Raw genomic sequence first — 56,084 nt, 5'->3', positions numbered from 1 at the left:
CTCGGTGAGATGGACGCCGACCAGCTGGCCGAGACCACCATGGACCCGCGTCACCGCACCCTGCGCCGGATCAACCTCACCGACCTCGAAGCCGCCGAGCAGGTCTTCGACCTGCTCATGGGCAACGACGTGGCCCCGCGCAAGGAGTTCATCTCCAGCTCGGCGGCGACGCTGGACCGCTCCCGCATCGACGCGTAGAGCGCGGATCCCCGGCACGTGCGAAGGCCCTGGCCGTCGTCGGACCCCCGCGCGGGACTGCCCGCGGGGGCCGACGGCGGCCAGGGCCTTGTGCCGGGCGCTGTCGGAGGGGCTCGCCGTTGTCGGGAGGAGCCGGCTCCCGGTGTCCGCCCGGCCCCGCCGAGGGGCCGGGGCCGCCGAGGGGCCGGGGCCGTTCGCCCGGGAAGCCCGTTGCGTGTTCGCCCGGACGGCGCCCTGCGGTCCGTCTCAGGCGTCGGCCAGGGCCGGCTCCGCCGGGCGGTCGGCGGCCTGCTGCGGACGCGTGGCCCGTCGCCCGGCGAGGCGGCAGGCGAGGCAGTCGCGGTGACCGGCGCGGGCGCCGAGGTCCCGGACGCGCCAGTTCCACTGGTCGGCGGGGCGGGGGCCGCTGGGCTTGCCCCAGCCCGCCAGGTGCAGGGCCCAGGTGACGAGCAGGGCCAGGACGAGCACGGCCGCCCCCGCGAGGACGACGCGCCCCGACGCGACGACCACCCCGAGACCGCACAGCCCGAAGCCGAGGACGGCGACGCCCGTGCCGGTCCAGCCGGCGACGGTATGGCCCAGGTCGTAGTCGTCGTCACCGTGGAGGGACATGATCGGTCTCCTTGAGAGGCTGGGGGAAGGGAACGAGGCGGGCGCTCTGCGGTGGTTTATCTCGCGAGCTAAGTAACTTAGATCCTAAGGAAATAGTGTGAGTGAACGCAAGGAGCGTCCGGCGGCCACGGCCGAGCAGGCGCTCTACGCCATGGACCGGATGATCGCCACGGCGCAGTTCGGGCAGCAGGACATCGCCCGGGGGCTCGGCCTCAACGTCACGGACCTCACCTGCCTGGGCTTCCTCGTCGAGGCGTCCGCCGCGGGGGAGTCCCTGGTCGCCGGGGACCTCGCCGAACGGGCGCGGCTGACCACGGGAGCGGTCACGGGCGTGCTGAACCGCCTGGAGAAGGCCGGCTACATCCGGCGCACCGCCGACCCGGACGACCGCCGGCGCGTGTACGTGGTCATGGAGGAGACGGCCCAGGAGCGCATCCTCGAGGTGTACGGACCCTTCTACCGGCGCCTGGGCGCCCTCTTCGGCGACTACGACGCCGACGAGATCGCCGTGCTGACGGACTGGTTCACCCGCGCCCGGGCCCTGTTCGACGAAGCGCTGCACGACATCCGGCAGTCGGGCGCCGCCTCCCCTCCGGCAGGCGGACCACCGGCGCGCCGGGGGTGACCCGGCGTGACGGCGTGCGCCCGGGGACCAGCCGACCGGGCGCCCTCCGTCCGCGCCCCCGCGCCCCCGCGCGCCGTCGGGCGCCGGCACGCCGGCACACGCGCCGGCGTCTGCCGCCTCGCGGCGCCCGGGCCGCCCGGGCCGTCCGGGCCGTCCGGGCCGAGAGCCGCCGCCGTGGCTCGGACGGCAGGAGCGCCGCGACCTGCGTCAGGGTCACCTGATGGAGTGAAGTGATTCGGGAAGAAGAGTCGGGGATCTTCCCGTTCTGTCCATCCTTGGGCATGCAGCAGAACAACGACCGCCCTCGCGTCGCCGGGGGTGGTCAGCAGAGTGCCACCGACCCCGCCGACGGGCCCCGCCAGGCCGCCGGGGACGCCGGTGACGTGAGGTACAACGACCCCTGGTACGACGTGCTCGCCTCCGGCTGGGGCGAGTCCGCGCACCCCGGAGGCACCGCGGCGCCGGTCCCGTCGGCCCGCCGGGAGGTTCCCGCGGACACCGGCGCGGACGTGTACCTCGAAGTGCAGCGCAGCGCGGCCTTCCAGGAGGTGCGCAGCCGGTACCGCCGCTTCGTGATCCCCGGGACAGCCGCCTTCCTGCTCTGGTACGTGGCCTACGTGGTCACCGCCACCGGCGCGCCGGACCTGATGGCGCGCCCCGTGGCCGGAGCCGTGAACGTCGGGATGCTCGCGGGGCTCGGGCAGTTCCTGACCACCTTCCTCCTCACCTGGGCCTACACCCGGCACGCCCGGCTGCGCCGCGACCGTGCGGCGCTCGACCTGCGCTGGGACACCCAGGAACTCGCGCGCGGGCGGAGCGGAGCGGCATGACGGAGGATCACCAGACGCTCGCGCTGCTGCTGTTCAGCGCCTTCGTCGCGGTCACGCTGGCCATCACCACCTGGGTGAGCCGCCACCGGCAGGGCTCCCCGGAGGAGTTCTACGCCGGCGGCCGCCTCTTCTCACCCATGGAGAATGGTTTTGCCATCGCGGGCGACTACATGTCGGCCGCCTCGTTCCTCGGCATCTCCGGCCTCATCGCCCTCTACGGCTACGACGGCATGCTCTACTCCGTGGGCTTCCTGGTGGCCTGGCTGGTGGTTCTCCTCCTGGTGGCGGAACTGGTGCGCAACTGCGGCCGGTTCACCCTCGCCGACGTGGTCGCCGCACGGATGCGGGAACGCCCGGTGCGCATCGCGACGGGAACCTCCTCGGTCGCCGTGTCCGTCCTGTACCTGGTGGCACAGATGGTCGGCGCGGGCACGCTGGTCGCGCTGCTCCTCGGCGGCAATGGCACGGCGGCACAGTCGTGGACCGTGATCGGCGTCGGGGCCCTGATGGTGGTCTACGTGTCGCTGGGAGGGATGCGGGCCACCACCTGGATCCAGATCGTCAAGGCGGTCCTGCTGCTCGGCGGCACCATCGCGCTGACCGTGCTCGTCCTGCTGCGCTTCCACGGCGACGTCAACCGCCTGCTCCTCACCGCCGCCGGACGCAGCGGCCACGGCGAGGCGTTCCTGGCGCCCGGCCTCGCGTACGGCAGCGACCTCACCGCCCGTTTCGACTTCATCAGCCTGGGGCTCGCCCTGGTGCTGGGCACCGCCGGTCTGCCGCACATCCTGTCCCGGTTCTACACCGTGCCCACGGCCCGGGCGGCCCGCCGCTCGGTGGTGTGGTCCATCGGCCTCATCGGCGGCTTCTACCTGATGACCATCGTGCTCGGGTTCGGCGCCGCCGCCCTGGTCGGCACCGACGCCGTGCGCGCCTCCAACGCCTCGGGGAACACCGCCGTCCCCCTGCTGGCGCTCGACCTGGGAGGCGGTGCCGGATCCACGGGCGGCACGGTGCTGTTCGCGGTCGTCGCCGCCATCGCCTTCGCGACGATCCTCGCCGTGGTCGCGGGGGTCACCCTCGCCTCCTCCGCCTCCGTGGCCCACGACCTCTACGCGTCCCTGCGGCGCCGGCGGGGCCGACGGCCGTACAGCGAGGTGGCCGTGGCCCGCGTCGCCGCGGTCGGCATCGGTGTCGTCGCGATCGGTCTCGGCCTGCTGGCCCGGGACCTCAACGTGGCCTTCCTGGTGGGCCTGGCCTTCGCGGTGGCGGCCTCCGCCAACCTTCCGGTGCTGCTCTACTCGCTGTTCTGGCGCGGTTTCACGACCCGCGGCGCCGTCTGGGCCGTCTACGGCGGTCTCGTCCCGGCCGTGGTGCTGGTGCTGCTGTCCCCGGTGGTGTCCGGCAGTCCAGGATCCCTCTTCCCCGGCGTCGACTTCCAGGTCTTCCCGCTGCAGAACCCCGGCCTGGTCTCCATCCCCGCGGGCTTCCTCGCGGGCTGGCTGGGCACGGTCACGTCCGGCGACACCCCGGACGCGGCGAAGCACGCCGAGACCGAGGTGCGCTCCCTCACCGGGGCGGGAGCCGTGTAGGCCGGGCACCACCGCAACGCGCCGCACCACACCGGGCAGCACGGGGCCGCACCTTCGGTCCGGCGAGGCCGGCCGGGCGCCGGACGCCGGGCGGGGCGCCGGACGCCGGCCGGGCGCCGGACGCCGGGCGGGCTCTCGACCAAGGGGGGTCGGCACAGCGCACCCGTTCGGCGCCCGGCGGCGCGGGACCGCCCCGGCACGGGGGCACGCGCACCGGATCCGGGCGCCGGCCGGAGACGGACGGCGCCCGGCCGCGCATGTCCCCGGGGCAGGGTTCCTTCGCCCATCCCTCACGGATTCTGCCCTCAGGCGCGGGTCGCCCACGCGTAGCGGTGCTCCGGGCGGCCCGCGTCCCCGTACTTCAGGGTCAGCGTGGCCCGGCCGGTGCGCTCCAGCAGTTTCAGGTAGCGCTGGGCGGTCTGGCGGCTCACCCCCGTGCGTTCGGCGATCTCCAGGGCGGACAGCGGCCGGTCGGCGTGCATCAGGCACTGGCGCACCAGTTCGGCCGTGGTGGGGGAGTGCCCCTTGGGCAGGCTCGGTTCGGTGGCCGCGGACAGGGCGCCGAACATCCGGTCCACCTCCGCCTGCTCGGCCTCGCCCCCGCCGTCGAGGGTGCGGCGCAGGTCCGCGTACGCCTCCAGCTTCGCGCGCAGCCCGGCGAAGGCGAACGGTTTGACCAGGTACTGCAGCGCGCCGTGCCGCATCGCCGCCTGCACCGTCGACACGTCTCGCGCCGCCGTCACCATGATCACGTCGGTCTGGCGGCCGCGCCGGCGCATTTCCCGCACGACCCCCAGCCCCGTGCCGTCCGGCAGGTAGTGGTCCATGAGGACCAGATCCGGCGACGGCTGCGCCTCCAGGGCGCGCAGCGCCTCGGCCGCTCCGTGCGCCAGGCCGGCCACGCGGAAGCCGGGCACCTTCGCCACGTAGGCCGCGTTGACCCGGGCCACCCGGACGTCGTCGTCCACGACCAGGACCTCGATCATCGCGCTCCCTCCTCGCTCGGCCGGGGGACGGACGCCCCGGACGGTGGGGCCTCCCGGCCCGGGCCGGTGAGGGCCTCGGGCAGGACGACCGTGAACTCCGCCCCGCCGCCGGGCGCCTCGCCCACGGTCGCACGGCCACCCTGCCGCTCGGCCAGCGTGCGCACCAGGGAGAGCCCGATGCCCCGCTCGCGGTGCGCCGGCGGCTCCTTGGTGGACCAGCCCTCGGCGAAGACCATCTCGCGCTGCCCGGGCGGGACACCGGGACCCGTGTCGCGCACCACCAGCACCACGGTGCGCCCCTCGGCCCGCACCTCGGCCTCCACGCGCGCGTGCGGTGCTCCCGCGACGGCGTCCAGGGCGTTGTCGACCAGGTTGCCCGCCACGGTGACCAGCCCACCCGGATCGATCAGCCGGTCGGGCAGCCACGTCCGCTCCGACACGCCCAGCGCGACCCCCCGCTCGGCCGCGACCGCGGCCTTGCCCACCAGCAGCGCGGCGAGCAGCGGGTCCCGCACCCGCTCGGTGACCTGTTCGGCCGTCGCCCGGTGGGCGCCGACGACCTCGGCCACGAACTCGACCGCCTCGTCGAACATCTCCAGTTCGAGCAGCCCCAGCAGGGTGTGCATGCGGTTGGCGTGTTCGTGGTCCTGCGCCCGCAGCGCGTCGATCAGACCGCGCGTGGAGTCCAGTTCCCGGCCGAGCCGGTCCAGTTCCGTGCGGTCGCGCAAGGTGGCCACGGCGCCGCCGTCGTCCGTCGGCATCCGGTTGGCGACCAGCACCCGCTGCCCGCGGACGGTGAGCAGATCGGTCCCGTCGGCCCGCCCGGACAGCACGTCGGCCGTGCGTCCCGGGCCCAGTGCCTCGTCGGGGGTAAGGCCCACCGCCTCGTCGTCGAGGCCGAGCAGACGCCGAGCCTCGTCGTTGAGGAGCCGGACGCGTCCCGCGCGGTCCAGCGCGACCACACCTTCCCGGATGCCGTGCAGCATCGCCTCGCGCTCCGCGAGCAGCGCCGCGATGTCGGAGAAGGCCAGGTCCCGGGTCTGGCGGTGCACCCGCCGGGAGACGAGCCAGGCCGCGAGCGCGCCGACGGCCAGGGCACCGCCCGCGTAGGCGAACAGTCCGGGCACGGCGTGGATCAGCCGGGCCCGGACGCTGTCGTAGGCGATGCCCACCGACACCGCCCCGACGATCCGCCCGTCGTCGTCCCGCAACGGCACCTTGCCGCGCGCCGAGCGGCCCAGGGTGCCGTCGTCGATCTCCATGACCTCGTGCCCGGCCAGGGCCTCACTCGGGTCGGTGGAGACGTGCCCGCCGATCCGCCGCGGGTCGGTGTGCGACCAGCGCACCCCGTGACGGTCCAGCACGACGACGTACTCGGCACCGGTGGCCTCCCGGATCCGTTCCGCCTCCCGCTGGACCGGTCCGTCGGGGGCCGGTTGCGTGGACCGCAGGTCGTCGGCGATCCGCGCCTGCTGGGCGGTGGTCTGGGCGATCGCCAGGGCCCGCCGCATCGCCTGGTCGTCCAGCTGCTCACCGAGCGGCGCCAGGAACAGGCCCGTCGCCAGCACGGCGACACCCGCGGCGATCGCCAGCTGCATCAGCAGGACCTGCGAGAACACCCGCCGGGGCAGACGGAGACGCCGGCGGCGCGCGGGGGCAGCGGAACTCATGCCCCGACCGTACGCGGACCCACGCGCGGCTCCGCCGAGGGGTTCCGGAGGGGTTCCGGGCGGCAGCGCGCGGGCTCGGGCGCTCCGGGGCCGCCGGCGGGGCGGGAGGACGGACGGGTGCCGAGGGCGGGCGGACCGGGGGCTCCGGCTCGCTGTGCACTGCCCCTGGGGCGGGCGGTACGCACCCTGCCGGGCTGCTCCCCCTCTGGTGGAGGGCCCGGGCTTTGCGGACGCGTGCAGGGGACGGTCCGCGCGCGTGCGCCCCTGCCGCGCTCCGCCACGCCCCTGCCGGGGCCTGTGGGGCGCGCCGACGCGGCACGTGACCGGGCCTGTCAGGTCTCCCCACCGCCGCTACCGGACCGACGACGGGCGCGCATCACACGCTCACGCCGGGGAGCCCGCGCACCACGAACCGGAAGACGTCCCGCGCCCCGGCTGCCGAACGGATTCTGCGCGGCGGTCAGCTCGCCAGCGCGGTCACCGTCATCTCGCGGATCGCCGTCACGTCCATGCGCGCGGGCGATCCGAGCACGGAGCCGCAGCTCTCGGGGCGCGGCGGTGACGCGGCGCCCTGGACCACCTCGACCCACCAGCGGCGGCCGTCGGTGTGGGCGACGGTGACCTCCCAGCGCGGGGCCGCGCCGTCCGTCCGTACGACGCTCAGCGCCTCCGCGGCCTCCACGCCCTCCGCCGTCCGCACGGCCAGTTCGGCCGCCTGGCCGGGGCGTTCCCAGGTGGAGCGTCCCCGGCACCCCTCGGCCACGATCCGGCCCTCCTGGACGCCGTGCAGCACCTCCTTGACGGCATGGGCCTCGGCCCGGCCGTAGGCGTAGCCGTACGGGAGGACGAGCACGGTCGGGGAGAAGCGGTGCCCGCCCAGGTGCGTCACCTCCCACACGCCGTCGACCCCGGAGGCGGCGAGTTCGGCCGCGAGGGGGCGTCCGAGGAGTGCGCAGCAGCGGTCGCGCTTGCCGTTGGTGCAGACGAGGGCCAGGGGACCGCCGTCGTGCGGCTGCCCGCCGAGGGCCGTGTCGAAGGTGTCGTGCGCGCCGCGGCCCAGCGCGGCGAAGTCGAGGCCGAGCAGGTCCCGCGGGTCGGCGGTGGTGGCGGAGTGCAGCCACACCCGCCCCGGGACGGTGTGGGCGGCGTACACCCGGCGCGCGGCGCCTGCGGGGCGGTCGGCGTGACGCCCGGTGCGCCGGATGAGGGCGATGCGCACCCCGGTGCCCTTCGCGGCGGCTTCGAGAGCCCGGCCGAGCCCGGGGTCGAGGTGGCTCGAGGTGAGCGCCTTGGCACCCCAGGGACCGGGCTGCTCCAGCAGCAGCCACGTCCTCGCGGTGGCCGCGGTCCCGGCGAGAGGCTCGTCGAGCTCCCGGGAGGCGGTTGAGCACGTACTCACAGAGGTGAGCCTAACCTGACTTGCGCCGGGGTGCTTCCCGGCCCGTGGGTGTCGTGCTCCGGTCGGGTGCGGGACGGGACGGCCTGCGCCGGTTCGACGGGACGCAGGCCCTTCCCGGACGTCGGTTCAGGCGTCGGGGATGTCCGCCTTCGCGCGGATCAGGGTTTCGCGGCTGATCACCACGATGTTCTCGTAGTCGGCTCGTCCGGCGTCCGCAGGGAGCTGGGGATCGAGGAGGGCCGTGGATTCCGTGCCGATGACGGCGAAATTGCCGTCGGACAGCTCGAAGATGTCCGGGCAGTTCTGTCCGGACTGGCATCCCCGAGCCTGTGGAGACGGCCCGATCCGACGGACGATGTGACTCACGTGCAGTCCCTCCGAGTTCCGAGGCTGCACCCTTCGCGAGCCGTGCCTGACCGGACCTCGTGGTGCAGCACAGCTGCGGCACCGTTCCTGAGGTGCGGACTACTTCTAGCCGTTGCGCACGCGGTCTGGCAACGACGTCGGCGGGGCGGTGCGGAGCGTGTTGCCGGGTCGGAGGGGCCGGTACCGGGCCGCCGTTTGCTGCAGGGAACACCGGCGGGCCCGGAGCGGACGGCCGAAACGGGTCATGGGTGTAGTCCAGTCCGCGGCGGGTGGCCACCGGGCGGGCAGCTCCGGTCGGTGCCCCCCGAGGGGGTGCCTCCGCGGGAGCCGGCCATCGCTCGGAGGGGCACCGCTCGCACTCGGAGGGGCACCGCTCGCCGGGCCGGATCCGTCCAAGAGGCGGGAAAACGGGACGCCGTCCGTCAGGCCGCGTCCGGTGGCGTCTCGGGCGGCAGTTCGCCGACGACCCACCATTCCTCGTTGTCCGATTCGTCCAGCTGCTGCAGGAGGCGGTCGACGAGTCTGCCGAGTTCGGCTTCCTCGCTGGACTGGTCGAGGGTCTCCCTGTGGTGTGCCGTGGCACGCCAGTAGTCGCGGCACACGGCGCTCTGGAACATGCCCCGGACCGAGCCGTGGAACTGCTCGCGGCTCAGGTTTCCCATGCGGTGGTTGAACACCAGGCTGGTGTACAGGGCGTTGGCGTACAGGAACTGGCGCTGCGTCTTCTGGGGTACGGCCGGAGTGTAGGTGTCGAGGACCTCCAGCAGGGCGGCGTTGCCGGTGTCCATGGCCTTGCTGAGCAGCTCCCAGTGCAGGCGGTGCTGGTGCGTGAGGGCCGTCGTCCTGCGGGCCTCCTCGGTCGCCCGTTCCAGGTGTTCCAGCCGCTCGCCGAGAGCGTCGGCGATCCGTTGGTGGGTGATCCGGGCCGTGAGGGCCCCGGCCAGAAGCCCCACCCCGGCCGCCGCCCACGGAAGAAACCTTCCTGCCGTGGCTTTCCGTGTGGCCATGTCACATACCCCCGATCAGGCCGCCGTCCGCCGGTCGTCGGTTGGCGTGGGAGGGAACGGAAGGACCGGCGAGCGGTGGGCGGCGCGTGCCGTCTCCCAGGGTGCCGAGCGGCTCTGATCGGCGGGAAGGCGGAGAGAAAGGCGCACGGAGGGAACGGAGGGTCGCACACCTCGGCGCCATGCCCGACATCTGCCCCGCGCACGCTGCCCACAATCGTTCACTCCGTGGCCGTCGGACGCGCTCGTATCCTGGGCGCCGGTCGAGTCGTCGGACGTACGCCGGGGCGCATGCCGGCGCACAGAGGGGTGGAGAGAGCGCGTGGTCGAGCGGTACAGCGAGAGGCGGATCCCTGTGGTCATCCTGGCGGGATTCCTGGGTTCCGGTAAGACCACCCTGCTCAACCACCTCCTGCACCACAGCGGCGGCAGCCGGATCGGGGCGCTCGTCAACGACTTCGGGGCCATCGAGATCGATGCCATGGCCGTGGCGGGCGCCCTGGGGGACTCGACCGTCTCGCTCGGCAACGGGTGTTTGTGCTGCGCCGTCGACGGCAGCGAACTGGACGCGTACCTGGAGCGGCTCGCGCACCCCGCCGCCGGTCTGGACGCCGTCGTCATCGAGGCGAGCGGACTGGCCGAACCGCAGGAGCTGGTGCGGATGGTGCTCGCCAGCGAGCACCCCGGGATCGTGTACGGCGGGCTCGTCGAGGTGGTGGACGCCGCCGAGTTCGACGACACCCGGGCCCGGCACCCCGAGATCGACCGGCACCTCGCCCTCGCCGATCTCGTGGTGGTCAACAAGATGGACCGCGCGGTGGATCCCGAGGGTCTCCTCGCGCGCGTCCGGGGCCTCGTCGACGGGGCGGCCGTCGTGCCCGCCACGCGCGCCCGGATCGACCCGGAGTTCCTCTTCGACTGCCGCCCGAGCGAGGAGCGGATCGGCCAGCTGTCCTTCGACGACCTGCGGGTCCACGACGACGCGGACGGGCCGGCGGGAGACGGGCGGGCGCACGGGGACGTAGGCGCCCGAGGCGACGCGGGGACCGGCGGGGACGCGGAGGACCACACCGGACACCTCCACGCCGCCTACGACAGCCTGTCCCACGCGTCCGAGCGTCCCACCGACCCCCGGGCGCTGATGAGGTTCCTCGACAGCCGGCCCGAGGGCCTGTTCCGGATCAAGGGATACGTCGACTTCGGGCCGTTCGACGTCCACAACCGCTACGCCGTGCACGCCGTCGGACGGTTCCTGCGGTTCCGGCCGGAACCCTGGCCGCCCGGAGCCGAACGGCTCACGCAGCTCGTGCTCATCGGTTCCGGCATCGACGCACCGGCGCTGCGCAAGGAGCTGGAGGCCTGCGCGAACGACACCCTGGACGCCGACGAACGCGGCATGTGGGGCGTCCTGCGCTACGTGGACGGTGACGAAGGCGACGACGCCCCCGACGGACCGGACCTCGACGGACCGGACCCCGATGGACCGGACCCCGATGGACCGGACCTCGACGAACCCGAGGCCCACGGTGGCGAGGAGGCGCACCCGCCGGTGTGAGGCCCCGCACCGAACCGCCGCTGCCACCGGCCCGGGCGGGCCGCGGTGCGGAGACCTGCCGAATCCGAAGCCGCATCCGAAGCGGGCGCCGCATCCGAAGCGGACGGCGAACCCGGCTGCGAAGCGGACGCCGAACCCGAAGCGGACGGCGAACCCGGTTCCGAAGCGGACGCCGAACCCGAACCCGAAGCGGACGCCCCATCCCAAGCCGAAGCGGACGCCGGCGCCGAAGGCGGCACCCCAGCGGACACCGGCGCCGGCGTTGCGGGACCGGCGGTCTCGGTGTGGGCCCCACGACACCCACCCGCCGGTGTCGTCCGGGGGCGGCCGGGCCGACCGCCGCGGCGTCGCGCCGTCGGCCCCGGCCCCGCCCCGCCCGGCCCCGTCACACCCGGCGTTCCGGGGCCCGGCCGGTCGCGGTTCCTACACCGGTCCGGCGACCACCGACACCGTCTTGCCCAGGGACACGCCCGAGCCGTCGCGGCGCGGGTCGGGTTCCGGCAGGGCCACGGCGGTGCCGTTCTTCTGCGCGGCACGGGCCGGCGTGGGGCCGACCCAGGCCAGGGCCAGGCAGTCCTCGCCCTTCAGGAACCGCTGGCAGCGCACCCCGCCGGTGGCCCGGCCCTTGCGGGGGTACTGGTCGAACGGGGTCAACTTGGCCGTCGTCTGGACGGAGTCGTCCAGCGTGCCGCGCGATCCGGCGACCGTGAAGACCACCGCGTCCGCCGAGGGATCGACCGCGGTGAAGTGGATGACCTTCGCGTCCGCCGACAGCTTGACCCCCGCCATGCCGCCCGCGGGACGGCCCTGCGGACGGACCTGGGCGGCCGGGTACCGCAGCAGCTGGGCGTCGTCGGTGACGAAGACCAGGTCCTCCTCGCCGGTGCGCAGTTCGACGCCACCGACGATCCGGTCGCCGTCCCTGAGCGAGATGACCTCCAGCTCCTCCTTGTTGGACGGGTAGTCGGGCACCACGCGCTTGACGACGCCCTGTTGGGTGCCGAGCGCCAGACCGGGCGAGGACTCGTCGAGCGAGGTCAGGCAGACCACGTCCTCGTCCGCGTCGAGCGTGACGAACTCGGCGAGGGGCGCCCCGCCCGCCGTGTTGGGCACCTGCATGTCCTCCGGCAGCTGCGGGAGGTCGACGACGTTCAGCCGCAGCAGGCGGCCCGCCGAGGTGACCACGCCCACCTCACCGCGCGCCGTGGCCTTCACCGCCGAGACGATCACGTCGTGCTTGACCCGCTTGGTGCCCGCCTTCTCGGGGAACGGCGCGTCGTTCGCCGTCCGGGCCAGCAGGCCCGTCGAGGACAGCAGCACCCGGCACGGGTCGTCCGCGACCTGCAGCGGCACGGCGGCGGTCGGCGTACCGGCCGAGTCCAGCAGCGTCGTGCGCCGGTCGTTGCCGAACTTCTTGGCCACCGCGGCCAGTTCGGCGGAGACCAGCTTCCGCAGTTCCGCGTCGGAGTCGAGGATCCGGGTCAGCTCCTCGATCTCCGCGTTCAACCGGTCCTTCTCCGCCTCCAGTTCGATCCGGTCGTACTTGGTGAGGCGGCGCAGCGGCGTGTCGAGGATGTACTGCGTCTGGACGTCGCTGAGGGAGAAGCGCTCCATCAGGCGCTGCTTGGCCTGGGCGGAGTTCTCGCTGGAGCGGATCAGCCGGATGACCTCGTCGATGTCCACGAGGGCGGTGAGCAGGCCCTCCACCAGGTGCAGCCGGTCCCGCCGCTTGCCGCGACGGAACTCCGAGCGCCGCCGCACCACGGTGAAGCGGTGGTCGAGGTAGACCTCCAGGAGCTCCTTCAGGCCCAGGGTGAGCGGCTGGCCGTCCACCAGCGCCACGTTGTTGATGCCGAAGGACTCCTCCATGGACGTCAGCTTGTACAGCTGCTCCAGGACCGCCTCGGGCACGAAGCCGTTCTTGATCTCGATGACCAGGCGCAGCCCGTGCTCGCGGTCGGTGAGGTCCTTGACGTCGGCGATGCCCTGGAGCTTCTTCGCGCCGACCAGGTCCTTGATCTTGGCGATCACCTTCTCCGGGCCGACCGCGAAGGGCAGCTCGGTGACCACCAGGCCCTTGCGCCGCGCGGTCACGTTCTCCACGGTGACCGTCGCGCGGATCTTGAAGGTGCCGCGGCCCGTCTCGTACGCGTCGCGGATGCCGGACAGGCCCACGATGCGTCCGCCGGTGGGCAGGTCGGGGCCCGGGACGTGCTTCATCAGGGCGTCGAGATCGGCGTTCGGGTACCTGATGAGGTGCCGGGCCGCGGCGACGACCTCCCGCAGGTTGTGCGGCGGCATGTTGGTGGCCATGCCGACGGCGATGCCCGAGGCGCCGTTGACCAGGAGGTTCGGGAACGCGGCGGGCAGCGCGGCCGGTTCCTGCTCCTGGCCGTCGTAGTTGGGGGCGAAGTCGACCGTGTCCTCGTCGATCGACTCGGTCATCAGCCCGGCCGCCTCGGCCATCCGGCACTCGGTGTACCGCATGGCGGCGGGCGGGTCGTCGTTGCCCAGGGAGCCGAAGTTGCCGTGACCGTCGACCAGGGGGACCCGCATGGAGAACGGCTGCGCCATGCGCACCAGGGCGTCGTAGATCGACGCGTCGCCGTGGGGGTGCAGCTTGCCCATCACCTCGCCGACCACGCGGGCGCACTTCACGTACCCGCGCTCCGGACGCAGGCCCATCTCGTTCATCTGGTAGACGATGCGGCGGTGCACCGGCTTCAGCCCGTCGCGCGCGTCCGGCAGGGCGCGGGAGTAGATGACCGAGTAGGCGTACTCGAGGAAGGAGCCCTGCATCTCGTCGACGACGTCAATGTCGAGGATCTTCTCCTCGTACGGCTCGTCGGGCGGCGGGGTCTTCGTGCTGCGGCGGGCCATCGCTGCCGGCTCCTTGCTGAGCGTGGGACGGATCTGACGCGGACCATTGTGGACCGCCGCACCGACAACCGGGACCAGGACCCGGATGCGGGACCTGCGGTGCGGGCGGGGTCGTGGCGGCGCGAGCAGAGTACGCGCCCGCGGGCACGAACCGTCGGGCGGGCTCCGGACCTCCGCATCGGGGGGCGCCCGCCGGGCGTCCCCCGGGACGCCGTCCGGACCCTTCCCCGGGCCCTTCCCCGGGCGCCCGCCGGACGGTGCGGCCGCCCGTCCGTGACGTCCTCGGGGGAGCACCCTCACGCGGGGGAGCGGAGCGCCCTCACGCGGGGAGGCGGGGGCGCGGGGATGCGCGGACCCGGGGTAGCTCCGGGTCGAACCGGGGTAGCTCCGGGTGCGGATCCGGTGTCGGCGCCGCTGCCGGGCCCCTCACGGGGCGCATCCGACGGCACACGCGCCTCGTGCGCTCCCGGCACACCCCGGCCGCCCCGCACACCCAGGCCGCCCCGCCTGCCCCGGCGCCGCCCCCCGCCCGCGCCCCGAGGTGCCCCTCCGGTCCCGGTTTCTCGCTGTGGGCGTAGTCGGCGGCCCCCGGGAACTTCGCCGGTGCTCCGCACGCTTGCATACAGTGACAGGACCGGCAGGAACGGCGGCGTCGACGACCGCCTCCGCGATCGAAGGGACGTACATGCCCATGGGTCACACGGCCACAGCCCAGGCAGGCTCCGGCGGCCTGACAGCGACCGAGCACCGCCTGGCCAACGGCCTGCGCGTGGTGCTCTCCGAGGACCACCTGACCCCCGTCGCCGCGGTGTGCCTCTGGTACGACGTCGGTTCGCGCCACGAGGTGGAGGGACGCACCGGCCTGGCCCACCTCTTCGAGCACCTGATGTTCCAGGGCTCCGCCCAGGTCAAGGGCAACGGACACTTCGAGCTGGTCCAGGGCGCGGGCGGCTCGCTCAACGGCACCACCAGCTTCGAGCGCACCAACTACTTCGAGACCATGCCCGCCCACCAGCTGGAGCTCGCGCTCTGGCTGGAGGCCGACCGCATGGGCTCGCTGCTGGCCGCCCTGGACGAGGAGTCCATGGAGAACCAGCGCGACGTCGTCAAGAACGAACGCCGCCAGCGTTACGACAACGTCCCCTACGGGACGGCCTTCGAGCGGCTGACCGCCCTCGCCTACCCGGAGGGCCACCCCTACCACCACACGCCCATCGGTTCGATGGCGGACCTGGACGCGGCGACCCTGGAGGACGCCCGCCGGTTCTTCCGCACCTACTACGCGCCGAACAACGCCGTCCTCTCCGTCGTCGGCGACATCGACCCCGAGCAGACGCTCGCCTGGATCGAGAAGTACTTCGGCTCCATCCCCTCCCACGACGGCAAGCCCGAGCCCCGTGACGGCTCGCTGCCGGACGTGATCGGCGAGGAACTGCGCGAGGTCGTGACCGAGGAGGTGCCCGCGCGTGCGCTGATGGCCGCCTACCGGCTCCCGGAGGACGGCACCCGGGCGTGCGACGCGGCGGACCTGGCGCTCACCGTCCTGGGCGGCGGCGAGTCGTCGCGCATCTACAACCGGCTGGTGCGCCGGGACCGTACCGCCGTCGCCGCCGGGTTCGGCCTGCTGCGGCTCGCCGGGGCGCCCTCGCTGGGCTGGCTCGACGTGAAGACGTCCGGAGACGTCGAGGTGCCGGTGATCGAGGCGGCCGTCGACGAGGAGCTCGCCCGGTTCGCCGAGGAGGGCCCCACGGCCGAGGAGATGGAGCGCGCGCAGGCCCAGTTGGAGCGCGAGTGGCTGGACCGGCTCGGCACCGTCGCGGGCCGCGCCGACGAACTGTGCCGGTACGCCGTCCTGTTCGGCGACCCGCAGCTCGCCCTGACCGCGGTGAGCCGGGTCCTGGACGTGACGGCCGAGGAGGTCCGGGAGGTCGCCGCGGCCCGCCTGCGCCCCGACAACCGCGCGGTGCTCGTCTACGAGCCGCTCACCGCCGGGGACCAGGAAGCCGGCGAGACCGGAGAGACCGCCGCGGCCGCCGGCACCGACGAGAACGAGGAGACGGCGAAGTGACCGAGCTCGCCCCGATGGACTTCCACCCGCAGCCGCAGGCGGGCGACGCCAGGCCCTGGGCCTTCCCGGCCCCCGAGCGAGGCGCGCTCGGCAACGGCCTGACCGTGCTGCGCTGCCACCGCCCCGGCCAGCAGGTCGTCGCCGTCGAGGTGGTCCTCGACGCGCCGCTCGACGCGGAGCCGGCCGGTCTCGACGGTGTCGCCACGATCATGGCGAGGGCCTTCTCCGAGGGCACCGACAAGCACTCCGCCGAGGAGTTCGCCGCCGAACTGGAGCGCTGCGGCGCCACCCTGGACGCGCACGCCGACCACCCCGGCGTCCGCCTCAGCCTGGAGGTGCCGGCCTCCCGGCTCGCCAAGGGCCTGGGGCTGCTCGCCGACGCCCTGAGGGCGCCCGCCTTCGCCGACAGCGAGGTGGAGCGGCTGGTCCGCAACCGCCTCGACGAGATCCCGCACGAGCTGGCCAACCCCGCGCGCCGGGCGGCCAAGGAACTCTCCAAGGAGCTGTTCCCCGCCGACGCGCGCATGTCGCGCCCCCGCCAGGGCACCGAGGAGACCGTCGAGGGCATCGACGCGGCGGCCGTGCGCGCCTTCTACGAGCGGCACGTGCGGCCCGCCACGGCCACCGTGGTCGTCGTCGGCGACCTCACCGGCCTGGACCTGGACGCACTGCTCGGGGACACGCTGGGCGCGTGGACCGGCTCGCCGGGCCGGCCCCGGCCCGTGCCCGCGGTCACCGCCGACGACACCGGGCGGGTCGTGATCGTCGACCGTCCCGGAGCCGTCCAGACCCAGCTGCTCATCGGCCGCGTCGGCGCCGACCGGCACGACCGGGTGTGGCCCGCCCAGGTCCTCGGCACGTACTGCCTCGGGGGCACCCTCACCTCCCGCCTGGACCGCGTCCTGCGCGAGGAGAAGGGCTACACCTACGGTGTCCGCTCCTTCGCCCAGGTCCTGCGGTCCGCGCCGGACGGCACGGGCGCGGCCATGCTCGCCATCAGCGGCTCCGTGGACACCCCCAACACCGGGCCCGCGCTGCAGGACCTGTGGAACGTGCTGCGCACGCTCGCCGCCGACGGCCTGACGGACGCCGAGCGGGACGTCGCGGTGCAGAACCTGGTGGGCGTGGCGCCCCTGAAGTACGAGACCGCCGCGGCGGTCGCGAGCACCCTGGCGGACCAGGTGGAGCAGCACCTGCCCGACGACTACCAGGCCGAGCTGTACCGTCAACTGGCCGCGACCGGCACCGTGGAGGCCACCGCGGCGGTCGTCAACGCCTTCCCGGTCGACCGGCTGGTGACCGTCCTCGTCGGCGACGCGGCACAGATCAAGGCCCCCGTGGAAGCCCTCGGGATCGGCGAAGTGACCGTGGTGGCGGCCGACTAGGACCCCGCGGCGGCTTCCGCGCGCACGGCGCCCTGGTGGCGGGAACGTCACCAGGGCGCCCGTATGCCCGAATTGGGGCGGAGGATGCCTGTCTGCCCTGTGGTGTGCGCTACAAATCCCCCGATCCGTTTGATGATCGGGCGGCCTCCCGCATAGCTTCGTGCGGGCTGTTCGTCGGGCAGTGCGCCGCACCCGCGGCACCGGACAGCCATCGCCGAATCCCCGTACGGCGCGAGCCAGGGGAGCCGGGGACCCGCCGTCCCCCGGGGTGCATCGGACGCCCGCGCGTGCCGCGAGGGGGTCCGTAGGAGACCTTCCTGCTCCGAACCCTCCCCCAGAGCCCGGAGGGCCTGGGGGGACCCCCACCGCTGACCCGGTAGGCGAGAGGGAAGGAAAGGACCAGCCTGTACATGGCGTTCACCCACGCCGCCGGCAAGCACCGCCGCCCCAGCCGCGTCCGTCGCGGCACCGCCCGCGCCGCGGGCGTCGCGGCCCTCGCCGGTTCCGGTGTCGCCGGCTCCCTCGCGGCCCCCGCGATGGCCGCCGAGCCCGCCGCGGCCCAGACCGGCATCACCCCCGTCGTCACCCTCGGCGACACGGTCGCCGACCGGATCGACGCCCAGGCCGCCGCGCAGCACGAGGCCGCCCGCGAGGCCGCCGAGGCCGAGGCCCGCAAGGCGGCCGAGAAGGCCGCCCGCAAGAAGGCCGCCGAGGAGGCGGAGCAGGCCCGCGAGGCGCAGGAACGCGCCGCCCGCGAGGCCGAGCGTGAGCGCCTCGACGTGTTCGTCTCGCCGATCCCCGGCTCCTACGTGTCCACCGGCTACAAGACCGGCGGCGCCGTCTGGTCCTCCGGCAGCCACACCGGGGTCGACTTCCACGCCGCGAACGGCACCCCCGTGCAGTCCGTCGGCCGTGGCACGGTCGTCGAGGCCGGCTGGGGCGGGGCCTACGGCAACCAGGTCGTCATCAAGATGCACGACGGCACCTACACCCAGTACGGCCACCTGTCGTCCATCGGCGTCTCGGTCGGCCAGGAGGTCACGCCGGGCCAGCAGATCGGCCTCTCCGGCTCCACCGGCAACGTCACCGGCGCGCACCTGCACTTCGAGGCCCGCACGAGCGCCGAGTACGGCTCGGACCTCGACCCCGTCGCGTACCTGCGCGCGCACGGCGTCTCCCTCTGACACCCCTCCGGGCGCGGTGAGCGTCCGGAACAGCACGAAAAGCCCCGGCTCGGCGAGCCGGGGCTTTTCGCGTCGCGCACACGATGTCCGAAAAACAGGCGCGAATGTACTTGGGGCCTCAATGAATCCCGTGCATTGCTTTAGAGTCACGGAAAGGATGTCCGCCGAGGCGTTTCTCGGAAATGGAACCGGAGGTCGCTCATGCGTGTTCCCGCCCACTCCGTGTGCGCCGCGATCCGCGACGACATCGTCGCGGGCGTCCATGCGCGCGGAAGCCGGCTCACCGAGGAACTCCTGGCCCGCCGCTACGGCGTGTCCCGGGTACCGGTGCGCGAGGCGCTGCGGACGCTGGAGGCGGAGGGGTTCGTGGTGACCCGGCGGCACGCGGGCGCGTGCGTCGCGGAGCCCACCGAACGGGAGGCCGCCGATCTGCTGGAAATGCGCCTGCTCCTGGAACCCCTCGGTGCCGCCCGGGCCGCCCAGCGCCGCACCGAGGCCCACCTGAAGGTGCTGCGCGGACTCGTCTGCCTGGGGCAGGAGCGGGCCCGCCGGGGGAGCAGCGACGACCTGCGCTCCCTGACCGGCTGGTTCCACGAGACGCTGGCCCAGGCGGCGAGCAGCCCGGTGCTGGCCTCGACGCTGACCGGACTGCGGCACAAGATCGCCTGGATGTACGCGGTGGAGGAGCCGCCCGACCCCGTGCAGACGTGGACCGACCACGGTCTGATCGCGGACGCCGTGGTGCGCGGCGACGGCGAGCGCGCCCGGTCGGCCACCGCAGAGCTCCTGGAGCGGACGCGCCCGGCCCACCGGCTGCGCCCGCTGTCCGGTGCGGAGCCCGCGGAGCGTGTGAGGACCACGAAACATCCCGTCAACACTCCGAGCATGCCCGCTTAATACGAGCACGGTAAACAAAGGGCAGCTCTTTCACGGGCTTTTGTCATCCTGCCCGAAAGTGAATTCGTCTGCCTCGGAAAGGGTGCTTTCCGGGCCTCGGTGAAGGAGCGTCCCCGGCCAGCGGGAGGGGATCTCCGGCCTGGGAAAGGGGACTTCCCAGAGGATCTCCGGCCCGGGAAAGGGGATCTCCCGAAGGACTTCCCGGCCCGGGAACGGGAACGGGAAAGGGAACGGCCCACCCGGTCTCCGGGTGGGCCGTTCGTCGACACGCTTCGGCGCTCCGCCGTACGAGGCATCGCTGCGTGGTGCGCTCCGTGTCCGGTCCGGCGGCGGGCGCCGCGACCGTCCGCCCACGGGCGGCCGGACGGTCGCGGGCCGGTGCGTCAGACCGTTTCGGGCAGTTCCTCCAGGCCCTCGGCGACCAGCTTCGCCAGCCGGTCCAGCGCGGCGTCCGCGCCCTCGGCGTCGGAGGCCAGCACGATCTCCTCGCCGCCCTGGGCGCCCAGGCCCAGGACGGCCAGCATGGAGGCCGCGTTGACGGGGTCGCCCCCGGCCTTGGCGATCGTCACCGGGACGCCTGTGGCCGTGGCGGCTCGGACGAAGATGGAGGCGGGGCGGGCGTGAAGGCCCTCGGCCCAGCCGACGTTGACGCGGCGCTCAGCCATGTGATGCTGCCCTTCGCAGTTCAGGGTTGTCTAGACCAGTTTCCCACATCGTGAAGCGTGCCGGAGCGGCACCTGCTCCCGCTCCGTGCGCGCGGCCGGACCGCGGCCTCGGCCCTGCCCCGCGCCCCCACAGACTGCCTCGCGCCGTCGTCGTACGCGAGCCGTACGCTGGGGCCCATGCAGACCTCCTCGGACCGGCACGAGTATCCCGCTCACTGGGAAGCCGACGTGGTGCTGCGCGACGGCGGCACCGCGCGCGTCCGCCCCATCACCGTCGATGACGCCGAGCGCCTGGTCAGCTTCTACGAGCAGGTGTCGGACGAGTCGAAGTACTACCGCTTCTTCGCGCCCTACCCGCGTCTGTCCGCGAAGGACGTCCACCGCTTCACGCACCACGACTTCGTGGACCGGGTGGGACTCGCGGCCACCGTCGGCGGCGAGTTCATCGCCACCGTACGCTACGACCGGATCGGCGCCGACGGAACGCCCGCCTCCGCCCCGGCCGACGAGGCCGAGGTCGCCTTCCTCGTCCAGGACGCTCACCAGGGCCGGGGCGTCGCCTCCGCCCTGCTGGAACACATCGGCGCGGTCGCGCGGGAGCGCGGCATCCGCCGCTTCGCCGCCGAGGTGCTGCCCGCCAACACCAAGATGATCAAGGTGTTCACGGACGCCGGGTACACCCAGAAGCGCAGCTTCGAGGACGGTGTCGTCCGCCTGGAGTTCGACCTCGAACCGACCGACCGCTCCATGGCCGTGCAGCGGGCGCGCGAGCAGCGCGCCGAGGCGCGCTCCGTGCAGCGCCTCCTCGCCCCCGGCGCCGTGGCCGTCATCGGCACCGGCCGCACCCCCGGCGGCGTCGGGCGCAGCATCCTGGACAACATCCGGGACGCCGGGTTCACCGGGCGGCTCCACGCGGTCAACAAGGCCCTCCCCGAAGGGACGGACGACCTCGACGGGGTGCCCGCGTACCGCTCCGTGCGGGACATCGACGGCCCCGTCGACCTGGCGGTCGTCGCGGTACCCTCCGCCCACGTGCCCGAGGTCGTCGCCGAGTGCGGCGAACACGGCGTCCAGGGCCTGGTCGTCGTCTCCGCCGGATACGCCGAGTCCGGCCCCGAGGGCAGGGAACTGCAGCGCGCCCTGGTACGGCAGGCACGCACCTACGGCATGCGGATCATCGGCCCCAACGCCTTCGGCGTGATCAACAACGCGCCGGACGTCCGGCTCAACGCCTCCCTCGCCCCCGAGCCGCCCCGCCCCGGCCGCATCGGCCTGTTCGCCCAGTCCGGAGCCATCGGCGTGGCCCTGCTGTCGCGGCTGCACCGGCGCGGCGGGGGCGTCACCGGGGTCACCGGCGTGTCCACCTTCGTCTCGTCCGGCAACCGGGCCGACGTCTCCGGCAACGACCTCCTGCAGTACTGGTACGAGGACCCCGACACCGACGTCGTCCTGATGTACCTGGAGTCCATCGGCAACCCGCGCAAGTTCACCCGCCTCGCCCGGCGCACCGCGGCCGCCAAGCCGCTGGTCGTCGTCCAGGGCGCCCGGCACGGAGCGGGGCCCCGCGGCCACGCCGTCCGCGCGACCCGCCTGCCGCACGCGACGGTGTCCGCGCTGCTGCGCCAGGCCGGTGTGATCCACGTCGACACCATCACCGAACTCGTCGACGCCGGCCTCCTCCTCGCCCGCCAGCCGCTGCCCGCGGGCCCGCGCGTCGCCATCCTCGGCAACTCCGAGTCCCTGGGCCTGCTCACCTACGACGCGTGCCTCGCCGAGGGCCTGCGCCCCCAGCCCCCGCAGGACCTCACCACCGCCGCCTCGGCCGCCGACTTCCACGACGCGCTGGCCCGGGCACTGGCCGACGACACCAGCGACGCCGTCGTCGTCACCGCCATCCCGGCCGTGGGCGAGGGGTCGGTCGGCGACGCCGCCCTGGCCGACGCCCTGCGCTCGGCCGCCGCCGCCACGCCCGACAAGCCGGTCCTGGTGGTGCACGTCGAGCTCGGCGGCCTCGCGGAAGCCCTCTCGGCCGCGGCGAGCACGGCGCCGCAGCCCGCGGCCGGCCCGCCGCCCGTGACCCGCACCGCCCGGCCCGCCCCGGACGCCACCGGCACCACCCCGGTGCCCCCCGGCGGCACCCGTCCCGAGCCCCCCGAGGGCGCCCGCCTCATCCCGGCGTATCCGGCAGCCGAGCGCGCCGTCCGCGCGCTGGCGCACTCCGTCGAGTACGCCCAGTGGCGGCAGGGCGTCGCGGACCCCGGCAGGGTCCCCGGGTACGACGACATCGACGAGAAGGGGGCCGCCGCCCTCATCGACCGGCAGCTCACCAGCGGTCAGGGCCTCACCCTCGACCACCACGCGGCCTACGAGCTGCTCGGCACCTACGGCATCCACGTGCACCGCGCGCTGCCCGCCCCCGACCCCGATGCCGCCGCCGAGGCCGCCCGCACCCTCGGCTACCCCGTGGCCCTCAAGGCCACCGCCCCCCACCTGCGCCACCGCGCCGACCTCGGCGGCGTCCGCCTCGACCTCGCCGACGAGGAACAACTGCGCCGGGCGTACGCCGAACTGACGGAGCTGTTCGGCACCCCCGAGGAGCTGCGGCCCGTCGTGCAGCGCATGGCACCGCGCGGCGTCGACACCATCGTCCGGGCCGTCATCGACCCCGCCGCCGGCGCCGCCCTGTCGTTCGGCATCGCCGGGCCGCCCTCGCAGCTGCTCGGCGACATGGCGCACCGCCTGATCCCGGTCACCGACCGGGAGGCCGGATCGCTGGTCCGCGCCATCCGGACCGCGCCGCTGCTCTTCGGCTGGCGCGGCTCGGCCCCCGTGGACACCCCCGCGCTGGAGGAGCTGCTGCTGAGGGTGTCCCGGCTGGTCGACGACCACCCCGAGGTGGCCGCGGTCACCCTGGAGCCCGTCGTCGTCGCCCCGCACGGGCTGAGCGTGCTCAGCGCCTCGGTGCGCCTGGCCCCGCCGCCCGCCCGCGACGACCTCGGACCACGGACCCTCCCGGCGTACTGAGGACCGCCGGCCGTCCGTCCGGTGCCGGCGCCGGTGCCGTGACGAGGCCCTTCGGCCGTCCGCCCGGCGCCGTCCGAGGGCCCCCGGCCCGCCGCCCGGACGTCCCCGAGGCCCGGCCCGCCGGAGCGGTGCCACGCAGTCGGCGGGCCCCCGTAGGATGGGCGCATGGCCAAGACCAGTACGACGACCCAGGGGCTGCGGGCGGCGATCGAGCGCAGCGGCTACTACCCGGCTCTCGTGGCCGAGGCGGTGGAGGCCGCCGTGGGCGGCGAGCCGATCCGGTCGTACCTGGTCCACCAGGAGACGACGTTCGACCAGAACGAGGTGCGGCGGCACGTGACCGTGCTCGTCCTGACCGGCAACCGCTTCATCGTCAGCCACACCGACGAACAGGCCGCCGACAGCACCTCCCCGACGCCCTACGCCACCACGTCCACCGAGTCGGTCAAGCTGAGCCGCATCTCGTCCATCGTGGTCAGCCGCGTGGTCGCCAACCCGGAGTCCTACACGCCCGGCACCCTGCCGCGCGAGATCGTGCTCACCATCGGCTGGGGCGCCGTCGCCCGCCTCGACCTGGAACCCGCGGCCTGCGGCGACCCCAACTGCGAGGCCGACCACGGCTACACGGGCAGCTCCACGGCGGACGACCTGAGCCTGCGGGTCAGCGAGGCCGGCGACGGACCGGAGACGGTGCGCCAGGCCCTCGCGTTCGCGCAGGCGCTCTCCGAGGCGACCGCGGACCAGACGCGCTGATGGCGTACCCCCCGCACTCCACACCGCCCGCGACGCCCACCGGCTGGGCGGCCCACCACCCCGAGCCCCTGGCCCTGGACACCGCCCCCGTCCCCGAGTACGGCACCGGGTCGCTCGCCGACCTGCTGCCCACCCTCGCCGCGGGCATGGAGGTGCCCGGCACCAGCGCCGCCATCGCGGAACTCACGCCGGCCGACCGGAACTGCGTGTTCCTGATCGACGGACTCGGGTGGGAGCAGCTGCGCGCGCACCCGGAGGAAGCGCCCTTCATGACGTCCCTGCTGGCCGCCTCGCGCGGCGGCACCGGACGTCCGATCACCGCCGGCTACCCGGCGACGACCGCCACCTCCCTCGCCTCCGTCGGCACCGGCCTGCCGCCCGGCGCGCACGGCCTGCCCGGCTACACGGTCCGCAACCCGGACACCGGCGAGCTGATGAACCAGCTCCGGTGGCAGCCCTGGACGCAGCCCGCGGCCTGGCAGCCGTACCCCACGATCTTCCAGCTCGCCCACCGCGCGGGCGTCCACGCCGCGCAGGTGTCGTCCCCGGCCTTCGTCAACACGCCGCTGACGAAGGTCGCGCTCAGCGGCGGCACCTTCCACGGACGCCTGTCCGGTGAGGAGCGCATGGACCTCGCGGCCGAACAACTCGCCGCCGCCGACCGCGCCCTGGTCTACACGTACTACTCCGACGTCGACGGCGCCGGCCACCGCTTCGGCGTCGACTCCGACACCTGGCGCGGCCAGCTCATGTACGTCGACCGCCTGGTCCAGCGCCTGGCCGAACAGCTCCCCGAGCGCAGCGCCCTCTACGTCACCGCCGACCACGGCATGCTCGACGTGCCCTTCGACGAGGAGCACCGCATCGACTTCGACACGGACTGGGAGCTGAGCGCCGGCGTCGCCCTGCTCGGTGGCGAGGGCCGTGCCCGGCACGTGTACGCCGTGCCCGGCGCCGCCGGCGACGTGCTCGCCTGCTGGCGCGAGGTGCTGGGGGAGCAGTTCTGGGTCGCCTCCCGCGACGAGGCGATCGCGGCCGGCTGGTTCGGACCGCGGATCGACGACCGGGTGTACGGCCGCATCGGCGACGTGATCGCCGCCGCGCGGGACGACGTCCTGCTGATCGCCTCCGAGCGGGAGCCGAAGGAGTCGGCGATGGTCGGCAACCACGGTTCGATGACCCCTGCCGAACAACTGGTCCCCCTGCTCGAAGTACGCTCCTGAGGTCCGCCCCGCCGCAGCAGCCCCGTCACGTCCGCCACCGGACCCGCCCGACCCCCGCCGAAAGGTGCCCGCCCCCCATGCCCGAGCTGGTGTTCTTCTCCGGAACCATGGACTGCGGGAAGTCGACACTGGCTCTCCAGATCGAGCACAACCGGTCGGCGCGCGGCCTCGCGGGCGTCATCTTCACCCGCAACGACCGGGCCGGCGAGGGCAAGTTGTCCTCCCGCCTCGGCCTGGTCACGGACGCGGTGGAGGTCGGCGAGGGCGCCGACCTCTACGCCCACCTGGTGGACCACCTGTCGCAGGGCGGCCGCGCGGACTACGTGATCGCCGACGAGGCGCAGTTCCTGGCCCCCGAGCAGATCGACCAACTCGCCCGCGTGGTGGACGACCTGGAGGTCGACGTCTACGCCTTCGGCATCACCACCGACTTCCGCACCCGCCTGTTCCCCGGCTCGCAACGGCTGGTGGAACTCGCCGACCGGGTCGAGGTGCTCCAGGTGGAGGCCCTGTGCTGGTGCGGCGCCCGCGCCACGCACAACGCGCGCACGGTCGGCGGGGTGATGGTGGTCGAGGGCGCCCAGGTGGTGGTCGGCGACGTCACCGGCTCCGCCGACGAGGTCGGCTACGAGGTGCTCTGCCGCCGCCACCACCGCCGCCGCATGACCGCGGCCACGGCCCGCGCGGCCGCCCTGTCCCCGGACGTCCTGCCGGTACCGACCGTCTGACCGCCGGTCGCGCCGGTGCCGCGGTACGGTCCGGGCCGGGCGCCCGTCAGCCGATCCGGGCCCCGGCCCCGCCGACCCGGACGCGCCGGTCACCCGCGCGCAGCGTCACCGTGAGCTCGCCGGGACGGCCCAGGTCCTCGCCCTGGCGCAGGGTGAGCACGGCGTCCTCGGGGACCAGGCCGAGTTCCCGCGCGTACGCACCGAACGCGGCGGCCGCCGCGCCGGTCGCCGGGTCCTCGACGACGCCGCCCACCGGGAACGGGTTCCGCACGTGGTGGACGGTGGCCGACTCCCGCCACACCAGCTGGACCGTGGTCAGGTCCAGACGGTGCATCAGCGTCTCCAGGCGGCCGAAGTCGTAGTCCAGGTCGGCCAGGCGGGCCCGGGTCGCCGCCGCCAGCACCAGGTGGCGGGCCCCGGCGAAGGCGATCCGGGGCGGCAGGTCCGGGTCGAGGTCGGCCGCGGGCCAGCGGAGCGCGGCCAGGGCCTCGGCGACGTCCGCGGCGTCGGCCTCCTCGACGTACGGCTCGACGCTGGTGAGCGTGGCCCGCAGACCGCCCTCCTCCTCGGTCACCTCCACCGGCACGGTGCCGGCGCGTGTCGCGAGGACGAGCTGCCCGGGGCCGGTCCGCTCGGCGAGCGCGATGGCCGTCGCCACGGTCGCGTGCCCGCAGAAGGGCACCTCGGCCCGCGGACTGAAGTACCGGATGCCGTACGCCCGTCCGCCGAGCCCGTCCGGGGGCGGGGTCAGGAACGCGGTCTCCGAGTACCCGAGTCCGGCGGCGACGGCCAGCATGTCGGCGTCGTCCATCGAGCCGGCGTCGAGCACCACCCCGGCCGGGTTCCCGCCGTCGGGCGAGCGGGAGAAGGCGGTGTAGCGCAGCACCTCGGGCGTCGGTGTGTTCGTCGTCATGATCCGGCCAACACCGGCCGGGGCCCGCCTGTTCCGGACGGCGGGCCGGCGCGTGGTCCCGCTCAGCCGGCGCGCCCGTGCCGCCGCCGCAGCCCCTCGGCGAGCGGTGCCCCCGCGAACGCGCCGGCCGCCAGCCGCGAGGAGACGGTCCGGCGCACGATCCGGTCGGCCAGCGCCGGCACGTGCCGGGCGAGCGCCATCTCCGTCCGGCCGCGGCGGGTCGTCGCCACGTCGCGCGGGGCGCGCCGGGCCGTGACCGCGGAGACCACCGCGGACACCACCCCGTCCAGGGGCTCCGGCCGGGACACCCCGTCCAGCGAGAGGCCCGCCTCCCGCGTGCTGTCGTGGATCGGGCTGCGCACCATGCTCGGGTAGACGGTCGTCACCCCGACGTGCGTGCCGACCTCCAGCCGCAGCGTGTCCGCGTACGCGGCGAGCGCCCGCTTGGAGACGCCGTAGGCGGCGGCCAGCGGCAGCGGCAGCAGCGCCATCCGCGAGGCGATGAACACCACGCGGCCCCGGGCGCGTTCGAGGTGCGGCAGCGCGGCGGCGGTCACCTCCCAGGCGCCGAGCAGGTTGAGCCGGATCTGCTGGTGCACCTCGTCGGAGGGCCGCAGCTCCGCGGGCGCCGGTCCGCCCCGGCCCGCGTTGTTGACCAGCACGTCCACGCCCCCGCCGAGCAGCCGGACCGCCTCGTCGACCGCCTTGATCACCGACTCGGGGTCGGTCAGGTCGCAGCCCACCACGGGCACCGGGGCCGTCCCGTCCGCCACCAGGTCCAGCCCGACGACCCGCGCGCCGAGGGCGGTGAAGCGCTCGCCGAGCGCCCGGCCGAAGGTTCCCGACGCGCCGGTCACCAGCACCCTGCGCCCGTCCAGGCGGGACGCCGAGCGCCGTCCGGCCGTCAGGTCCCGCTCCACCTGGCGGAGGTAACGGTCCACGTCGATGCGCATGTGCGGACGTTTCGCACCCCACCGTTCCCGCGCCGCCTGGAGTTCGGACGTGACCGAGGCCAGCATCCGGTCCCGGGGCGGCCTGCGCAGCCGTCCGGACAGGTGGGCGGCGAGCAGTCTGCCCTGCGCCTCGACGACCGGCAGCGCCGACCCCGTGGACTGCATGAGGCCGACGAAGGACAGCGCGGGCTCGTCGAGCGGGAACACGTGCCGGTACAGGGGCAGCCGCGCCGGATCGGGCACCAGTTCCGGGTCGAGGAACGGAACGGTGGCCCGGTACCCGGTGCACCACAGGACGTGGTCCACCTCGTCCTCGCGCCCGTCGGTGAAGCGCACCCGGTGCCCGTCGAAGCGCTCGATGCCCGCCCGTACGCCGATCCGCCCGGCCGCCACCAGCGCCGGGACCGTGTCGCTCAGGGTCGGGTGGTCCTGGAGCACGCCCTCCGGGGACGGGGGCAGCGCCGGCCCCTCCTGCCCCCGGGCCGCCAGCCTCAGCATGGCCTGGGAGACCTGCTGGCGCAGCCGCCACGGCAGGACGGCCGCGAGGGCGCCGTTCCACTGGTCGGTGGGGCGGCCCAGCAGCCGCTTGGGCAGCACCCACACGCCGCGCCGGGCCGACAGCAGCACCTCGCCCGCGTGCCCGGCCAGCTCGGTGGCGATGTCCATCGCGCTGTTGCCGGTGCCGACTACGAGCACCCGGCGACCGGCGAAGGCGGTGGGCTCGCGGTACGCGTGGGCGTGCGAGGACGTGCCCGCGAAGGCGCCGGGGTACGGCGGTTCGGGCAGCCGCGGGGTGTGGTTGTGGCCGTTCGCGACCACCAGGTGCGCGACGGACTCCGTGTACCGGCCCTCGGGGCCGTCCAGGTCGAGCAGCCAGCCCTCCCCGGTGCGCCGCGCGGCGACGAGTTCGGTGTCCGTGCGGTAGTGCCGCGGGACGCCGAAGCGCTCCGCGTACTCCCGCACGTACGACAGGAGCTGGGAGCGCGAGGGATAGTCGGGCCACTCGGCGGGCATCGGGTGGTCGCTGAACTCGGTGCGCGGCTTCGACGTGTTGAGGCGCAGCCCCTCGTACGCGGCGGTGTCGTCGGAGAGCCGCCACAGACCGCCCAGTTCCGGGGCGCGCTCCACGCCGAACACCTCGACGTCCGCCTCCAGGAGGGCCTTGACCGCCGCGATGCCCGCGACCCCGCCCCCGACGACGGCCACCCGTCCCGGCCCCGCCGTGTCCCGCTCCGCGCCCATCGCCTCGCGCCCTTCGCCGACCTAATCCAACGTGTGAGGGATTATTACGTCCGGATCGGCGCCGGCACCAGACCCCGGCGGCCCGCCGGCCGGCGGCGGACCGTACAGCGCGTCGAGGAAGCGGCGCACCCACAGGCGGAACTCGTACCGCTCGCGCTCGCGTTCGGCGGGGGAGGCCGCGGCCAGCGCCGTGACGTGGCCGTGCGCCGCCCACACCAGGCTGCGCACCGTGACGTGCGGGGTCGTCTCCCGGATCGTCCCCGCCTGGGCCGCCTCCAGCAGGGCGCGTTCGACCTCCCCGTACAGCGGCAGGGCGTACGCGCGGTCCAGGGCCCCGCCGCGCGCCGGGTCGAGCCAGCGGCGCAGCCACAGGAACGTCGTGTGCGGGTGTTCCTCCAGGAAGTCCACGAAGCCGTCGGCGAGCGCCCGCAGCGCCGCGGTCAGCGGCGGGCCCCCCTGGGCGGCGGCCCGCCCGAGGTCCGCCACCAGCGGGGCGAGCGCCGCCCGCTCCGCCGCGTGCACCCGCTCGAAACAGGCGTCGTACAGGGCGTCCTTCGCCGGGAAGTGGTGGTGCAGGCTCGACACGTCGATGCCCACCCGCGCCGCGATGTCGCGCAGCGAGGTGCCCTCCACCCCCCGCGCGGCGAACAACGCCGTGGCCTCCCTCAGGATCAGCTCGCGGGTCGGGGGCCCGTCCCGCTCCGCGCGCCGGGGCCTGCCCGGCCCGCGCCGGGCGGGCCGCTCATCGGGTGTCTGACCGCTCTTCCTCATCCGGCCCAGTCTGGCTAGGATCCGCAGACCTCGCAATCAAGCAGTTGGGGGATTTCATGAGCGCTGCCGCCGGGCCCGAAGCCGTTCCCCCCGGACACGGGGCGGCCCCCGCTGCCGGTACCGACGCCACCGCCGGTACGGACGTCACGGCCGGCACGGACGCCGCCGCAGGTACGGACGTCACGGCCGGTACGGACGTCACGCCCGGCACGGACGCCGCCGCCGGAACGGACACCGGCAGCGGCGCGGAGGTGCCCCGCTCCGCCCTGCTCCGCTACGCCCTCGGCTCGGCCGGCATGGGCGTCTACGTGACCGTCCCCGGCCTGCTGCTCCTGTACTTCCTCACCGACACCCTCGGCGTGGCGCCGTGGCTGGCCGGGCTGGCGCTGCTCGTGCCGAAGGCCGTGGACATCGTCCTGCACCCCTTCGTCGGCTCCCTCTCCGACCGCGAGCGTGCCCGCCGGGGCACCAGACTGCGGCTGCTGACGGCGGGCTGCGCCCTCGCCCCGGCCTTCGTCGCCCTGTTCGCGGTGCCCGGACCCGTGGCCGACCGGCCCTGGGCGGCGGCGGCCTGGGTCGCCGGCTGGTTCGTCGTCGCCAACGCCCTGTTCGCCGCCTACCAGGTGCCGTACCTGTCCACGCCCACCGACATGACGGTCGGCTACCACGGCCGCACCCGGGTGCTCTCCTTCCGGATGGTGGTCCTCACGGTCGGCATCCTGGTCGGCGGGGCACTGGCCCCGCTCCTGGCCGGAGAGGGCGACTCGGTCGCCCGGTACGCGGTCATGGCCCTCGCCCTCGGCGCCTTCACCGTCGTCTTCCAGGCCGTCGGCGTCGGCGGTGTCCGCGCCCTCGTGCCCGCCGGACCCCGTCGGGAGCCCCCGGCCCCGGAACGGACGGCACCCGGGCGGGCCCTGGGCCAGGTCCGGGACGTGCTGCGCGCCAACCCGTCCTTCCGCGTCCTGGTCTCCTGCTACCTGCTCGTCTCCACCACGACCCACCTCGTCCTGGCCGGCCTGCCGTACTACGCGCGGCACGAACTGGGCCGCCCCGGCTTCACCACCGTCCTCATGGCCGCCTTCGTGGCGCCCGCCCTGCTCACCACCCCCCTGTGGTTCCGCCTCTCGCGGAGCTGGGGGAAACAGCGCTGCCTGCTGGTGTGCCAGGGCTTCTTCGCCGTCGGTGCGCTCGGACTCGCCGCGGGCGACGCCGGCGGGCTCGCGGTGCCGGTGCTGTGCACGCTGCTGCTCGGGACGTGCTTCGCGGGCCTGCAGCTCTTCCCGTTCGCGATGGTCCCGGACACCGTCCGGGCGGGGGGCCGCGCCGAGATCGAGCGGACCGGTGCCTACACCGGCGTGTGGACCGCGACGGAGGCCACGGGCGCCGCGGCCGGCCCCTACCTGTACTCGGCGGCCCTCGGCCTCGGCGGGTACGCGGCCGCACGGGCCGGGGAGGAGGTCATCCAGACCGGCGGCGCGCACACCGCCATCCTCCTGGGCTTCACGGTCCTGCCCGCCCTGCTGATGGCGGCCGCCCTGGCGGTGCAGTCCCGCTACCGTCTCGACGCGCGGATGACGCGGGGCGAGACCGCGGCGCCCGGGCCGGACACCACGGGCTGAACCCCCGGATCCGGCCGTCGCGGGCCGGGGGAACCAACGCGCCCGAGGCCCCTCGCGGGCGAGTTCCCAATGCATTGCGGCGCTACTCGGCGCTCCTCGGCGTTCCCCGGCGTTCCCCGCGGTTCCTGAGCGCTCTCGGCGTTCCTGGGGCTCATGGGCTCATGGGCTCATGGGGGAGTTGAGCTCCGGCGCGTCCGGCGCGATCGGCGCTCCGGCCCGCGGACCCGGCGGAGACGGGCCACCGGCCCCCGGCTCCCCTCAGTCCGACGGCTGGAGCAACGCGAAGCGGGCGCCCTCCGGGTCCGCCACCGTGGCCACCCTGCCGTGGGCGCTGTCCCGGGCGGGCTTGAGCACCTGGCCGCCGAGGTGCACCACGTGGTCCGCGGCGTCGTCGGCGTCGGCCACCGTGAAGTACGTCATCCAGTGCGGTCCGCGGTCCCGGGGCAGGGCGTTGCCCAGCCCGTGCACGCCCGCCACGGGGCGCCCGTCCAACTGGAGGGTGACGTAGTCGAGGTCGGCGGACACCACCGGCTCCTCGTCGTAGCCGAACACCGTCTCGTAGAACTTGGCGACGTACCCCGACTCGAAGGTCGTCAGCTCGTTCCACGCCGGCGTCCCCGGCACTCCCGTGACGGCGGTGCCGAACGGTTCCGCCACCTGCCACACCCCGAACACCGCTCCCGCCGGGTCCACGCCGATCGCCAGGCGCCCCGCGTCGGCCGCGTCCAGCGGCCCCACGCCCACCGTGCCGCCGCAGGAGCGGATCACCTCGGCGGTGCGGTCCGCGTCGGACGAGGCGAAGTACGGGGTCCAGGCGACGGGCAGCCGGCGGTCGGGCGGCAGCAGGCCGATGCCGGCCACGTCGCGTCCGTCGAGCAGGGCCCGCACGTACGGGCCGAGTTGCTCGGGACCGGGCCGGAACTCCCAGCCGAACAGGGCCCCGTAGAACTCCTCGGTCGTTTCCAGTCCGTGCACCATCAGGCTCACCCAGCAGGGTGTGCCGGGGGTGTGCCGGGGTGCCTCGCCGTTCGGGCGGGCGGTCCCCCGTGCGTCGGTCATCGTCACTCTTCTCCCGGCCGCCCGGCGGCGGCCGTGCTCATCTCGACCCCGGCGCGGGGTCCCCTCGCATCCGCTCGGCGGAGCGCCTGGCGTCCCGGTGCCGGTGCGGCCGGGCGTCGCGCCTCGCGCACGCACCGCGGGACGCCCTGTCACGGAGGATGCCCGATGTGCGGGCCGTCATCCTCGGCGGCGCGCTGTCGTGCGGGTCGCGATCGGTTGTACAGCATGTGCCCGATCCCGCACGCATGGTGATCGGACCTGTCCGGCCGAGCAGATTAGCCGGACACGGACGCGTCGGCCACCCCGTGCGCGAGGATGGTGACCATGAACGCCATCATCTCCGCATCCGAACTCGTGAGCGAACTCGACGGGCCGAATCCGCCCGTGCTGCTGGACGTCCGCTGGCAGTTGAGCGCCGCCGCGTCCGCCGGTGCGCCGCCCTTCGACGGGCGTGCGGCGTACGCGGCCGGGCACCTTCCGGGGGCCGTGTTCGTGGACCTGGACCGGGAGTTGGCCTCCGCCCCGGGGAAGGGCGGACGCCACCCGCTGCCGGACCTCGGGGAGTTCGGCGCGGCGATGCGCCGGGCGGGCGTGTCGTCCGGCAGGCCGGTGGTGGTGTACGACGGCGGACCGGGCTGGGGAGCCGCCCGCGCGTGGTGGCTGCTGCGCTGGACGGGTCATCCGGACGTGCGGGTTCTGGACGGCGGGTTGCCGTCCTGGGAGGGGCCGTTGGAGACGTCGGTGCCCACCCCGGCCCCGGGTGACTTCGAGCCGGCCCCGGCGGCGGACGGGCTGCTCGACGCGGACGGCGCGGCGGAACTGGCGCGTTCCGGTGTACTGCTGGACGCGCGGGCGGGGGAGCGGTACCGGGGAGAGGTGGAGCCGGTCGACCCGGTGGCCGGGCACATCCCGGGGGCGGTCTCGGCCCCCACCACGCAGAACGTCGGCCCGGACGGCCGTTTCCTGTCCGCCGGGGAACTGGGCGCGCGCTTCGAGGGACTGGGCGTCACCGAGGACGTCCCCGTCGGCGTGTACTGCGGCTCCGGGGTCTCCGGGGCGCACGAGGTGCTGGCCCTGGCCGTGGCGGGCATCCCGGCCGCGCTGTACGTCGGTTCCTGGTCGGAGTGGTCCTCGGACCCGCGGCGGCCGGTCGCCGTCGGCCCGGACCCGCAGTAGCCCGGGCCGCTCCCGCCAACAGGGGCTGCACCTTGGAGGGGCAGCTCCCGATGCGTGAGGTCCCGCACCCCGACGCCCGCCCGTCCCCACCGCCGCACGGCTCCGCGATGCGTGCGACGGGACGCGTGCGACGGGGCGTGCGCGCGACGGAGCGTGCGCGCGACGGGGGCGCGACGTGGGGTGCGCGACGGGGCGGTGTCCGCGGAGGCGGGCAGGTGGACGTGCGACAGGGGCGCTCGCCGCACGGCGAGCGCCCCTCATCGCGTCACTTCGCGTCAACCGGCCGTGGCCGGAAAGCCCTGAACGGCTTACTCCTGCTTCTTCCGCCGGGTGCCGAACACGATCTCGTCCCAACTCGGCACCGCCGCACGGCGCCCCGGACGGACCCCGTCCGCCTCGGCCTGCCGGTCGGTGGAACCGATCAGGCGGTCGCGGTGACCGCCGACGGAACGCGGCATCAGCACGTCCGCGTACGCGGATCCGGCCGAGGCCGCGGGAGCGGGCGGCTCCTCCACCTCGGGCTCCACGTCCGGCTCCTCGGGAGCGGCCTCGGGCGTGCGGTCCGGCACCACCAGGTCGCCCCGGAAGCTGGGCACCGCCTCCAGCAGGCTGGTGAGCGAGTCCCGTTCACCGGCCGACGCCGTGGCCGTGGTCTCCTCCGGCGATTCGGAGGCCGGGGCGGGCAGGCTCGGGCGCTCGCGGTCCCCGGTGCGGTCCAGCGGGCGGTCGCGGGGCAGCCGGGCGATGCGCGGCACGAACGGGAAGCTGGGCTCGGGCGCGGCGAGGTCGTCGGACTCGCCGATCAGCGAGCGCGCCTCCTCGTCGACGGCCTGGACGAGCCGCCGGGGCGGGTCGTACGTCCAGCTCGCCGAGTGCGGCTCGCCCGCCACCCGGTAGACCAGCAGGACCTCCCAGGTGCCGTCGTCGCGGCGCCAGGAGTCCCACTGCACGGTGTCCTTCTCGGCGCCGCGCAGCAGCAGCCGCTCCTGGACCGCCTCGCCCAGCGGGGGACCGGAGTTCTCGCCGGGACGCCGGACCGGGGTCTTGCGGGCCCGCTCGGCCATGAAGGCACGCTCGGCCAGCACCGGGCCCTCGAAACGGCGGACGCGGTCCACGGGGATGCCGGCCATCTGCGCGACCTCTTCCGCGGTCGCGCCGGCTCGTATACGGGCCTGGATGTCACGGGGGCGGAGATGGCTCTCCACCTCGATCTCGATCTGACCGAGGCGGGGACGGTCGCCGCGCACGGCGGCGCGCAGACGTTCGTCGATCGGAAGCGTGTACTCCGTGCTGTCCGCAGCCTTGAGCACCAGCCGTGTGCCGTCATTCGAGACGGCCACGACACGCAGTTCGGGCATGGGGACCTCCCGGGTGGTGCCTGCCGACGTCACCTGCGTCGCTGCTTCCGCTAGTCGAGTGTGGCCTGCCCGGGTGCAGCCTGCCACAACCTTGCCGAGTTGCCCGGCGTGTCGGGCGCGGGCCCTGGATCGCCGTTATGGCACGGTTACCTATTCGCAACGCTAAGTGACCAATCGCGTCACCCTGTGCAACTAGCCCCCTCCCGGCGGTCCGCAAAGGCCCCGAGCACCCTGATGGGAGACCGGACCCAGGGCTCGCCACAGTACTCCATTCGGACCATGTGCGTGGATGGGCGCGCCGCCCAACTTCTCGCAACGGGTGGGACTTGACCGTTCCTTCCCGGGTTCCGCGATCTTGAACGTGGGGAACTTCACGGAACCGCCGGAAACGGAAACCGGGTTCCCGTTCCGTCCCCGGCCGGTGCGGTCGCCGGGGCCGGCGGGGCGGCCTGATCCGAACGACAGGCCCTATTCCCCCAGGACGCGGCGGAGATGGTCGTTGCGGAAGAGCCGGTCGGGGTCGAGGCGGTCCCGCAGCGCCGTGAACTCGCCGAACCGCGGGTACACGGCGGACAGGTGGGAGGCGTCGCGGGTGTGGATCTTCCCCCAGTGCGGCCGTCCCTCGTGAGCGGTGAAGATGCGCTCGGCGGCGGTGAAGTACGCCTGGTGGGGAGTCCCGCGGAACATGTGCACGGCGATGTAGGCGCTGGCGCGCCCCGAGGCGGTGGAGAGCGTGATGTCGTCGGCCGGAGCGGTCCGCACTTCGACCGGAAAACTCACCCGCAAGCGTGAACGGTCGACCATCGCCTTCAGTTCACGCAGGGTTTCCGTCAGTGCCTCGCGCGGCACGGCGTACTCCATCTCCACGAACCGCACCCGGCGCGGTGACGTGAAGACCTTGTAGGGGATGTCGGTGTAGGTCCGGGCGGACAGCGCCCGGCTGGATATCCGCGCGAGGGAGGGAATGGCCGGGGGCGCCGCGCGGCCGACCCAGTTGGCCACCTGAAAGACCCCGTTGGAGAGGAACTCGTCCTCGAACCAGCCCTTGAGCGGCGGCACCGGACGCTCCGGTCCCGCGCTGCGGTTGTTGCGCTTGGTGTTGGTGTTCCCGGTGTGCGGGAACCAGTAGAACTCGAAGTGCTCGTTCTCGGCGTGGAGTTCGTCGAACTCCGCGAGCACCCGGTCGAACGGCATCGGCTCCTCGCGGGCCGTGAGCAGGAACAGCGGCTCCACCGCGAAGGTGACCGCCGTGACGATGCCGAGGGCACCCAGGCCGATCCGGGCGGCGGCGAAGACGTCGGGGTTCTCCTTCTCGGAACAGGCGAGCACCGACCCGTCGGCGGTGACCAGTTCGAGCGCCGTGATCTGGGCGGCGAGGGAAGCGGATTCGCGGCCCGTGCCGTGGGTGCCCGTGCTCACGGCACCGGAGACCGTCTGCTCCATGATGTCGCCCATGTTGGTCAGCGACAGGCCCTCCCGCGCGAGTGCCACGTTCAGCCGCTTCAGCGGCGTGCCCGCCTCGACCGTGACGGTCCCGGCCGCGCGGTCGATGCCGCGGATCCCGGTCAGCAGGTCCGGCCGCACCAGCACGCCGTCGGTGGCCGCTATGGAGGTGAACGAGTGGCCCGTACCGACCGCCTTCACCGGCAGACCGTCCTCGGCGGCCCGGCGCACGGCCGCGGCCAGTTCGTCGACGGAGGCGGGCGTGACCTCCCGCGCGGGGCGCACGGTGACGTTGCCTCCCCAGTTACGCCATGTGCCGTTCCTCGTGCTCGCTGTGCTGCCCAACGGAGCCTCCCCGACCCGGCGCCGGCCGCTTGAGCCGGCGGTACCCCAGGAAACCGACCACGACCGCGGCGGCCCCGGCGACGGCCGGAACCCCGTACCCGGCACGCGCCCCGGCCGCGTCGATCACCCAGCCGGCCGCGGAGGAGCCGAGGGCGACCCCGACCGCGAGCCCGGTGCTCACCCAGGTCATCCCCTCGGTGAGCTGCGCGCGTGGTACGTGCTCTTCGATGAGGGACATCGTCGTGATCATCGTGGGAGCGATGGACAGACCCGCAACGAACAGCGCCACGGCCAGAAACGGCAGGTTCCCGACCAGTAGGAGGGGGATCATACTCACGGCCATCGCGCACACGCCCAGGAGCCAGCGCCGTTCCGCCGGTCCCGCGAAGCGCAGCAGCCCGAACACGATGCCGGCGACGCAGGAGCCGAGCGCGTAGACCGACAGCACCACGCTGGCCGCGGCCTTGTGCCCCTGCTCCTCCGCGAACGCCACGGTGACCACGTCCACCCCACCGAAGATCGCCCCGGTGGCCGCGAACGTGGCCACCAGCACCTGCAGTCCCGGCGAGCGCAGCGCGGTGCCCCCGCCGGAACGCTCGCGCGGGTGCGGTACCGGTTCGGTGGCGCGCTGCGCGGTGAGCCAGAAGACGCCGGTGGCGAGGAAGCAGGCGGCGAGCAGCGGACCGGCCTCGGGGAACCAGGCCGTGGACAGCCCGATGGAGATGATCGGCCCGAAGATGAAGCACATCTCGTCCACCACCGACTCGAACGAGTAGGCGGTGTGCAGCCGCGGCGTGCCCCGGTACAGGGCCGCCCAGCGGGCCCGGACCATCGCGCCCACGCTCGGCACGCAGCCGATGCCCGCACAGGCCACGTACAGCACCCAGTCGGCCCAGCCGTGGTGCGCGGCGAGCAGCAGCAGGGCGGCGGCCGTCAGCGAGATCAGCGTCGCCGGGCGCAGCACCCGCCGCTGCCCGTGCCGGTCCACCAGGCGGGAGATCTGCGGGCCGGCCAGGGCCGCGGACAGGGCGATCGTCGCCGACAGGGCGCCCGCCAGTCCGTAGCGCCCGGTGAGCTGGGAGATCATCGTCACCACGCCGATGCCCATCATCGACAGCGGCATCCGGCCGAGGAACCCCGCGGCGGAGAAACTCTTCGTGCCGGGCGCGGCGAACAGGGCGCTGTAGGGGCTGGGCACGAGGTCTCCGAAGGATCAGTAAGGCGCCATCCAAGCCAACACAGCTTACCGCCCGGTTCACCCGGTTGCACCAGCCGGCGGCCGCCCCGGTGCGCGCACCCGGCCCTGCGTTTCCCGCCCGTCAGTGCCGGGTGGCAGGATCGTAGACATGCCTGACGAGCTCGATCCCCGCCCCTACGATGCCTTGCTCCTCCTCTCCTTCGGCGGTCCCGAAGGCCCGGACGACGTGGTGCCGTTCCTGGAGAACGTCACCCGCGGGCGAGGGATCCCCAAGGAACGACTGAAGGAAGTCGGTGAGCACTACTTCCTCTTCGGCGGGGTCAGCCCCATCAACGACCAGAACCGCGACCTGCTCGCCGCCCTGCGCAAGGACTTCGCCGACCACGGCCTGGACCTGCCGGTCTACTGGGGGAACCGCAACTGGGCGCCCTACGTGACCGACACCCTGCGCGACATGGTCCGCGACGGCCACCACCGCATCCTCGTCGTGGCCACCAGCGCCTACGCCTCGTACTCCGGCTGCCGCCAGTACCGCGAGGACCTCGCCGAGGCGCTCGCCACCCTCGAGGCCGAAGGACTGGAGGTGCCGAAGGTCGACAAGCTGCGGCACTACTTCAACCACCCCGGCTTCGTGGAACCGATGGTCGACGGCATCGTCGCGTCGCTCGCGGACCTCCCCGAGGAGGTCCGCGACGGGGCGCACATCGCCTTCTGCACCCACTCGATCCCCACCGCCGCCGCGGACACCTCCGGCCCGGTCGGGGACCACGGCGACGGCGGCGCCTACGTGCGCCAGCACCTGGACGTGGCCCGGCTGATCGCCGACGCCGTGCGGGAGCGCACCGGTGCCGACCACCCCTGGCAGCTCGTCTACCAGTCCCGCTCCGGCGCCCCCCACATCCCGTGGCTGGAGCCGGACATCTGCGACCATCTGGAGGAGCGGCACGCGGCCGGGGTCCCGGCCGTGGTCATGGCCCCCATCGGGTTCGTCTCCGACCACATGGAGGTCATCTACGACCTCGACACCGAGGCCGTCGCCAAGGCCGGCGAACTGGGACTGCCGGTCCGGCGCTCCTGCACCGTCGGCGACGACCCGCGGTTCGCGGCGGCGATCCGCGAGCTGGTCGTCGAGCGGGCCGCCACCGAACGCGGACAGCGGATCGCACCGTGCGCCCTGGGCGCGCTCGGCGCGAGCCACGACGTCTGCCCGGTCGGGTGCTGCCCGGCCCGCGCCCCGCGTCCCGCGGCCGCGGGCGCCGACAGCCCCTACGCGTGAGGAAGCCCGTGACCGACCCCCTGCACGCGGACCTGCTGCAGCTCGCGCGGACGGCGGCCCACCGCGCGGGCGAGCTGCTGCGGGACGGCCGCCCGGCCGACCTCGCCGTGGCCGCGACCAAGTCCAGCCCGATCGACGTCGTCACCGAGATGGACATCGCGGCGGAGAAGCTCATCACCTCGCTGATCGCCGAGCACCGGCCCGAGGACGGCTTCCTCGGCGAGGAGGGCGCCGCCACCGAGGGCACCAGCGGCGTGCGCTGGGTGATCGACCCGCTCGACGGCACGGTCAACTACCTCTACGGGCTGCCCACCTGGGCCGTCTCCATCGCCGCCGAGCAGGACGGCGAGGTGGTGGCCGGGGCCGTCGTGGCCCCGATGCGCGGCGAGGCGTACCACGCGGTCCGCGGCGCGGGGGCGTGGGCCACCGGGCCTTGGGACGGCGAACGCAGGCTGGCCTGCCGTCCCGCTCCGCCCCTGGACCAGGCGCTGGTGTCGACCGGTTTCAACTACGTCCGCGACGTCCGCGCCCACCAGGCGGACGTGGCGCAGCGCCTGATCCCGCTGCTGCGGGACATCCGGCGCAGCGGGTCGGCCGCGGTCGACCTGTGCGACGTGGCCGCCGGCCGCCTCGACGGCTACTACGAGCGGGGACTGCACCCCTGGGACCTGGCGGCGGGCGACCTCATCGCCCGGGAGGCGGGCGCCCTGACGGGCGGACGCCCCGGCCGGCGCCCGTCCCACGACCTCACGGTCGCGGCCACCCCGGGCGTCTTCGAACCCCTCCAGGAGCTGCTGGAGGACTTCGGCGCCTGGCACGACTGACGCATCGCGCCCGTGCGGCCTCGCACGGACATGCTCCTCGCACGGACATGCGAACGGGCCCCGGCGCTGGATTCGCCGGGGCCCGCTGACGTGCTGCTTCTCGGACGCGCGAGTCGATCAGATGCCGGACAGGCCGACTTCCACACCGTGCTCCGCGGCGAGCCGGCGCAGGTCGTCGAGCTCGCCCTGCTCCACCTCGACGAGGAACTCGTCGCCCTCGTCGCGGGCCCGGGACAGATCGGACTCGGTCGTCCTTATGCGCTGCAGAAGTCCTGCGGTGAAAGCGTCCATGCTGCGCCCCCTCGTCCTGGGTCGTGGGTCGACGGCACGGGGGTGTGCCGTTTCGAAAGGGTCGATCACGCCCGGAGCGAATGCCCGGTGCCGCTCGGCCGGGGGGCTACGGTGCCGGACACCCACGTCCGCTCTGGAAGCGGACCACTACGTACCGCATGGTGGTACGGCACAAGCAGAGCGTGATCGCGGGGTGTAAGACCCGTCCTCCCCAGGCTCCCTTCCGTGGAAACCTAACCGGACGAGAAAATCTCGTATTCCCGCGGCGTTCCCCGGACGTTCCTCCGCCCGGCACCCGTGCGCACCGGCGGCACTCACGGCTTACCGCCGACTTACGGCCGAAAAGGGCAGGATGGAGGTCAACACACCCACCCGTACCCCTGCCCGCGCGCGCCCGCCCGGCGCCGCCCGGCAGGACATCAGGAAGGACAAGCGACGTGCGCGTACTCGTCGTCGAGGACGAGCAGCTGCTCGCCGATGCGGTGGCCACCGGACTGCGCCGGGAGGCCATGGCCGTCGACGTCGTGTACGACGGTGCGGCCGCCCTGGAGCGCATCGGCGTCAACGACTACGACGTGGTCGTCCTCGACCGCGACCTCCCGCTCGTGCACGGCGACGACGTCTGCCGCAAGATCGTCGAGCTCGGCATGCCCACGCGGGTGCTGATGCTCACCGCCTCCGGCGACGTCAGCGACCGGGTCGAGGGCCTGGAGATCGGCGCCGACGACTACCTGCCCAAGCCGTTCGCCTTCAGCGAGCTGATCGCCCGGGTGCGCGCCCTCGGCCGGCGCACCAGCGTGCCGCTGCCGCCCGTCCTGGAGCGCGCCGGCATCAAGCTGGACCCCAACCGCCGGGAGGTCTTCCGCGACGGCAAGGAGGTCCAGCTCGCGCCCAAGGAGTTCGCCGTGCTGGAGGTGCTCATGCGCAGCGAGGGCGCCGTCGTCTCGGCCGAGCAGCTGCTGGAGAAGGCGTGGGACGAGAACACCGACCCGTTCACGAACGTGGTGCGCGTGACCGTGATGACCCTGCGCCGCAAGCTGGGGGAGCCGCCGGTCATCGTGACCGTGCCCGGCTCCGGATACCGGATCTGATCCCATGGCCACCACGCCCACCCCCACGCCGGCGTCCCCCCAGGCCCCGCCCAAGCCCACCTGGGACCCCCGCAGGCCGGTGCCGCCCTTCCCCTGGCTGCGCCCCACCATCCGGATACGTCTCACGCTCCTGTACGGCGGGATGTTCCTCATCGCGGGCATCCTGCTGCTGTCGATCATCTACCTGCTCGCGGCGAACGCGCTCAACGTGGGCAGCGACCTGCCGTTCCGGATCCTCTCCGGCAACGTGGCCAGCGAGACCTGCCACCTGGGCAGTGCCGAGGTACCCGCCGACGAGCTGAACCGGGCGCTGAACGACTGCGTCAACGAGCAGCGCCAGCACGCCCTGGACAACCTGCTCAGCCGCTCCCTCCTCGCCCTGCTCGGCCTCGCGATCATCGCCTTCGCCTTCGGCTACGCCATGGCGGGCCGGGTGCTCTCGCCGCTGGGCCGGATCACCCGCACCGCCCGCGCGGTCGCCGGCTCGGACCTGTCCCGCCGCATCGAGCTGGACGGCCCGGACGACGAGCTGAAGGAGCTGGCCGACACCTTCGACGACATGCTGGAGCGCCTCCAGCGGGCCTTCACGGCCCAGCAGCGCTTCGTCGGCAACGCGTCCCACGAGCTGCGCACGCCGCTCGCGATCAACCGGACCCTGCTCGAGGTGCACCTCTCGGACCCCGACGCGCCCGTGGAGCTCCAGCAGCTCGGCAAGACGCTGCTGGCCACCAACGAGCGCAGTGAGCAGCTGGTGGAGGGACTGCTGCTGCTGGCCCGCAGCGACAACCAGATCGTCGAGCGCAAGCCCGTGGACCTCGCCGAGGTCGCCGAGCAGGCGATCGACCAGGTGAGCGCCGAGGCCACCGCCAAGGGCGTGGAGCTCCGCGGCCGGCACGAGCCCGCCGTGGTCCAGGGCAACGGCGTCCTGCTGGAGCGGATCGCGCTGAACCTGGTGCAGAACGCGGTGCGCTACAACGTGCCCGAGAACGGCTGGGTGGAGGTCACCACCGAGGTCCAGCACGGCCGTGCGGTCCTGGTGGTGTCCAACACGGGGCCGGTCGTGCCGGCGTACGAGATCGACAACCTCTTCGAGCCCTTCCGGCGCCTGCGCACCGAGCGCACGGGCAGCGACAAGGGCGTCGGACTCGGCCTCTCCATCGTCCGGTCGGTGGCCCGGGCGCACGGCGGGCACATCTACGCGCAGCCACGGGAAGGGGGCGGACTCGTGATGCGCGTCACGTTGCCGATGTGAGATCTGGACACGGCCGGAGCGTGTTCGCTTTGCGCGGAATTTTTTGGGCACCCGCCCGATGGTCACGTGTGTGATCGATCACAGGTCGGATATGCCGATCATCCACTCTCTGTGATCATGCGACCGGTCGGAAGGTCGGGAAGGTCCCGGTTTTCAGGGCCCCTCATCACGGGAAGTACACGGTGAGGCGCCTTTGGCGTGCAGGATCGGGACCGTGTACGGTCCCCATCGCCATCCCAGCCGATCACTCATGAGGAGTCCGGTTGGGTGTCGATTGAGTAACAGACCTTGATGTGAGGCAAAATCTCCGCCTCAGGTCGGGCACAAGTCCGGCCTCTCACGCGTTACGTGCGCTGGAGACACCGCATACACCCAGAGGGGGAGAGCGAGCATGGCAACCGATTACGACACTCCACGCAAGACCGACGACGACGTCGACTCGGACAGTCTGGAAGAGCTGAAGGCCCGGCGCAACGACAAGTCGGCGTCCGCCGTGGACGTCGACGAGTTCGAGGCCGCCGAGGGTCTGGAACTGCCCGGAGCGGACCTCTCGAACGAGGAGCTGGCCGTCCGGGTGCTGCCCAAGCAGCAGGACGAGTTCACCTGCATGAGCTGCTTCCTGGTGCACCACCGCAGTCAGCTGGCCCGGGAGAAGAACGGCCAGCCGATCTGCCGCGACTGCGACTGAGGGAGGGTCGGCCGTGACTGGCTCGACCCCTTCCCGGAAGCGCCGACTCTTCGCAAGGGGAGCGGACCAGGGGCCGCCGCCCGGCGGCCCGCAGCACGAAACGCGTGATCACGAGCGAGGCTCAACCGGTACCGGGGCGGCCTCGCTCGAACACGCCGGACACCCGGGCGACCTCCCGGCTCCCACGGAGGTCCCCGCACCCGTGGCCCGCCGACGGGCCGCGGCATTCCGCGACAGGGCCAGGGAAGGAGCCCGCAAGGGCGGAGCACGCGCGCGTGCCGGACTCGGCCACCTCGCGGACCGGATCATCGAGATGGCCCCCCGCGTGCCCGTGCGCGACCTCGCGACCCTGCGCGCCCAGTTCCCGGGGCTCGGGCCCGAGGAACTCGCCGACAAACTCGTGGCGGGCGCCGCGAACGCCACGGCCACCGTCGGCGCCGGAGTCGGCGCGGCGGCCGCGATGCCCGTCCCGCCCGCCATGCCGGCCGAACTGGCCGCCGAGGTCACCGGCGTGGCCGCGATCGAACTCAAGCTGATCGCCGAACTCCACGAGGTCTACGGTGTGCGCCCGGCCGGCACCCTCGCCCGGCGCAGCACCGTCTACCTCACCACCTGGTCGGAGGAGCGCGGCGTCGAGGCGACCAAGCCGTCCACCGTCAGCGCGGCCCTGAACAGCCGGATGAAGCGCGAACTGCGCCAGCGGATCATGAAGCGCACCGTCCGCAACCTGCCCAACCTGATGCCCTTCCTGGTCGGCGCCGCCGTCGGCGCCCTGATGAACCGCCGGGACACCCGCAAGCTCGCCGCCCGCATCCGGGCCGACCTGCGCCGCATCCAGGTGCCGTGGGAGCAGCTGGCCCCGCTGCCCGCCCTGGAGGCCCCGGCGGACGCCCTGGAGATGGACCACCTCACCGACGGCCGCCCCGACGCCGGCCGTCGCACGGAGGACGACGGCCCCGCCGCGTGACCTGGTCGCCGCCCGGGGACCCCGGTGGGCCCCGGCCCGTGACCGGGCGCCCGGCGCCGACGGGACGAGGCGGCGGGACGAGACGGTACGGACGGACGGAGCCCGGCGCACCACCGCCGCCGCGACGGCCACGGCACCGCGCGCCCACGGCCCCCGGCCGGGGGCCGCGCCGCTACGCGGCCGCCTTCGCCGCCCGCAGCGCCCCCGCCAGCCGCTCCGGCTCCCGGGTCGACAGGAAGACGTACGGCGTCGGATCCGAGGGGTCGGTGATCTCCACCCGCACCGCCCCGGGGATGTACGCGCGCAGCAGCATGAAGCAGCGCGGGTCGGCCTTGTGCGTGCGCCAGGCGCGGGCCTCCTCCGCGTCCAGGACCTCCGCCTCGCCCAGCGCCGTCACCGGGATCCTCGCCTCGCCGGCGATCAGACTGCCGCCCACCACCCGGATCCGCGCCGATCCGTAGGAGCTGACCACGACGGCCGCCGCCGCCGTGCCCGCGGCCAGACCGCCGAGCGACGGCAGCGTCCCGAACGGCATCACGATCAGGGCGAGGGAGACGCCCACCAGGAAGCACATCACCCACCAGGCGCGGGGCGCGGTCAGGCGTTCTTCGTACGGGGCGGCGGAGGGCTGCTGCATGTGACCAGCTTGGCACGGTGTCCGTACCGCGCCGACGCGCGGGTAAGGTCTGCGCCTGTGAGTGGTCATTCCCCAGCTCTTCAGCCCCCGGCCGACGCCGGGACACCCGTACGGCACCCGGACGCGCCGGCCCCCGGCGAACTCCTCGGCGCGCACTACGCCCAGTGCTTCGGCTGCGGCGGCGACCAGCCCCACGGCCTGCACCTCCAGGCGCGCGCCGGCGAGGGCGTCTCGGTCACCGCCGAGTTCGTCGTGCAGCCCGCCCACCAGGGCGCCCCCGGCCTCGCCCACGGCGGCGTGCTCGCCACCGCCCTGGACGAGACCCTCGGGTCCCTGAACTGGCTGCTCCGGGTCATCGCCGTGACCGGCAGGCTGGAGACCGACTTCGTCAGCCCGGTGCCCGTCGGCACCACCCTGCACCTGCAGGCCGAGGTGACCGCTGTGGCGGGGCGGAAGATCTACTCCACCGCCACCGGCCGCATCGGCGGCCCGGACGGCCCCGTCGCGGTCCGCGCGGACGCGCTGTTCATCGAGGTCAAGGTCGACCACTTCATCGACAACGGCCGCCCGGAGGAGATCCGGGCCGCGATGGACGACCCCGACCAGGTGCGCCGGGCCCGGGCCTTCGAGGTGAACCCGTGAGCGAGGCCGGCCGCGCCCCGCTGGAGGTCCTCCTCCGGCGCGTCGACCCGGACGTACCGCTTCCGTCGTACGAGCACCCCGGCGACGCGGGCGCCGATCTGCGCACCACCGAACCGTGCGAACTCGCCCCCGGCGAACGGGCCGTCCTGCCCACCGGGGTGTCTGTGGCACTGCCCGAGGGGTACGCGGCGTTCGTGCACCCGCGATCCGGTCTGGCCGCGCGCTGCGGCGTCGCCCTGGTGAATGCCCCGGGGACGGTTGATGCCGGGTACCGTGGGGAGATCAAGGTGATCGTGGTGAATCTCGACCCGCGCGAGACCGTGCGGTTCGAGCGGTTCGACCGGATCGCCCAGCTGGTCGTCCAGCAGGTCGAGAGGGTCCGCTTCGTGCCGGTCGCGGAGCTTCCCGACTCGGCGCGGGCCGCGGGGGGTTTCGGCTCCACCGGCGGCCATGCCGCGGTGGAAGGTAAGAGCGGTACAAGCGATCAGGCCGCCGCAGGCGGCACAGCGGGTGGGAATCGATACGCTTCGGTCGTATCCGACCGGGAAGGACAATGACGTGTTCGGACGTCGCAAGAAGAGGGATGCCGCCGAGGACGCGGCCGGCGAGGCCGAGCAGGTCGTCGACGGTGTCGACACCGAGGTGGAGCAGGAGCGCGAGCGGCTGAGGCTCGAGCCGGCGCCCCGGCCCGACGGGCCGTGGGACAGCACCGAGGTCCGCGAGCCCGGCGAGGGCCGCGTCGACCTGGGCGGTCTGTTCGTTCCCGGGGTCGACGGCATGGAACTGCGGGTCGAGGTCGCGGGCGACGCGATCGTCGCGGCCACCGTCGTCCTGCGCGACAGCGCCATCCAGCTCCAAGCCTTCGCGGCACCCAAGCGCGAGGGCATCTGGGGCGAGGTCCGCGAGGAGATCGCGGCCGGCATCACCCAGCAGGGCGGCATCATCGACGAGGTCGAGGGCCCGCTGGGCTGGGAGCTGCGGGCCCAGGTGCCGGTGCAGCTGCCCGACGGCACCGGCGGCTTCCAGGTCGTCCGCTTCGTCGGCGTCGACGGCCCCCGCTGGTTCCTGCGCGGTGTGATCTCCGGCCAGGGCGCGGTCCAGCCGCAGGCCGCCGGGCTGCTGGAGCAGATCTTCCGGGACACGGTCGTGGTGCGCGGCGACGGTCCCATGGCACCGCGCGACCCGATCGTCCTGAAGCTCCCCAACGACGCCCAGATGGTCCCCGAGGGCGTCCAGCAGGAGGAGGCCGAGGGCTCCCGCTTCGCCGGCGGCATGGGCCAGCTGCAGCGCGGACCGGAGATCACCGAGGTCCGCTGACGTCGTCCCCGTGGGAGGGGCCGCGCCCCCGGCAGTCCGCCGGAGGCACGGCCCCTCCCACGTTCCGGGGCGCCCCCTGTTGATCGCCGGCTGCTCAGCGGCGATACTGACGCCCGGTTCACGGGGGAGGGTCGGATGAGTCGGGTGGTCACCGAGACCGGAACGGACACCGGGGCAAAGACGGCAACCATGGTGCGCGTGACGGACGTGCACAAGTCGTACGGCACCGGGGCCGCCGCGGTCCACGCGCTGCGGGGGGTCTCCTTCGACGTCCCGCGCGGGGAACTGGTCGCCCTCAAGGGACGCTCCGGGTCGGGCAAGACGACCCTGCTCAACATCGTCGGCGGCCTCGACGCCCCCGACCGGGGACGGGTCGTCGTCGACGGCCTCGACCTCGCGGACCTGGACGAGAACGGGCTGCTCGCCCTGCGCCGGGACCGCGTCGGCTTCGTCTTCCAGTCCTTCGGGCTCGTCCCGATCCTGACCGCCGCCGAGAACGTCGGCGTCCCGCTGCGGCTGCGCCGCGCCGACGCGCGCGAGCGGGACGAACGCGTCGAGCTCCTGCTGTCCCTGGTCGGCCTCGCCGACCACGCGGCCCAGCGGCCCGGCGAACTCTCCGGCGGCCAGCAGCAGCGGGTCGCCATCGCGCGCGCCCTCGCCAACAACCCCGCCCTGCTCATCGCGGACGAGCCGACCGGCCAGCTCGACGCGGAGACCGGGCACGCCGTGATGGAACTGCTGCGGGCCGTCGTCCGCAGCGAGCGCGTCACCGCCCTCGTCGCCACCCACGACGCCACGCTCCTCGACCTGGCGGACCGGGTCCTGGAACTCAACGACGGCGAGATCGTGGAGCACTGACCGGCAGGGGCGAGGCCCGGGGGCCCACCGCCCCGGGCCGGCGGACCGCCCGGGGCCGAGCAGGTCCGTTCCGCCGCGGCTCAGGCGTGCGGCCCGTACCCGGACGCCGTCGTTCCGCCGTCCGGCCGCGCGCCCGTTTCCGTGGAGTCGCGTCCCGGGGACGGGCCGGGCCGGACGCGGGTGCGGTGCCGGTCCCGGGTACCCGGGCGCTGAGCAGGGGCGTTCGGACGTATGGTCGTGTCCGCCGGTACGGGTGAGCGGAAGACATGAGGTCATGGGACGCGGGACGCTACGGATCCATCTCGGTGCGGCGCCGGGCGTCGGCAAGACGTACGCGATGCTGTCCGAGGCGCACCGGCGGATCGGCCGGGGCACCGACTGCGTGGTCGCCTTCGTCGAGCACCACGGCCGGCCGCGCACCGCGGAACTGCTGGACGGACTGGAGCAGATCCCCCGCCGGCGACTGGAGCACGACGGGGCCGTCCTGACCGAGATGGACGTCGACGCCGTCCTCGCCCGACGCCCCCGCGTGGCCCTGGTCGACGAACTCGCCCACACCAACGTCCCCGGCTCCCGCCACGCCAAGCGCTGGCAGGACGTGGAGGAACTGCTCGCCGCCGGGATCGACGTGCACTCCACGCTCAACATCCAGCACCTGGAGTCACTGGGCGACGTCGTGGAGTCCATCACGGGCGTGCGGCCCGAGGAGACCGTGCCGGACGAGGTGGTGCGGCGGGCCGAACAGATCGAACTGGTCGACATGACGCCCGAGGCGCTGCGGCGCCGCATGGCCCACGGCAACATCTACCAGCCCGACAAGGTCGACGCGGCCCTCTCCCACCACTTCCGGCCCGGCAACCTCACCGCGCTCCGGGAACTCGCGCTCCTGTGGGTCGCCGACCGCGTCGACGAACACCTCCAGCGCTACCGCAACGAACACGACGTCTCCGCGATCTGGGGCTCCCGCGAGCGGATCGTCGTCGGCCTCACCGGGGGCCCCGAGGGCCGCACCCTGATCCGGCGGGCGGCCCGCCTGGCCGAGAAGGGGGCCGGGGGCGAGGTGCTCGCGGTCTACATCGCCCGCGGCGACGGCCTCACCGCCACCTCCCCCAGCGAACTGGCCGAGCAGCGCACCCTGGTGGAGAGCCTGGGCGGCACCTTCCACCACGTCGTCGGCGACGACATCCCGTCCGCCCTGCTCGCCTTCGCCCGCGGCACCAACGCCACCCAGATCGTGCTGGGGTCCTCGCGCCGCAAGGCGTGGCAGTACGTCTTCGGCCCCGGCGTCGGCGCGACCGTGGCCCGCGAGTCCGGGCCCGACCTGGACGTGCACATCGTCACGCACGAGGCGGTCGCCCAGGGCCGCGGCCTGCCGGTGGCCCGCGGGGCCCGGCTGGGGCGGCCCCGCGTCGCCTGGGGCTGGGCCGTCGGCGTGGCCGGCCCCGCCCTGCTGGCGCTGCTGCTCAGTGCCAGCGACGCGGGCCTGGCCAACGACATGCTGCTGTTCCTGGCGCTGACCGTGGCCGCGGCCCTCCTCGGCGGGCTGTGGCCGGCGCTGGCCTCGGCCGCCTCCGGGTCCCTGCTGCTGAACTACTTCTACACACCGCCCCTGCACCGCTGGACGGTCGCCGACCCGAAGAACATCGTCGCCATCGTGATCTTCATCGCCGTCGGGGTGGCGGTCGCCTCGGTCGTCGACCTCGCCGCCCGCCGGACCCACCAGGCGGCCCGGCTGCGCGCCGAGGCGGAGATCCTCTCCTACCTCGCCGGCAACGTGCTGCGCGGCGAGACCGGCCTGGAGGACCTGCTGGAACGGGTACGGGAGACCTTCGGCATGGAGTCCGCCGCCCTGCTGGAGCGCGCGGGCGACCTGGAGCCCTGGACGTGCGCGGGGCAGGCCGGTGCCGGCCCGCCGGTCGCCCGTCCGGAGGACGCCGACGTCGACATCCCCGTCGGGGACCACATGGCGCTCGCGCTCACCGGCCGGGTGCTGCCCGCCGAGGACCGCAGGGTGCTCGGCGCGTTCGCCGCCCAGGCCGCCGTCGTCCTGGACCACCGGCGGCTGCGCGAGGAGGCCGACCGGGCCCGGGCCCTCGCCGAGGGCAACCGCATCCGCACCGCGCTGCTGGCGGCGGTCAGCCACGACCTGCGCACCCCCCTCGCCGGGATCAAGGCGTCGGTCTCCTCGCTGCGCTCGCCGGACGTCGAGTGGTCGCCGGAGGACCGGGCCGAACTGCTGGAGAGCATCGAGGACGGCGCCGACCGCCTGGACCACCTGGTGGGCAACCTCCTCGACATGTCGCGCCTGCACACCGGCACCGTCACCCCGCTGATCCGGGAGATCGACCTGGACGAGGTGGTGCCGATGGCGCTCGGCGGCGTACCGGAGGGCGAGGTCACCCTGGACATCCCGGAGAGCCTGCCCATGGTCGCCGTCGACCCCGGCCTCCTGGAACGGGCCATGGCCAACGTGGTCGAGAACGCCGTCAAGTACAGTCCCGCCGACTCACTCGTCCTGGTGGCCGCCAGTGCCCTCGGCGACCGGGTCGAGGTACGTGTGGTGGACCGCGGCCCCGGTGTGCCCGACGAGGCCAAGGACCGCATCTTCGAGCCCTTCCAGCGCTACGGTGATGCCCCGCGCGGGGCCGGCGTGGGCCTCGGCCTGCCGGTGGCGCGGGGCTTCGTCGAGGCCATGGGCGGCACCCTGGACGCCGATGACACCCCCGGCGGCGGCCTCACCATGACGGTCACCCTGCGGGCGGCGGGAGCCGCCCCCCGGCCCTCCCGTCCGGCAGAACCCGCCGCAGAACCCGCGGTACCCGAAAGGCAAGCCTCATGACCCGTGTGCTGGTGGTCGACGACGAGCCCGCGATCGTGCGCGCCCTCGTGATCAACCTCAAGGCACGCTCGTACGACGTCGACGCGGCCCACGACGGCGCGGAGGCCCTGCAGCTGGCCGCCGCACGCCACCCCGACGTGGTCGTCCTCGACCTCGGGCTGCCCGACATGGACGGCGTCGACGTCATCCGCGGCCTGCGCGGCTGGAGCAGGGTGCCCATCCTGGTGCTCTCCGCCCGGCACGCCTCGGAGGAGAAGGTCCAGGCCCTGGACGCGGGCGCCGACGACTACGTCACCAAGCCGTTCGGCATGGACGAACTGCTCGCCCGGCTGCGGGCGGCCGTGCGCCGCGCCGAGCCCGCCGGGGGCGAGGAGGACGGAGTGGTGGACACCGGGGAGTTCACCGTCGACCTGGCCGCCAAGAAGGTCAACCGGGGCGGCAAGGACGTCCGGCTCACCCCCACGGAGTGGCACCTGCTGGAGGTGCTGGTGCGCAACAGCGGCCGCCTGGTCGCGCAGAAGCAGCTCCTGCGGGAGGTCTGGGGGCCGTCCTACGGGACGGAGACCAACTACCTGCGCGTCTACATGGCCCAGCTGCGGCGCAAGCTGGAGGCGGACCCGTCGCACCCCAGGCACTTCATCACCGAACCGGGCATGGGGTACCGCTTCGAGAAGTGAGGACGAGGGCGGGGACGCGGCGGTCGCGCCGCGGCCGGGGAGCCCGGGCGGCGGGGCCGTCCGGTCCGGGACGGCGGGGCGTCCGACCGGAGTCCGGCCATCTGGTCCGGGATGGCGGGGCGTCCGACCGGAGTCCGGCCGTCCGGCCTGTCGGCAGTCCAACCGTCCGTCCGGCCGGCCGTCCGACCGGTTCGGGCGGGTGGGGCGACCAGCCGGTTCGGGGCGGCGGGCCAGGGGGTACGTAACCGTCAGTGCACCCCGGTACGCTTCAGACATGAGTGCTGTTCCTCGTCCCGAGAAGCCTGCGGGTCGGTTCCGGCGCATGCTCGACCGCCTCTCCTCCTCGCAGGAGGAGCTGGAGTCGGAGGAGCTGCGCGAGGACGCCGAGATCGCCGGCTGCACGCGGATAGGAGACTGCCAGGACCGGCAGATCGTCACGGTTACTGGTACCTTGCGCACGGTCACGCTCCGCCCGCGGGCGGGCGTCCCGGCCCTGGAGGCCGAGCTGTTCGACGGCTCCGCCGCACTGGCCGTGGTGTGGCTCGGCAGGCGCTCCATCATGGGGATAGAACCGGGACGCAAGCTGATCGCATCGGGCCGGATCTCGATGAGCCGGGGCCGCCGGGTGCTGTTCAACCCGAAATACGAACTGAGACCCCTGGGACGGGAGTAGCCGGTGACGTCGCTCGACAAGCCGACAACCGAAGACACATCCGCGGACGACGCCCGGGCGGTGACCGAAGCCGCCCTGTTCGAGGCGTTCGGCGGGGTGCGGGGCATGGTCGAGACGGTGCTGCCCGGGCTCCTCTTCGTCAGCATCTACACGATCAACAAGGACCTGCACATGTCGGCGATCGCGGCGCTCGCCGTGTCGCTGGTCCTGGTCGTGGTCCGGCTGGCCATGAAGGACACCGTCAAGCACGCCTTCAGCGGCGTCTTCGGCGTGGGCTTCGGTGTCGTCTTCGCGATGATGACCGGCAACGCCAAGGACTTCTACCTGCCGGGCATGCTCTACACGCTGGGCCTCGCCCTGGCGTACATCATCACGGCCATGGCGGGCGTGCCGCTGATCGGCCTGATGCTCGGGCCGATCTTCCGGGAGAACCTCTCCTGGCGCACCCGCAACCCCGGCCGCAGGAAGGCGTACACCAAGGCCAGCTACGCCTGGGGACTCATCCTCCTCGGCAAGAGCGCGATCCTCTTCCCGCTCTACTGGTGGGCGGACACGACCCAGCTCGGCTGGGTGCTGGTGGCGCTGAAGATCCCGCCGTTCCTGCTCGCCGTGTACCTGACGTGGGTGTTCCTGGCCAAGGCGCCCCCGCCCATCGACGTGTTCGCGGAGATGGAGGCGGAGGAACGCGCCGAGAAGGAACGCGAAGCGGCCCGGGCCGCCGGGACGACGGAAACGGCCGGGCCCGCAGCCGCCGGACCGACGGACGTCGGCAGCGCCACGACCACGGGACGGCACCGCAGGAGCTCGTAGGCCCCGCGGCACCCGTTACCGGTCCTCGTGAGGGGCGCCGGAGACCTGATGGATCTGGTCTTCTCCGGCGCCCCTCACGCGTGTCACGTCACGGGGCGGTCGGCAACGGCCGGGGCAACGGACGGCCGTGTTCCGCGCGGCCCTGCCGTCCGTCCTACTGCCGCGCGTCGCCCTTGCGCACCGACAGCAGGTCCTCCAACTGCTCCTCACGGGCCTGGGCGGCCACGAACAGCAGCTCGTCGCCCACCTCCAGGGAGTCCTCCCGGGTCGGCGTCAGCACCCGGGTGCCGCGGATGATCGTGACCAGTGAGGTGTCCTGGGGCCACTGCACGTCGCCCACCTGCGTGCCGGCCAGCGCGGACTCCTCCGGCAGGGTCAGCTCGACGAGGTTGGCGTCGCCGTGGCTGAAGCGCAGCAGCCGGACCAGGTCGCCGACACTGACCGCCTCCTCCACCAGGGCCGACATCAGACGCGGGGTGGAGACGGCGACGTCCACGCCCCACGACTCGTTGAACAGCCACTCGTTCTTCGGGTTGTTCACCCGGGCCACGACCCGCGGCACCCCGTACTCCGTCTTGGCGAGCAGGGACACCACCAGGTTGACCTTGTCGTCACCGGTGGCGGCGATGACCACGTTGCAGCGCTGGAGCGCGGCCTCGTCCAGGGACGTGATCTCGCAGGCGTCGGCCAGCAGCCACTCCGCCTGCGGCACCCGCTCGACCGAGATCGCGGTGGGCGTCTTGTCGATCAGCAGGACCTCGTGGCCGTTCTCCAGCAGTTCGCCCGCGATGGAACGGCCGACCGCCCCGGCCCCGGCAATGGCGACCCTCATCAGTGACCGCCCTCCTCGTCGGGTCCCTTGGCGAACGCCGCCTCGACCCGGTCGATCTCGTCGGTGCGCATCATCACGTGCACCAGGTCGCCCTCCTGCAGCACCGTCTGCGAGGTGGGCAGTATGGCCTCGCCGAGCCGCGTCAGGAAGGCCACGCGCACCCCGGTCTGGTCCTGCAGCCTGCTGATCCGGTGTCCCACCCACGCCGGGGAGGTGTGCACCTCGGCGAGCTGCACCCCGCCGGTGGGGTCACGCCACAGCGGCTCGGCGCCGGACGGCAGCAGCCGGCGCAGCATCTGGTCGGCGGTCCAGCGGACGGTCGCCACGGTGGGGATGCCGAGGCGCTGGTAGACCTCCGCGCGGCGGGGGTCGTAGATGCGGGCGGCGACGTTCTCGATGCCGAACATCTCGCGGGCCACCCGCGCCGCGATGATGTTGGAGTTGTCACCGCTGGAGACGGCGGCGAACGCCCCGGCGTCCTCGATGCCGGCCTCGCGCAGGGTGTCCTGGTCGAAGCCGATCCCGGTGACCCGGCGCCCGCCGAAGGCGGAGCCCAGGCGGCGGAAGGCGGTGGGGTCCTGGTCGACCACGGCGACCGTGTGGCCCTGTTCCTCCAGGGTCTGGGCCAGGGCGGAGCCCACCCTTCCGCAGCCCATGATGACGATATGCATTACCTCACACCGCGCTTCCCGCAGGCCGTTCGGCCTCCATGACTCTGGTGCTCATGTCCCTCTTTCGGCTCGCCAGGCAACACGTCCCGGCCCGGAGTCCGGACCGCAGGGCAACATCATGCCGGGGGATCGGGATCCTGACGCCCTCCGGGGCGCGGCCCGTCGGGTCGGGCGCCCCACGGCGTCGAAGAGCGCCCCTCGGGCCCGCACGTCCAACGTAGCCCTCGGGGCGGGGACCGCCGAACCGGGCGGCGGAACCGGCGGGTGGTGCGGACGCGCTGCCGGCCACCGGGCGGGCGTGGGCCGGGCTGTCGGCCCGGCGACGGTTTTCCACAGCGGTCGACAGGTGCCCGGGAGCCCGACAAGATCGACGGGTCGGCCACGCCGGCGTCCGGGCACCGGGCGACGGGGGCGGGCGACGGCACGGGGCGACGACGTGGAAGCACCGGAGAGGACGACCGGGCCGCCGTACCACCAGACCGGCCGACCGGGCCGCACCACCAGGCGGCCGACTGGCCGGGCGAACGCCGGCCGGGCGAAGGCGGGCCGGGCGACGGCACCGGGCGTGGGTGGCCGGACACAGCAACAGGGGGAGCGACATGACCACCGATATGACCACCGGAGTGGCCACCGAAGGGGCCACCGAAGGGGCCACCGACATGACCGTCCACGAGACCACCGGCATCGACGTGCTCGTGCTGGGCGGCGCGGGGGTGGACACCATCGTGCACGTGCCCGAACTGCCGCTGCCGTTCGCCGACAGCCACATGATCCGCCCGGGCATCGTCACCCGGGCCGGGCAGAGCGGGGACTTCGTGGCTCTCGGCACCAGCGCCCTGGGCCTGCGCACCCACCACCTCGACCTGATCGGCGACGATCCGGAGGGCGACCTCGTCCGTGCGCTGCACCGCGACCACGGCATCGCGCTCACCGCCGTTCCGCAGCCCCGCGGCACCAAGCGCGCGGTCAACCTCGTCGACCCGGACGGACGGCGCCTGTCCCTGTACGACGCGACCCGCTGGGCCGAGACGGACCGGCTCCCCGAGGAGACGGTCCGCGACCTGGCCGCCGCCAGTCGGCACGTCCACGTCGTCATCACCCAGCCCTGCGCCGACGCCCTGCCCGTGCTGCGGGAGACGGGCGTGACCCTCTCGACCGACCTGCACGACTGGGACGGCAGAAACCCGTACCACGAGCCGTTCGCCCTCGCCGCGGACATCGTCTTCCTGTCCGCCGCCGCGCTGCCCGACCCGGAGGCGACCATGCGTGACATCGTCCGCCGAGGACGGGCCCGCGTGGTGGTCGTCACCGCGGGTGCGGAGGGAGCGTACGTTCTGGCCGACGGCTCGGTGACTCACGTCCCCGCCGTGACACCCCCCGAGCCGGTCGTCGACTCCAACGGCGCCGGCGACGCGTTCGCCGCCGGGTTCCTGTACGGACGGCTGCGCGGCGAACCCGTGCTCCGCTGCGCCCGCTACGGCGCGGTGGCGGGCGCCCACGCCTGCACGGTGCCCGCCACCCGGGCCGACAGCATCGGCCGGGAGGAACTGCTCGCCCGCGCCTCCTCGGCGGAGCCGGTCAGCGGCGGCTGATGCTGCGCACGCTGGCCAGGGCCAGCAGGCCCACGCCGACGAGGGCGGCGACGGCGCCGATCAGTTCTGCGGTCGCGTGCATGGGACCTACCTCCATGGGGCGGCGTGGGCCGGAGACGAGGAGAAGGAAGGGGTGCTGTGGGGTTGCCGGCCCCGCCGGACGTGCCGGGCGGAGGACCTCCGGAACCCTCGCCCGGCCCCGGGGACGGGCTTAGTCATATAGGCATGGAAGCCCCGGGACCGGCACCATCCATGCCCGCCGCCCGGCCAGAGTTCACTCGGAGAGCAGACGGCTTCCGAACGGCAAGCGGACGGCCGGCGGAGGCCGCGCGGAGAAAGGGTGGTGGCTGGGCGGCCCGGGGCGCGACGGCCTACGATGCTCTGTTGTGTCCAAACTGACCGACGTGCCCAAACGCATTCTCATCG

50 protein-coding genes (2 of these 50 only partly in view) are annotated in these 56,084 nt (G+C 73.8%); 31 read left to right on the top strand and 19 right to left on the bottom strand.

Features of this window, described 5'->3' with window-relative positions; all coding sequences use genetic code 11:
* A protein-coding gene (locus ACSU53_RS07315) for a DNA gyrase/topoisomerase IV subunit B (protein WP_437025734.1) crosses the window boundary here: on the top strand, positions 1–198 show its 3' portion. 1,926 nt of this gene lie to the left of the window's left edge; 198 of the gene's 2,124 nt are visible here — the last part of the coding sequence; its start codon lies beyond the left edge, outside the window; its stop codon occupies positions 196–198.
* Between the two features lie 246 nt (positions 199–444).
* On the opposite strand, the gene ACSU53_RS07310 is transcribed toward ACSU53_RS07315, so the two are convergent.
* The gene (locus ACSU53_RS07310) at positions 445–810 is read right to left on the bottom strand and encodes an HGxxPAAW family protein (protein ID WP_437025732.1); all 366 of its coding nucleotides are present in this window, start codon (positions 808–810) and stop codon (positions 445–447) included.
* Between the two features lie 151 nt (positions 811–961).
* Between ACSU53_RS07310 and ACSU53_RS07305 the strand changes: the two genes are divergently transcribed.
* The 3 genes from ACSU53_RS07305 (at position 962) to ACSU53_RS07295 (ending at position 3,857) form a co-directional block, all read left to right on the top strand.
* Positions 962–1,435, top strand: coding sequence for a MarR family transcriptional regulator (locus ACSU53_RS07305; protein ID WP_437033064.1), 474 nt, complete (start codon positions 962–964; stop codon positions 1,433–1,435).
* A gap of 281 nt (positions 1,436–1,716) precedes the next feature.
* Positions 1,717–2,265 (top strand): DUF485 domain-containing protein, encoded by a 549-nt coding sequence (locus ACSU53_RS07300; protein WP_437025730.1) that lies wholly within the window; start codon positions 1,717–1,719, stop codon positions 2,263–2,265.
* Entirely contained in the window at positions 2,262–3,857 is a 1,596-nt protein-coding gene (locus ACSU53_RS07295) for a solute symporter family protein (protein WP_437025728.1), read from the top strand. The genes ACSU53_RS07300 and ACSU53_RS07295 overlap by 4 nt, the downstream gene beginning before the upstream one ends.
* Positions 3,858–4,162: 305 nt before the next feature.
* On the opposite strand, the gene ACSU53_RS07290 is transcribed toward ACSU53_RS07295, so the two are convergent.
* From ACSU53_RS07290 to ACSU53_RS07270, 5 genes are all read right to left on the bottom strand, one after another.
* Complete coding sequence (locus ACSU53_RS07290; protein WP_437025726.1) at positions 4,163–4,843, bottom strand: response regulator; 681 nt, start codon at positions 4,841–4,843, stop codon at positions 4,163–4,165.
* A complete protein-coding gene (locus ACSU53_RS07285) occupies positions 4,840–6,513 on the bottom strand; it encodes a sensor histidine kinase (RefSeq protein ID WP_437025724.1) in 1,674 nt (557 codons plus the stop codon). Before ACSU53_RS07285 ends, ACSU53_RS07290 begins: the two co-directional genes overlap by 4 nt.
* A 460-nt stretch (positions 6,514–6,973) precedes the next feature.
* Positions 6,974–7,912 carry a sucrase ferredoxin gene (locus tag ACSU53_RS07280; protein WP_437025722.1) on the bottom strand — a complete coding sequence of 313 codons (939 nt, stop codon included), beginning with the start codon at positions 7,910–7,912 and terminating at the stop codon, positions 6,974–6,976.
* Positions 7,913–8,038: 126 nt separating this feature from the next.
* Positions 8,039–8,278 carry a hypothetical protein gene (locus ACSU53_RS07275; protein WP_437025720.1) on the bottom strand — a complete coding sequence of 80 codons (240 nt, stop codon included), beginning with the start codon at positions 8,276–8,278 and terminating at the stop codon, positions 8,039–8,041.
* A gap of 422 nt (positions 8,279–8,700) precedes the next feature.
* Positions 8,701–9,285 carry a DUF6082 family protein gene (locus ACSU53_RS07270; RefSeq protein WP_437025718.1) on the bottom strand — a complete coding sequence of 195 codons (585 nt, stop codon included), beginning with the start codon at positions 9,283–9,285 and terminating at the stop codon, positions 8,701–8,703.
* Between the two features lie 319 nt (positions 9,286–9,604).
* Between ACSU53_RS07270 and ACSU53_RS07265 the strand changes: the two genes are divergently transcribed.
* Positions 9,605–10,837: a CobW family GTP-binding protein gene (locus ACSU53_RS07265; protein WP_437025716.1), complete on the top strand. Its 1,233-nt coding sequence runs from the start codon at positions 9,605–9,607 to the stop codon at positions 10,835–10,837.
* 423 nt (positions 10,838–11,260) lie between these two features.
* On the opposite strand, the gene ACSU53_RS07260 is transcribed toward ACSU53_RS07265, so the two are convergent.
* The gene (locus ACSU53_RS07260; RefSeq protein WP_437025715.1) at positions 11,261–13,717 is read right to left on the bottom strand and encodes a DNA gyrase/topoisomerase IV subunit A; all 2,457 of its coding nucleotides are present in this window, start codon (positions 13,715–13,717) and stop codon (positions 11,261–11,263) included.
* Between the two features lie 685 nt (positions 13,718–14,402).
* Between ACSU53_RS07260 and ACSU53_RS07255 the strand changes: the two genes are divergently transcribed.
* From ACSU53_RS07255 to ACSU53_RS07240, 4 genes are all read left to right on the top strand, one after another.
* Positions 14,403–15,785 (top strand): M16 family metallopeptidase, encoded by a 1,383-nt coding sequence (locus tag ACSU53_RS07255; RefSeq protein WP_437025713.1) that lies wholly within the window; start codon positions 14,403–14,405, stop codon positions 15,783–15,785.
* Complete coding sequence (locus ACSU53_RS07250; protein ID WP_437025711.1) at positions 15,782–17,170, top strand: M16 family metallopeptidase; 1,389 nt, start codon at positions 15,782–15,784, stop codon at positions 17,168–17,170. Before ACSU53_RS07255 ends, ACSU53_RS07250 begins: the two co-directional genes overlap by 4 nt.
* A 410-nt stretch (positions 17,171–17,580) precedes the next feature.
* Complete coding sequence (locus ACSU53_RS07245; RefSeq protein WP_437025710.1) at positions 17,581–18,354, top strand: M23 family metallopeptidase; 774 nt, start codon at positions 17,581–17,583, stop codon at positions 18,352–18,354.
* 201 nt (positions 18,355–18,555) lie between these two features.
* A complete protein-coding gene (locus ACSU53_RS07240; RefSeq protein WP_437025709.1) occupies positions 18,556–19,251 on the top strand; it encodes a GntR family transcriptional regulator in 696 nt (231 codons plus the stop codon).
* A 383-nt stretch (positions 19,252–19,634) separates the two neighbouring features.
* Here ACSU53_RS07240 and ACSU53_RS07235 read toward each other — a convergent pair whose 3' ends face one another.
* Positions 19,635–19,916: an HPr family phosphocarrier protein gene (locus ACSU53_RS07235; RefSeq protein WP_362096304.1), complete on the bottom strand. Its 282-nt coding sequence runs from the start codon at positions 19,914–19,916 to the stop codon at positions 19,635–19,637.
* A 177-nt stretch (positions 19,917–20,093) separates the two neighbouring features.
* On the opposite strand from ACSU53_RS07235, the gene ACSU53_RS07230 reads away from it, so the two are divergent.
* The 4 genes from ACSU53_RS07230 (at position 20,094) to ACSU53_RS07215 (ending at position 25,644) form a co-directional block, all read left to right on the top strand.
* On the top strand, positions 20,094–22,940 hold the full coding sequence (locus ACSU53_RS07230; protein ID WP_437025706.1) for a bifunctional acetate--CoA ligase family protein/GNAT family N-acetyltransferase: 2,847 nt from the start codon (positions 20,094–20,096) through the stop codon (positions 22,938–22,940).
* 165 nt (positions 22,941–23,105) lie between these two features.
* Complete coding sequence (locus ACSU53_RS07225; RefSeq protein WP_437025705.1) at positions 23,106–23,693, top strand: DUF5998 family protein; 588 nt, start codon at positions 23,106–23,108, stop codon at positions 23,691–23,693.
* Positions 23,693–24,916 (top strand): alkaline phosphatase family protein, encoded by a 1,224-nt coding sequence (locus ACSU53_RS07220; protein ID WP_437025703.1) that lies wholly within the window; start codon positions 23,693–23,695, stop codon positions 24,914–24,916. Before ACSU53_RS07225 ends, ACSU53_RS07220 begins: the two co-directional genes overlap by 1 nt.
* Before the next feature lie 77 nt (positions 24,917–24,993).
* Positions 24,994–25,644 carry a thymidine kinase gene (locus ACSU53_RS07215; RefSeq protein ID WP_432054639.1) on the top strand — a complete coding sequence of 217 codons (651 nt, stop codon included), beginning with the start codon at positions 24,994–24,996 and terminating at the stop codon, positions 25,642–25,644.
* 46 nt (positions 25,645–25,690) lie between these two features.
* Here the strand turns inward: ACSU53_RS07215 and ACSU53_RS07210 are convergent, their stop codons facing one another.
* From ACSU53_RS07210 to ACSU53_RS07200, 3 genes are all read right to left on the bottom strand, one after another.
* Positions 25,691–26,557 carry a PhzF family phenazine biosynthesis protein gene (locus ACSU53_RS07210; protein ID WP_437025700.1) on the bottom strand — a complete coding sequence of 289 codons (867 nt, stop codon included), beginning with the start codon at positions 26,555–26,557 and terminating at the stop codon, positions 25,691–25,693.
* A gap of 62 nt (positions 26,558–26,619) precedes the next feature.
* Positions 26,620–28,752 carry an SDR family NAD(P)-dependent oxidoreductase gene (locus ACSU53_RS07205; protein ID WP_437025698.1) on the bottom strand — a complete coding sequence of 711 codons (2,133 nt, stop codon included), beginning with the start codon at positions 28,750–28,752 and terminating at the stop codon, positions 26,620–26,622.
* 21 nt (positions 28,753–28,773) lie between these two features.
* Positions 28,774–29,523 (bottom strand): TetR/AcrR family transcriptional regulator, encoded by a 750-nt coding sequence (locus tag ACSU53_RS07200; protein ID WP_437025696.1) that lies wholly within the window; start codon positions 29,521–29,523, stop codon positions 28,774–28,776.
* Positions 29,524–29,579: 56 nt separating this feature from the next.
* Here ACSU53_RS07200 and ACSU53_RS07195 point away from each other — a divergent pair, with 56 nt between their 5' ends.
* A complete protein-coding gene (locus ACSU53_RS07195; protein ID WP_437025691.1) occupies positions 29,580–31,142 on the top strand; it encodes an MFS transporter in 1,563 nt (520 codons plus the stop codon).
* Positions 31,143–31,400: 258 nt separating this feature from the next.
* Here ACSU53_RS07195 and ACSU53_RS07190 read toward each other — a convergent pair whose 3' ends face one another.
* Entirely contained in the window at positions 31,401–32,201 is an 801-nt protein-coding gene (locus ACSU53_RS07190) for a VOC family protein (protein WP_437025689.1), read from the bottom strand.
* 324 nt (positions 32,202–32,525) lie between these two features.
* Between ACSU53_RS07190 and ACSU53_RS07185 the strand changes: the two genes are divergently transcribed.
* A complete protein-coding gene (locus tag ACSU53_RS07185) occupies positions 32,526–33,377 on the top strand; it encodes a sulfurtransferase (protein ID WP_437025688.1) in 852 nt (283 codons plus the stop codon).
* Between the two features lie 308 nt (positions 33,378–33,685).
* Here the strand turns inward: ACSU53_RS07185 and sepH are convergent, their stop codons facing one another.
* The 3 genes from sepH to ACSU53_RS07170 all read right to left on the bottom strand — a co-directional run bounded on the left by sepH (position 33,686) and on the right by ACSU53_RS07170 (position 37,721).
* Positions 33,686–34,735, bottom strand: coding sequence for a septation protein SepH (gene sepH / locus ACSU53_RS07180; RefSeq protein WP_437025686.1), 1,050 nt, complete (start codon positions 34,733–34,735; stop codon positions 33,686–33,688).
* A 468-nt stretch (positions 34,736–35,203) separates the two neighbouring features.
* Positions 35,204–36,523, bottom strand: a complete 1,320-nt coding sequence (locus ACSU53_RS07175) for a D-arabinono-1,4-lactone oxidase (protein WP_437025685.1) — start codon at positions 36,521–36,523, stop codon at positions 35,204–35,206.
* On the bottom strand, positions 36,483–37,721 hold the full coding sequence (locus ACSU53_RS07170) for an MFS transporter (RefSeq protein ID WP_437025683.1): 1,239 nt from the start codon (positions 37,719–37,721) through the stop codon (positions 36,483–36,485). The genes ACSU53_RS07175 and ACSU53_RS07170 overlap by 41 nt, the downstream gene beginning before the upstream one ends.
* A 148-nt stretch (positions 37,722–37,869) precedes the next feature.
* On the opposite strand from ACSU53_RS07170, the gene ACSU53_RS07165 reads away from it, so the two are divergent.
* Positions 37,870–38,997, top strand: coding sequence for a ferrochelatase (locus ACSU53_RS07165; protein ID WP_437025681.1), 1,128 nt, complete (start codon positions 37,870–37,872; stop codon positions 38,995–38,997).
* A gap of 8 nt (positions 38,998–39,005) precedes the next feature.
* Positions 39,006–39,821: an inositol monophosphatase family protein gene (locus ACSU53_RS07160; RefSeq protein ID WP_437025679.1), complete on the top strand. Its 816-nt coding sequence runs from the start codon at positions 39,006–39,008 to the stop codon at positions 39,819–39,821.
* Between the two features lie 117 nt (positions 39,822–39,938).
* Here ACSU53_RS07160 and ACSU53_RS07155 read toward each other — a convergent pair whose 3' ends face one another.
* Positions 39,939–40,112: a hypothetical protein gene (locus tag ACSU53_RS07155; RefSeq protein ID WP_362096349.1), complete on the bottom strand. Its 174-nt coding sequence runs from the start codon at positions 40,110–40,112 to the stop codon at positions 39,939–39,941.
* 437 nt (positions 40,113–40,549) lie between these two features.
* Between ACSU53_RS07155 and ACSU53_RS07150 the strand changes: the two genes are divergently transcribed.
* From ACSU53_RS07150 to ACSU53_RS07135, 4 genes are all read left to right on the top strand, one after another.
* Positions 40,550–41,203, top strand: a complete 654-nt coding sequence (locus ACSU53_RS07150; protein ID WP_003993508.1) for a response regulator transcription factor — start codon at positions 40,550–40,552, stop codon at positions 41,201–41,203.
* Positions 41,204–41,207: 4 nt separating this feature from the next.
* Positions 41,208–42,455 carry a sensor histidine kinase gene (locus ACSU53_RS07145; protein WP_437025677.1) on the top strand — a complete coding sequence of 416 codons (1,248 nt, stop codon included), beginning with the start codon at positions 41,208–41,210 and terminating at the stop codon, positions 42,453–42,455.
* Positions 42,456–42,846: 391 nt separating this feature from the next.
* The gene (locus tag ACSU53_RS07140; RefSeq protein ID WP_003993510.1) at positions 42,847–43,143 is read left to right on the top strand and encodes a DUF4193 domain-containing protein; all 297 of its coding nucleotides are present in this window, start codon (positions 42,847–42,849) and stop codon (positions 43,141–43,143) included.
* A gap of 13 nt (positions 43,144–43,156) precedes the next feature.
* Positions 43,157–44,110, top strand: a complete 954-nt coding sequence (locus ACSU53_RS07135; protein WP_437025675.1) for a hypothetical protein — start codon at positions 43,157–43,159, stop codon at positions 44,108–44,110.
* 172 nt (positions 44,111–44,282) lie between these two features.
* Here ACSU53_RS07135 and ACSU53_RS07130 read toward each other — a convergent pair whose 3' ends face one another.
* On the bottom strand, positions 44,283–44,747 hold the full coding sequence (locus tag ACSU53_RS07130; RefSeq protein ID WP_437025673.1) for a DUF3093 domain-containing protein: 465 nt from the start codon (positions 44,745–44,747) through the stop codon (positions 44,283–44,285).
* A 57-nt stretch (positions 44,748–44,804) separates the two neighbouring features.
* Here ACSU53_RS07130 and ACSU53_RS07125 point away from each other — a divergent pair, with 57 nt between their 5' ends.
* The 8 genes from ACSU53_RS07125 (at position 44,805) to ACSU53_RS07090 (ending at position 52,563) form a co-directional block, all read left to right on the top strand.
* A complete protein-coding gene (locus ACSU53_RS07125) occupies positions 44,805–45,389 on the top strand; it encodes a PaaI family thioesterase (RefSeq protein ID WP_437025671.1) in 585 nt (194 codons plus the stop codon).
* Positions 45,386–45,946, top strand: a complete 561-nt coding sequence (gene dut, locus ACSU53_RS07120; protein WP_437025670.1) for a dUTP diphosphatase — start codon at positions 45,386–45,388, stop codon at positions 45,944–45,946. Before ACSU53_RS07125 ends, dut begins: the two co-directional genes overlap by 4 nt.
* Before the next feature lies 1 nt (position 45,947).
* Complete coding sequence (locus tag ACSU53_RS07115; RefSeq protein WP_437025668.1) at positions 45,948–46,706, top strand: DUF3710 domain-containing protein; 759 nt, start codon at positions 45,948–45,950, stop codon at positions 46,704–46,706.
* 135 nt (positions 46,707–46,841) lie between these two features.
* Positions 46,842–47,564, top strand: coding sequence for an ABC transporter ATP-binding protein (locus ACSU53_RS07110; RefSeq protein ID WP_437025666.1), 723 nt, complete (start codon positions 46,842–46,844; stop codon positions 47,562–47,564).
* A 274-nt stretch (positions 47,565–47,838) separates the two neighbouring features.
* Positions 47,839–50,403, top strand: coding sequence for an ATP-binding protein (locus ACSU53_RS07105; protein WP_437025663.1), 2,565 nt, complete (start codon positions 47,839–47,841; stop codon positions 50,401–50,403).
* Positions 50,400–51,080, top strand: coding sequence for a response regulator (locus ACSU53_RS07100; protein ID WP_432054658.1), 681 nt, complete (start codon positions 50,400–50,402; stop codon positions 51,078–51,080). The genes ACSU53_RS07105 and ACSU53_RS07100 overlap by 4 nt, the downstream gene beginning before the upstream one ends.
* A gap of 274 nt (positions 51,081–51,354) precedes the next feature.
* Positions 51,355–51,753, top strand: a complete 399-nt coding sequence (locus tag ACSU53_RS07095; RefSeq protein ID WP_362096377.1) for an OB-fold nucleic acid binding domain-containing protein — start codon at positions 51,355–51,357, stop codon at positions 51,751–51,753.
* A gap of 3 nt (positions 51,754–51,756) precedes the next feature.
* Positions 51,757–52,563, top strand: coding sequence for a DUF3159 domain-containing protein (locus ACSU53_RS07090; protein WP_437025659.1), 807 nt, complete (start codon positions 51,757–51,759; stop codon positions 52,561–52,563).
* A 154-nt stretch (positions 52,564–52,717) separates the two neighbouring features.
* On the opposite strand, the gene ACSU53_RS07085 is transcribed toward ACSU53_RS07090, so the two are convergent.
* Both ACSU53_RS07085 and ACSU53_RS07080 read right to left on the bottom strand, forming a co-directional pair.
* The gene (locus ACSU53_RS07085; protein WP_362096383.1) at positions 52,718–53,395 is read right to left on the bottom strand and encodes a potassium channel family protein; all 678 of its coding nucleotides are present in this window, start codon (positions 53,393–53,395) and stop codon (positions 52,718–52,720) included.
* A complete protein-coding gene (locus ACSU53_RS07080) occupies positions 53,395–54,066 on the bottom strand; it encodes a potassium channel family protein (RefSeq protein ID WP_362096386.1) in 672 nt (223 codons plus the stop codon). Before ACSU53_RS07080 ends, ACSU53_RS07085 begins: the two co-directional genes overlap by 1 nt.
* A 659-nt stretch (positions 54,067–54,725) precedes the next feature.
* On the opposite strand from ACSU53_RS07080, the gene ACSU53_RS07075 reads away from it, so the two are divergent.
* Together ACSU53_RS07075 and ACSU53_RS07070 are read left to right on the top strand one after the other, a co-directional pair.
* Positions 54,726–55,658: an adenosine kinase gene (locus ACSU53_RS07075; protein ID WP_437033062.1), complete on the top strand. Its 933-nt coding sequence runs from the start codon at positions 54,726–54,728 to the stop codon at positions 55,656–55,658.
* A gap of 386 nt (positions 55,659–56,044) precedes the next feature.
* Positions 56,045–56,084, top strand: partial view of an APC family permease gene (locus ACSU53_RS07070; RefSeq protein WP_437025656.1) — the 5' portion only. 2,006 nt of this gene lie beyond the right edge of the window; the window shows 40 of its 2,046 coding nt (coding positions 1–40); it begins with the start codon at positions 56,045–56,047; its stop codon lies beyond the right edge, outside the window.

Source organism: Streptomyces sp. enrichment culture, assembly GCF_964273255.1.
Lineage (GTDB): Bacteria > Actinomycetota > Actinomycetes > Streptomycetales > Streptomycetaceae > Streptomyces.
This window is presented reverse-complemented; position numbering and strand designations above follow the sequence as displayed.

What these genes read in the sequence shown, in the direction of transcription:
- ACSU53_RS07110 (WP_437025666.1), top strand. Translation starts at nt 46,842, where the DNA reads ATGAGTCGGGTGGTCACCGAGACCGGAACGGACACCGGGGCAAAGACG.
- ACSU53_RS07225 (WP_437025705.1), top strand. Translation starts at nt 23,106, where the DNA reads ATGGCCAAGACCAGTACGACGACCCAGGGGCTGCGGGCGGCGATCGAG.
- ACSU53_RS07310 (WP_437025732.1), bottom strand. Translation starts at nt 810, where the DNA reads ATGTCCCTCCACGGTGACGACGACTACGACCTGGGCCATACCGTCGCC.
- ACSU53_RS07220 (WP_437025703.1), top strand. Translation starts at nt 23,693, where the DNA reads ATGGCGTACCCCCCGCACTCCACACCGCCCGCGACGCCCACCGGCTGG.
- ACSU53_RS07305 (WP_437033064.1), top strand. Translation starts at nt 962, where the DNA reads ATGGACCGGATGATCGCCACGGCGCAGTTCGGGCAGCAGGACATCGCC.
- ACSU53_RS07130 (WP_437025673.1), bottom strand. Translation starts at nt 44,747, where the DNA reads ATGCAGCAGCCCTCCGCCGCCCCGTACGAAGAACGCCTGACCGCGCCC.
- ACSU53_RS07185 (WP_437025688.1), top strand. Translation starts at nt 32,526, where the DNA reads ATGAACGCCATCATCTCCGCATCCGAACTCGTGAGCGAACTCGACGGG.
- ACSU53_RS07245 (WP_437025710.1), top strand. Translation starts at nt 17,581, where the DNA reads ATGGCGTTCACCCACGCCGCCGGCAAGCACCGCCGCCCCAGCCGCGTC.
- ACSU53_RS07290 (WP_437025726.1), bottom strand. Translation starts at nt 4,843, where the DNA reads ATGATCGAGGTCCTGGTCGTGGACGACGACGTCCGGGTGGCCCGGGTC.
- ACSU53_RS07270 (WP_437025718.1), bottom strand. Translation starts at nt 9,285, where the DNA reads ATGGCCACACGGAAAGCCACGGCAGGAAGGTTTCTTCCGTGGGCGGCG.
- ACSU53_RS07240 (WP_437025709.1), top strand. Translation starts at nt 18,556, where the DNA reads ATGCGTGTTCCCGCCCACTCCGTGTGCGCCGCGATCCGCGACGACATC.
- sepH (WP_437025686.1), bottom strand. Translation starts at nt 34,735, where the DNA reads ATGCCCGAACTGCGTGTCGTGGCCGTCTCGAATGACGGCACACGGCTG.
- ACSU53_RS07140 (WP_003993510.1), top strand. Translation starts at nt 42,847, where the DNA reads ATGGCAACCGATTACGACACTCCACGCAAGACCGACGACGACGTCGAC.
- ACSU53_RS07165 (WP_437025681.1), top strand. Translation starts at nt 37,870, where the DNA reads ATGCCTGACGAGCTCGATCCCCGCCCCTACGATGCCTTGCTCCTCCTC.
- ACSU53_RS07285 (WP_437025724.1), bottom strand. Translation starts at nt 6,513, where the DNA reads ATGAGTTCCGCTGCCCCCGCGCGCCGCCGGCGTCTCCGTCTGCCCCGG.
- ACSU53_RS07095 (WP_362096377.1), top strand. Translation starts at nt 51,355, where the DNA reads ATGAGTGCTGTTCCTCGTCCCGAGAAGCCTGCGGGTCGGTTCCGGCGC.
- ACSU53_RS07205 (WP_437025698.1), bottom strand. Translation starts at nt 28,752, where the DNA reads ATGGGCGCGGAGCGGGACACGGCGGGGCCGGGACGGGTGGCCGTCGTC.
- ACSU53_RS07145 (WP_437025677.1), top strand. Translation starts at nt 41,208, where the DNA reads ATGGCCACCACGCCCACCCCCACGCCGGCGTCCCCCCAGGCCCCGCCC.
- ACSU53_RS07255 (WP_437025713.1), top strand. Translation starts at nt 14,403, where the DNA reads ATGCCCATGGGTCACACGGCCACAGCCCAGGCAGGCTCCGGCGGCCTG.
- ACSU53_RS07260 (WP_437025715.1), bottom strand. Translation starts at nt 13,717, where the DNA reads ATGGCCCGCCGCAGCACGAAGACCCCGCCGCCCGACGAGCCGTACGAG.
- ACSU53_RS07080 (WP_362096386.1), bottom strand. Translation starts at nt 54,066, where the DNA reads ATGCATATCGTCATCATGGGCTGCGGAAGGGTGGGCTCCGCCCTGGCC.
- ACSU53_RS07230 (WP_437025706.1), top strand. Translation starts at nt 20,094, where the DNA reads ATGCAGACCTCCTCGGACCGGCACGAGTATCCCGCTCACTGGGAAGCC.
- ACSU53_RS07200 (WP_437025696.1), bottom strand. Translation starts at nt 29,523, where the DNA reads ATGAGGAAGAGCGGTCAGACACCCGATGAGCGGCCCGCCCGGCGCGGG.
- ACSU53_RS07105 (WP_437025663.1), top strand. Translation starts at nt 47,839, where the DNA reads ATGGGACGCGGGACGCTACGGATCCATCTCGGTGCGGCGCCGGGCGTC.
- ACSU53_RS07295 (WP_437025728.1), top strand. Translation starts at nt 2,262, where the DNA reads ATGACGGAGGATCACCAGACGCTCGCGCTGCTGCTGTTCAGCGCCTTC.
- ACSU53_RS07100 (WP_432054658.1), top strand. Translation starts at nt 50,400, where the DNA reads ATGACCCGTGTGCTGGTGGTCGACGACGAGCCCGCGATCGTGCGCGCC.
- ACSU53_RS07195 (WP_437025691.1), top strand. Translation starts at nt 29,580, where the DNA reads ATGAGCGCTGCCGCCGGGCCCGAAGCCGTTCCCCCCGGACACGGGGCG.
- ACSU53_RS07075 (WP_437033062.1), top strand. Translation starts at nt 54,726, where the DNA reads ATGACCGTCCACGAGACCACCGGCATCGACGTGCTCGTGCTGGGCGGC.
- ACSU53_RS07210 (WP_437025700.1), bottom strand. Translation starts at nt 26,557, where the DNA reads ATGACGACGAACACACCGACGCCCGAGGTGCTGCGCTACACCGCCTTC.
- ACSU53_RS07085 (WP_362096383.1), bottom strand. Translation starts at nt 53,395, where the DNA reads ATGAGGGTCGCCATTGCCGGGGCCGGGGCGGTCGGCCGTTCCATCGCG.
- ACSU53_RS07235 (WP_362096304.1), bottom strand. Translation starts at nt 19,916, where the DNA reads ATGGCTGAGCGCCGCGTCAACGTCGGCTGGGCCGAGGGCCTTCACGCC.
- ACSU53_RS07155 (WP_362096349.1), bottom strand. Translation starts at nt 40,112, where the DNA reads ATGGACGCTTTCACCGCAGGACTTCTGCAGCGCATAAGGACGACCGAG.
- ACSU53_RS07215 (WP_432054639.1), top strand. Translation starts at nt 24,994, where the DNA reads ATGCCCGAGCTGGTGTTCTTCTCCGGAACCATGGACTGCGGGAAGTCG.
- ACSU53_RS07190 (WP_437025689.1), bottom strand. Translation starts at nt 32,201, where the DNA reads ATGACCGACGCACGGGGGACCGCCCGCCCGAACGGCGAGGCACCCCGG.
- ACSU53_RS07300 (WP_437025730.1), top strand. Translation starts at nt 1,717, where the DNA reads ATGCAGCAGAACAACGACCGCCCTCGCGTCGCCGGGGGTGGTCAGCAG.